Annotated in this window: 54 protein-coding genes and 1 tRNA gene (1 of these 55 only partly in view); 32 read left to right on the forward strand and 23 right to left on the reverse strand. The window is 65.4% G+C overall.

The features are described from left to right. Positions 1–36 precede the first annotated feature (36 nt). From hemW to rph, 3 genes are read right to left on the reverse strand one after another with little or no spacing between them, the layout of a single operon-like run. A complete protein-coding gene (gene hemW, locus N2602_RS01070) occupies positions 37–1,191 on the reverse strand; it encodes a radical SAM family heme chaperone HemW (RefSeq protein ID WP_260381490.1) in 1,155 nt (384 codons plus the stop codon). Next, positions 1,178–1,813 carry an RdgB/HAM1 family non-canonical purine NTP pyrophosphatase gene (gene rdgB / locus N2602_RS01075; protein ID WP_260381491.1) on the reverse strand — a complete coding sequence of 212 codons (636 nt, stop codon included), beginning with the start codon at positions 1,811–1,813 and terminating at the stop codon, positions 1,178–1,180. The genes hemW and rdgB overlap by 14 nt, the downstream gene beginning before the upstream one ends. Before the next feature lie 11 nt (positions 1,814–1,824). Continuing rightward, entirely contained in the window at positions 1,825–2,538 is a 714-nt protein-coding gene (rph, locus tag N2602_RS01080; protein ID WP_172787791.1) for a ribonuclease PH, read from the reverse strand. 169 nt (positions 2,539–2,707) lie between these two features. On the opposite strand from rph, the gene hrcA reads away from it, so the two are divergent. Together hrcA and grpE are read left to right on the forward strand one after the other, a co-directional pair. Continuing rightward, complete coding sequence (gene hrcA, locus N2602_RS01085) at positions 2,708–3,796, forward strand: heat-inducible transcriptional repressor HrcA (RefSeq protein WP_091882505.1); 1,089 nt, start codon at positions 2,708–2,710, stop codon at positions 3,794–3,796. Between the two features lie 94 nt (positions 3,797–3,890). Next, positions 3,891–4,511, forward strand: coding sequence for a nucleotide exchange factor GrpE (gene grpE / locus N2602_RS01090; RefSeq protein ID WP_172787790.1), 621 nt, complete (start codon positions 3,891–3,893; stop codon positions 4,509–4,511). A gap of 148 nt (positions 4,512–4,659) precedes the next feature. Here grpE and pncA read toward each other — a convergent pair whose 3' ends face one another. After that, positions 4,660–5,382, reverse strand: coding sequence for a bifunctional nicotinamidase/pyrazinamidase (gene pncA / locus N2602_RS01095; RefSeq protein WP_172787789.1), 723 nt, complete (start codon positions 5,380–5,382; stop codon positions 4,660–4,662). A gap of 302 nt (positions 5,383–5,684) precedes the next feature. Then, positions 5,685–6,626 carry a hypothetical protein gene (locus N2602_RS01100; RefSeq protein WP_212257822.1) on the reverse strand — a complete coding sequence of 314 codons (942 nt, stop codon included), beginning with the start codon at positions 6,624–6,626 and terminating at the stop codon, positions 5,685–5,687. Positions 6,627–7,021: 395 nt separating this feature from the next. Here N2602_RS01100 and dnaK point away from each other — a divergent pair, with 395 nt between their 5' ends. From dnaK to N2602_RS01140, 8 genes are all read left to right on the forward strand, one after another. After that, positions 7,022–8,923 carry a molecular chaperone DnaK gene (gene dnaK, locus N2602_RS01105; protein ID WP_036003245.1) on the forward strand — a complete coding sequence of 634 codons (1,902 nt, stop codon included), beginning with the start codon at positions 7,022–7,024 and terminating at the stop codon, positions 8,921–8,923. Between the two features lie 242 nt (positions 8,924–9,165). Next, a complete protein-coding gene (dnaJ, locus tag N2602_RS01110) occupies positions 9,166–10,290 on the forward strand; it encodes a molecular chaperone DnaJ (protein WP_260381492.1) in 1,125 nt (374 codons plus the stop codon). A gap of 88 nt (positions 10,291–10,378) precedes the next feature. Next, positions 10,379–10,978, forward strand: a complete 600-nt coding sequence (locus N2602_RS01115; RefSeq protein WP_172787786.1) for a class I SAM-dependent methyltransferase — start codon at positions 10,379–10,381, stop codon at positions 10,976–10,978. A 56-nt stretch (positions 10,979–11,034) separates the two neighbouring features. Further along, positions 11,035–11,613: an NADPH-dependent FMN reductase gene (locus N2602_RS01120; protein ID WP_172787785.1), complete on the forward strand. Its 579-nt coding sequence runs from the start codon at positions 11,035–11,037 to the stop codon at positions 11,611–11,613. A gap of 6 nt (positions 11,614–11,619) precedes the next feature. Next, a complete protein-coding gene (pyrF, locus tag N2602_RS01125; protein WP_260381493.1) occupies positions 11,620–12,330 on the forward strand; it encodes an orotidine-5'-phosphate decarboxylase in 711 nt (236 codons plus the stop codon). A 25-nt stretch (positions 12,331–12,355) separates the two neighbouring features. Next, positions 12,356–12,667, forward strand: a complete 312-nt coding sequence (locus tag N2602_RS01130; protein WP_260381494.1) for a DUF1330 domain-containing protein — start codon at positions 12,356–12,358, stop codon at positions 12,665–12,667. A gap of 252 nt (positions 12,668–12,919) precedes the next feature. Then, entirely contained in the window at positions 12,920–13,735 is an 816-nt protein-coding gene (dapB, locus tag N2602_RS01135) for a 4-hydroxy-tetrahydrodipicolinate reductase (protein WP_172789470.1), read from the forward strand. Between the two features lie 24 nt (positions 13,736–13,759). Next, positions 13,760–14,383: a 2,3-bisphosphoglycerate-dependent phosphoglycerate mutase gene (locus N2602_RS01140; RefSeq protein ID WP_260381495.1), complete on the forward strand. Its 624-nt coding sequence runs from the start codon at positions 13,760–13,762 to the stop codon at positions 14,381–14,383. Positions 14,384–14,514: 131 nt separating this feature from the next. Here N2602_RS01140 and N2602_RS01145 read toward each other — a convergent pair whose 3' ends face one another. Then, the gene (locus N2602_RS01145; protein WP_212257817.1) at positions 14,515–15,411 is read right to left on the reverse strand and encodes a bifunctional helix-turn-helix domain-containing protein/methylated-DNA--[protein]-cysteine S-methyltransferase; all 897 of its coding nucleotides are present in this window, start codon (positions 15,409–15,411) and stop codon (positions 14,515–14,517) included. A gap of 54 nt (positions 15,412–15,465) precedes the next feature. Beyond that, the gene (locus tag N2602_RS01150; RefSeq protein WP_260381496.1) at positions 15,466–15,999 is read right to left on the reverse strand and encodes a DUF2244 domain-containing protein; all 534 of its coding nucleotides are present in this window, start codon (positions 15,997–15,999) and stop codon (positions 15,466–15,468) included. A 22-nt stretch (positions 16,000–16,021) separates the two neighbouring features. On the opposite strand from N2602_RS01150, the gene nth reads away from it, so the two are divergent. Beyond that, entirely contained in the window at positions 16,022–16,774 is a 753-nt protein-coding gene (gene nth, locus N2602_RS01155; protein WP_260381497.1) for an endonuclease III, read from the forward strand. A 22-nt stretch (positions 16,775–16,796) separates the two neighbouring features. Here nth and N2602_RS01160 read toward each other — a convergent pair whose 3' ends face one another. From N2602_RS01160 to N2602_RS01170, 3 genes are all read right to left on the reverse strand, one after another. Then, the gene (locus N2602_RS01160) at positions 16,797–17,537 is read right to left on the reverse strand and encodes a sulfate transporter family protein (protein ID WP_260381498.1); all 741 of its coding nucleotides are present in this window, start codon (positions 17,535–17,537) and stop codon (positions 16,797–16,799) included. Positions 17,538–17,825: 288 nt separating this feature from the next. After that, entirely contained in the window at positions 17,826–18,278 is a 453-nt protein-coding gene (gene nikR, locus N2602_RS01165; protein ID WP_260381499.1) for a nickel-responsive transcriptional regulator NikR, read from the reverse strand. A gap of 198 nt (positions 18,279–18,476) precedes the next feature. Next, a complete protein-coding gene (locus tag N2602_RS01170; protein WP_260381500.1) occupies positions 18,477–20,963 on the reverse strand; it encodes a heavy metal translocating P-type ATPase in 2,487 nt (828 codons plus the stop codon). Between the two features lie 63 nt (positions 20,964–21,026). On the opposite strand from N2602_RS01170, the gene N2602_RS01175 reads away from it, so the two are divergent. Further along, positions 21,027–21,302, forward strand: coding sequence for a metal-sensitive transcriptional regulator (locus tag N2602_RS01175; RefSeq protein ID WP_260381501.1), 276 nt, complete (start codon positions 21,027–21,029; stop codon positions 21,300–21,302). A gap of 235 nt (positions 21,303–21,537) precedes the next feature. On the opposite strand, the gene N2602_RS01180 is transcribed toward N2602_RS01175, so the two are convergent. Then, positions 21,538–22,503, reverse strand: coding sequence for a YiiX/YebB-like N1pC/P60 family cysteine hydrolase (locus N2602_RS01180; RefSeq protein WP_260381502.1), 966 nt, complete (start codon positions 22,501–22,503; stop codon positions 21,538–21,540). A 192-nt stretch (positions 22,504–22,695) separates the two neighbouring features. On the opposite strand from N2602_RS01180, the gene N2602_RS01185 reads away from it, so the two are divergent. Beyond that, positions 22,696–24,084, forward strand: a complete 1,389-nt coding sequence (locus tag N2602_RS01185) for an NAD(P)/FAD-dependent oxidoreductase (RefSeq protein WP_260381503.1) — start codon at positions 22,696–22,698, stop codon at positions 24,082–24,084. On the opposite strand, the gene N2602_RS01190 is transcribed toward N2602_RS01185, so the two are convergent. From N2602_RS01190 to rpmI, 5 genes are all read right to left on the reverse strand, one after another. Then, positions 24,085–24,855: a sulfite exporter TauE/SafE family protein gene (locus N2602_RS01190; protein ID WP_172789481.1), complete on the reverse strand. Its 771-nt coding sequence runs from the start codon at positions 24,853–24,855 to the stop codon at positions 24,085–24,087. Positions 24,856–24,911: 56 nt separating this feature from the next. Then, entirely contained in the window at positions 24,912–27,320 is a 2,409-nt protein-coding gene (gene pheT / locus N2602_RS01195; protein ID WP_172789482.1) for a phenylalanine--tRNA ligase subunit beta, read from the reverse strand. Continuing rightward, positions 27,317–28,399 (reverse strand): phenylalanine--tRNA ligase subunit alpha, encoded by a 1,083-nt coding sequence (pheS, locus tag N2602_RS01200; RefSeq protein ID WP_172789483.1) that lies wholly within the window; start codon positions 28,397–28,399, stop codon positions 27,317–27,319. Before pheS ends, pheT begins: the two co-directional genes overlap by 4 nt. A 218-nt stretch (positions 28,400–28,617) precedes the next feature. Next, the gene (rplT, locus tag N2602_RS01205; RefSeq protein ID WP_027550107.1) at positions 28,618–28,977 is read right to left on the reverse strand and encodes a 50S ribosomal protein L20; all 360 of its coding nucleotides are present in this window, start codon (positions 28,975–28,977) and stop codon (positions 28,618–28,620) included. A 79-nt stretch (positions 28,978–29,056) separates the two neighbouring features. After that, complete coding sequence (rpmI, locus tag N2602_RS01210; protein WP_008539890.1) at positions 29,057–29,257, reverse strand: 50S ribosomal protein L35; 201 nt, start codon at positions 29,255–29,257, stop codon at positions 29,057–29,059. A 273-nt stretch (positions 29,258–29,530) separates the two neighbouring features. Here rpmI and N2602_RS01215 point away from each other — a divergent pair, with 273 nt between their 5' ends. Further along, positions 29,531–29,935: a hypothetical protein gene (locus N2602_RS01215; protein WP_172789484.1), complete on the forward strand. Its 405-nt coding sequence runs from the start codon at positions 29,531–29,533 to the stop codon at positions 29,933–29,935. 65 nt (positions 29,936–30,000) lie between these two features. Here the strand turns inward: N2602_RS01215 and infC are convergent, their stop codons facing one another. Beyond that, positions 30,001–30,540, reverse strand: coding sequence for a translation initiation factor IF-3 (gene infC / locus N2602_RS01220; protein WP_080134054.1), 540 nt, complete (start codon positions 30,538–30,540; stop codon positions 30,001–30,003). A gap of 251 nt (positions 30,541–30,791) precedes the next feature. Between infC and N2602_RS01225 the strand changes: the two genes are divergently transcribed. Continuing rightward, positions 30,792–31,580: a carboxylesterase gene (locus N2602_RS01225; RefSeq protein WP_260381504.1), complete on the forward strand. Its 789-nt coding sequence runs from the start codon at positions 30,792–30,794 to the stop codon at positions 31,578–31,580. Positions 31,581–31,721: 141 nt separating this feature from the next. Then, complete coding sequence (locus tag N2602_RS01230; protein WP_260381505.1) at positions 31,722–32,210, forward strand: nuclear transport factor 2 family protein; 489 nt, start codon at positions 31,722–31,724, stop codon at positions 32,208–32,210. 91 nt (positions 32,211–32,301) lie between these two features. On the opposite strand, the gene N2602_RS01235 is transcribed toward N2602_RS01230, so the two are convergent. The 3 genes from N2602_RS01235 to N2602_RS01245 form a co-directional block, all read right to left on the reverse strand. Beyond that, positions 32,302–33,099, reverse strand: a complete 798-nt coding sequence (locus tag N2602_RS01235) for a thioesterase family protein (protein ID WP_260381506.1) — start codon at positions 33,097–33,099, stop codon at positions 32,302–32,304. 183 nt (positions 33,100–33,282) lie between these two features. After that, positions 33,283–34,458 (reverse strand): tRNA epoxyqueuosine(34) reductase QueG, encoded by a 1,176-nt coding sequence (queG, locus tag N2602_RS01240; RefSeq protein WP_172789488.1) that lies wholly within the window; start codon positions 34,456–34,458, stop codon positions 33,283–33,285. Further along, positions 34,407–35,099 (reverse strand): glutathione S-transferase family protein, encoded by a 693-nt coding sequence (locus N2602_RS01245; RefSeq protein ID WP_172789489.1) that lies wholly within the window; start codon positions 35,097–35,099, stop codon positions 34,407–34,409. The genes queG and N2602_RS01245 overlap by 52 nt, the downstream gene beginning before the upstream one ends. A 169-nt stretch (positions 35,100–35,268) precedes the next feature. Between N2602_RS01245 and N2602_RS01250 the strand changes: the two genes are divergently transcribed. The 3 genes from N2602_RS01250 to N2602_RS01260 all read left to right on the forward strand — a co-directional run bounded on the left by N2602_RS01250 (position 35,269) and on the right by N2602_RS01260 (position 38,253). Then, positions 35,269–36,075, forward strand: coding sequence for an undecaprenyl-diphosphate phosphatase (locus tag N2602_RS01250; RefSeq protein WP_172789490.1), 807 nt, complete (start codon positions 35,269–35,271; stop codon positions 36,073–36,075). 108 nt (positions 36,076–36,183) lie between these two features. After that, a complete protein-coding gene (locus N2602_RS01255) occupies positions 36,184–37,509 on the forward strand; it encodes an FAD-binding oxidoreductase (protein WP_260381507.1) in 1,326 nt (441 codons plus the stop codon). 3 nt (positions 37,510–37,512) lie between these two features. Further along, on the forward strand, positions 37,513–38,253 hold the full coding sequence (locus tag N2602_RS01260) for an SDR family oxidoreductase (protein ID WP_260381508.1): 741 nt from the start codon (positions 37,513–37,515) through the stop codon (positions 38,251–38,253). Between the two features lie 59 nt (positions 38,254–38,312). Here N2602_RS01260 and N2602_RS01265 read toward each other — a convergent pair whose 3' ends face one another. Further along, entirely contained in the window at positions 38,313–39,278 is a 966-nt protein-coding gene (locus tag N2602_RS01265) for a complex I NDUFA9 subunit family protein (RefSeq protein ID WP_260381509.1), read from the reverse strand. Between the two features lie 150 nt (positions 39,279–39,428). Between N2602_RS01265 and N2602_RS01270 the strand changes: the two genes are divergently transcribed. Beyond that, positions 39,429–39,515, forward strand: a tRNA-Leu gene (locus N2602_RS01270). Positions 39,516–39,674: 159 nt separating this feature from the next. Here N2602_RS01270 and N2602_RS01275 read toward each other — a convergent pair. Then, positions 39,675–40,211 carry a lysozyme inhibitor LprI family protein gene (locus N2602_RS01275; RefSeq protein ID WP_260381510.1) on the reverse strand — a complete coding sequence of 179 codons (537 nt, stop codon included), beginning with the start codon at positions 40,209–40,211 and terminating at the stop codon, positions 39,675–39,677. A 48-nt stretch (positions 40,212–40,259) separates the two neighbouring features. Then, positions 40,260–41,525 (reverse strand): MFS transporter, encoded by a 1,266-nt coding sequence (locus N2602_RS01280; protein WP_260381511.1) that lies wholly within the window; start codon positions 41,523–41,525, stop codon positions 40,260–40,262. Between the two features lie 308 nt (positions 41,526–41,833). Between N2602_RS01280 and N2602_RS01285 the strand changes: the two genes are divergently transcribed. The 12 genes from N2602_RS01285 to N2602_RS01340 form a co-directional block, all read left to right on the forward strand. Further along, positions 41,834–43,111, forward strand: a complete 1,278-nt coding sequence (locus N2602_RS01285) for a UbiA family prenyltransferase (protein WP_260381512.1) — start codon at positions 41,834–41,836, stop codon at positions 43,109–43,111. Between the two features lie 110 nt (positions 43,112–43,221). Then, positions 43,222–43,836, forward strand: a complete 615-nt coding sequence (locus tag N2602_RS01290) for a ribonuclease D (RefSeq protein WP_212257744.1) — start codon at positions 43,222–43,224, stop codon at positions 43,834–43,836. Positions 43,837–43,999: 163 nt separating this feature from the next. After that, positions 44,000–44,731, forward strand: a complete 732-nt coding sequence (lptC, locus tag N2602_RS01295; protein WP_172788627.1) for an LPS export ABC transporter periplasmic protein LptC — start codon at positions 44,000–44,002, stop codon at positions 44,729–44,731. 5 nt (positions 44,732–44,736) lie between these two features. Beyond that, positions 44,737–45,444, forward strand: a complete 708-nt coding sequence (locus N2602_RS01300; RefSeq protein WP_212257743.1) for an LptA/OstA family protein — start codon at positions 44,737–44,739, stop codon at positions 45,442–45,444. 208 nt (positions 45,445–45,652) lie between these two features. Then, positions 45,653–46,657 (forward strand): LPS export ABC transporter ATP-binding protein, encoded by a 1,005-nt coding sequence (gene lptB, locus N2602_RS01305; RefSeq protein WP_260381513.1) that lies wholly within the window; start codon positions 45,653–45,655, stop codon positions 46,655–46,657. An 89-nt stretch (positions 46,658–46,746) separates the two neighbouring features. After that, on the forward strand, positions 46,747–48,369 hold the full coding sequence (gene rpoN, locus N2602_RS01310; RefSeq protein WP_260381514.1) for an RNA polymerase factor sigma-54: 1,623 nt from the start codon (positions 46,747–46,749) through the stop codon (positions 48,367–48,369). An 81-nt stretch (positions 48,370–48,450) separates the two neighbouring features. Beyond that, the gene (gene hpf, locus N2602_RS01315; protein WP_260381515.1) at positions 48,451–49,056 is read left to right on the forward strand and encodes a ribosome hibernation-promoting factor, HPF/YfiA family; all 606 of its coding nucleotides are present in this window, start codon (positions 48,451–48,453) and stop codon (positions 49,054–49,056) included. Between the two features lie 229 nt (positions 49,057–49,285). Beyond that, the gene (gene ptsN, locus N2602_RS01320; protein ID WP_063681444.1) at positions 49,286–49,747 is read left to right on the forward strand and encodes a PTS IIA-like nitrogen regulatory protein PtsN; all 462 of its coding nucleotides are present in this window, start codon (positions 49,286–49,288) and stop codon (positions 49,745–49,747) included. 214 nt (positions 49,748–49,961) lie between these two features. Continuing rightward, positions 49,962–53,174 (forward strand): autotransporter domain-containing protein, encoded by a 3,213-nt coding sequence (locus N2602_RS01325; RefSeq protein WP_260381516.1) that lies wholly within the window; start codon positions 49,962–49,964, stop codon positions 53,172–53,174. Continuing rightward, on the forward strand, positions 53,174–54,493 hold the full coding sequence (locus tag N2602_RS01330) for an O-antigen ligase (protein ID WP_260381517.1): 1,320 nt from the start codon (positions 53,174–53,176) through the stop codon (positions 54,491–54,493). Before N2602_RS01325 ends, N2602_RS01330 begins: the two co-directional genes overlap by 1 nt. A gap of 13 nt (positions 54,494–54,506) precedes the next feature. Beyond that, positions 54,507–55,526, forward strand: a complete 1,020-nt coding sequence (locus tag N2602_RS01335; protein ID WP_260381518.1) for a glycoside hydrolase family 5 protein — start codon at positions 54,507–54,509, stop codon at positions 55,524–55,526. Positions 55,527–55,753: 227 nt separating this feature from the next. After that, a protein-coding gene (locus tag N2602_RS01340) for an outer membrane protein (protein ID WP_260381519.1) crosses the window boundary here: on the forward strand, positions 55,754–56,289 show its 5' portion. It continues 304 nt past the right edge of the window; 536 of the gene's 840 nt are visible here — the first part of the coding sequence; it begins with the start codon at positions 55,754–55,756; the stop codon falls past the right edge of the window.

Genomic DNA, 56,289 nt, shown 5'->3' on the forward strand with positions numbered 1-56,289 from the left:
CGCTTCGCTAACCCACCCTACACTACCGAGAGCTCCTTACGCCGCCAGATCCGCGACCACCGCATCCAGCACCGGAAATCCGCTGCTGGTCACGCGCAGGCGTCCCGTGCCATCCACGGTGATCGCGCCTTCCTCGCGCAGCAGCGCGATGCGGCGGGGGTCGAGTGGGCGGCCGGCGAGGGCCCTGTAGCGCTCGGGATCGATGCCTTCGGCGAGACGCAAACCCATCAGCAGGAATTCGTCGGCGCGCTCCTCGCTGTTGAGGAGCTCGTCGCTGACGACGCCATCGCCGTTGGTCTCGACCCGCATCAGCCAGGCCTCCGGACGCTTCTCGGTGGCGGTGGCGTGCCTGATCCCGTCAATGTCGAGGCGGCCATGTGCGCCGGGGCCGATGCCGGCATATTCCTCGCCGCGCCAATACACCAGATTGTGCCGGCACTCGGCGCCGCGCCGGGCGTGATTGGAGATCTCGTAGGCGGGCAGGCCGAGCTTGTCGCAGGTCTCCTGCGTGACGTCGTAGAGCGCGCGTGCGACCGCTTCGTCCGGCGTCTTCAGCTTGCCGGCCTGGTGCAGGCCGAAGAACGGCGTGCCTTCCTCGATCGTCAATTGATAGAGCGACAGATGCTCGGCCGCTTCATCGATCGCGTGCCTGAGCTCGTCGGCCCACATCGCCGGCGTCTGGTCGGGCCGGGCGTAGATCAGGTCGAACGAATAGCGGTCGAACGCGCGGCGCGCGATGGCGACGGCATCGAGCGCCTCGCGTGCGCTGTGCATGCGGCCGAGCGCCTTCAGCGAGGCGTCGTCGAGTGCCTGCACGCCGAGCGAGACGCGGTTGACGCCGGCGCTGCGATAGCCGGCAAAGCGCGTGGCTTCGACGCTGGTCGGGTTCGCTTCCAGCGTCACCTCGACGTCGCCGGCGACGGTCCAGTGCTTGCCGATCGCATCTAACACCGCGCCAACCGTGGCGGGCTGCATCAGCGAGGGCGTGCCGCCGCCGAGGAAGATCGAGGTGACCTCGCGGCCGGGGGCGCGCTCGGCCGTCGTTGCGATCTCGCGCGCGAAGGCGGCCGCAAACCGCGCCTCGTCGATCGCGGCGTGGCGGACGTGGCTGTTGAAGTCGCAATAGGGGCACTTCGACAGGCAGAACGGCCAGTGCACGTAGACGCCGAAGGCTTCCTTAGCGCGGCTCAAGGCAGATCTCCGCCAGTTTCACGAAGGCGCGGGCGCGATGCGACAGGCCGAGGCCAAGCGGCGGCAGGCCGTGTTTTTCGATGCTTTCCATCTCGCCGAAGGTTCGCGTGTGCCCGTCCGGCAGGAACATCGGGTCGTAGCCGAAGCCGGCCGTGCCGCGCGGTGGCCAGATCAGCGTGCCGTCGACGCGCGCCTCGACCTCCTCGCGATGATCGTCGGGCCAGGCGACGCAAAGCGCGGAGACGAAGTGTGCCTTGCGCTTGTCCGGCGTGGTGGCGCCGCGCTCCTGCAGCAGGCGCTCGATCTGCGCCATCGCCGCGTTGAAATCCTTGGTCGGGCCGGCCCAGCGCGCGCTGTAGATTCCGGGTGCGCCGTCGAGCGCGTCGACCACGATGCCGGAATCGTCGGCGAAGGAGGGAAGCTTGGTCGCCTGCGCTGCGGCGATCGCCTTGATCGCGGCGTTGCTGCGGAAATCGTTGCCGGTTTCCTCGGGCTCGTCCAGGCCGAGCTCGCCGGCCGACACCGCCTCGATCCCGTACGGCGCGAGCAGCTCCCTCATCTCGGCGAGCTTGCCGGGATTGTGGGTGGCGATGACGAGCTTGTCGGTGATTCGGCGGTGCATGGGCCTATTGACTACGCCACGGCCAGTTTCTGCAAGTCCACCAGGCGCGCGATGCCCTTCTGCGCCAGGGCGATCAGCTTCAGGAACTCGTCCTGCGTGAACGGCTCGCGTTCCGCGGTGCCCTGCACCTCGATGATGCGGCCGTCGCCTGTCATGACGAAATTCGCGTCGGTCTCGGCTTCCGAATCCTCGGCATAGTCGAGATCGAGCACCGGCGTGCCGTTGTAGATGCCGCAGGAGATCGCGGCGACGTTGTCACGCAGCACGTTGGTCTTCACCATGTTGCGCGCCTTCATCCAGTTGAGGCAATCGGCAAGCGCGACCCAGGCGCCGGTGATCGAGGCCGTGCGGGTGCCGCCGTCGGCCTGGAGCACGTCGCAATCGACCGTGATCTGGCGCTCGCCGAGCGCTTCGAGATCGACGATGGTGCGAAGCGAGCGGCCGATCAGGCGCTGGATCTCGACGGTTCGGCCGCTCTGCTTGCCGGCGGAGGCCTCGCGGCGGGTGCGTTCGGAGGTCGCGCGCGGCAGCATGCCGTATTCGGCGGTGACCCAGCCTCGGCCCTGGCCCTTCAGCCACGGCGGCAGGCGCTCCTCCAGCGTGGCGGTGACCAGCACATGGGTGTCGCCGAATTTCACCAGGCACGAGCCTTCCGCATATTTGACCACGCCGCGCTCCAGCGTCACGGGGCGCAATTCGTCGGGCGCACGGCGGCTTGGCCGCATGGGAAATCTCCAAAAACTCACGGGAAAAGGCTGTTCGCGGTGCTTGTAGGTGGGGCGGGGGTGGGCGGCAAGGGCTTATTCACCTCCTGGCCGTCGGCCTGCAAACGCCGCGCTTGTCAGAAGCGGCCCGGATGGACAAATTATAAGGATCTGAGAGGAGTTACCGTCTGTGGCCCATCACGATCCGATCCATCTGATCGCGCCGCGCGCAGGCCTTGCCCAGCTCAACGAGCGTTCCCGCGACATCTTTCGTCAAATTGTCGAAAGCTATCTCGCGACCGGTGAGCCGGTCGGCTCGCGCAATATTTCCCGCCTGATCGCCATGCCGCTGTCGCCGGCCTCGGTCCGCAACGTCATGGCCGATTTGGAACAGCTCGGCCTGATCTATGCCCCGCACACCTCCGCCGGCCGGCTGCCGACGGAACTGGGCCTGCGCTTCTTCGTCGACGCCCTGATGCAGGTCGGCGACCTCAATGAGGCCGAGCGGCAGTCGATCCAGAGCCAGCTCTCCTCCGTCGGCGAGGCGCAGTCGGTCGAGGCGGCGCTGGACCAGGCCTTGATGCGGCTCTCCGGCCTGACCCGGGCCGCCGCCGTCGTGCTGACGCCGAAATCCAATGCGCGGCTGAAGCACATCGAATTCGTCCGCTTGGAACCCGAAAAAGCGCTTGTCATCCTGGTCGGCGAGGATGGCCAGGTCGAGAACCGCGTGCTGACGCTGCCGCCCGGAGTTCCCTCCTCGGCGCTGACCGAGGCCGGCAATTTCCTCAATGCGCGGATCCGCGGCCGCACCCTGGCCGAGGCGCGGCTCGAGCTCGAGACCGCACTCGGCGAGGCCCGTGCCGAGCTCGATCAGCTGACACAGAAAGTGATCTCGGCCGGCATCGCCAGCTGGTCCGGCGGCGAGAATGAGGACCGCCAGCTCATCGTCCGCGGCCATGCCAATCTGCTCGAAGACCTGCATGCGCTGGAGGATCTGGAGCGCGTGCGGCTGTTGTTCGACGATCTCGAGACCAAGCGCGGCGTGATCGACCTGCTCGGCCGGGCCGAGACCGCCGAGGGTGTGCGGATCTTCATCGGCTCGGAGAACAAGCTGTTTTCCCTGTCGGGCTCCTCCACCATCATCTCGCCCTATCGGGATGCCGCCGGCCACATCGTCGGCGTTCTCGGCGTGATCGGCCCGACGCGGCTGAATTATGCCCGCGTGATCCCGACCGTGGACTACGCCGCCCGCATCGTCAGCCGCCTGTTGGGGGGCTGACCGGCCTTTCCGCCGATCACGGGCGCTTGATTTTCGTGGGCTTAAGCACGATATCCGGGCCAACATCCCTGAAACGAGTTCGAGACCAGAGCCGATGACCGAGCAAGACCGGCAACCCGAAGACACGACTGCAGCGACCGGCGAGCCCGTGGTGTCGAAACCCTACATCATGCCCGACGATCCCGAGCCCGGCGCGGTCGAGACGTTGCAGAAGGAAGCCGCCGAGGCGCGCGACCGCATGCTGCGGACGCTGGCCGAGATGGAGAACTTGCGCAAGCGCACCAGCAAGGAGGTCGCCGACGCCCGCCTCTACGGCATCACCGGCTTCGCCCGCGACGTGCTCGATATCGCCGACAATCTTCAGCGTGCGCTCGATGCCGTTCCGGCCGAAGCGCGTGCCGCGGCCGATCCCGGCCTGATCGCGCTGATCGAGGGCGTCGAGCTCACCGAACGCTCGCTGCTCAACGCGCTGGAAAAGCACGGCGTGAAGAAGCTCGATCCCTTGGGCCAGAAGTTCGACCCGAACTTCCACCAGGCGATGTACGAAGTGCCCGATGCGTCGGTGCCGTCGGGCACCGTGGTGCAGATCATGCAGGCCGGCTACACCATCGGCGATCGCGTGCTGCGCCCGGCGCTGGTCGGCGTCGCCAAGGGCGGCGCAAAGGCTGCGTCTGCGGCGAACAACAACAACGAGCAGAGCGGCGCGGCGAACTGAGTCTCAGACCCTCATGGTGAGGAGCCGCGCCCTTGCGCGGCGTCTCGAACCATGCAGGCCCGGCTCTGGCAGCTCGGCCTTCATCCTTCGAGACGCGCGCGAAGAAGCGCGCTCCTCAGGATGAGAGTCTTCCGGTGTTGCGCGCTGCTTACGCGCTCACCGCGATATCCGCAGACTGAATCCGCTTCACGCCGGCCTTGGCCATATCGGCCCAGGCCTTTGCCAGTGAGCCCTGCGTGTCGATGCCGCGGCAGGCGTCTTCCACCACATAGACCTCGAAGCCCGCCTTGCGTGCGTCGAGCGCGGTCCAGGCGACGCAGAAGTCCGTCGCGAGGCCAGCGACGAAGACGCGCTTGATCTTGCGGCCCTTCAGGTAGCCGGCGAGCCCCGTCGAGGTCTTGCCGTCGGCTTCGAGGAAGGCCGAATAGCTGTCGACGTCCTTGTGAAAACCCTTGCGGATGATGAGCTCGGCGTGCGGGATCGAGAGGTCCTTCGACAGCGCCGCGCCGTCGGTGCCCTGCACGCAATGGTCCGGCCACAGCACCTGCTTGCCGTAGGGAAGATCGACCGTTTCGAACGGCTTCTTGCCGGCATGAACCGACGCAAACGAAACGTGGCCCGGCGTGTGCCAGTCCTGCGTCAGCACCACGTTCGCAAATGCCTTCGAGATCTTGTTGATGACCGGCACCACCTGCTCGCCTTCCTTCACCGCGAGGCTACCGCCGGGCAGGAAGCAGTTCTGCACGTCGATCACGAGCAGCGCGGATGCATCGTCCGGCTTGATCGATGCGGCCGCGAGCAGCGCGGTTGGCGCCAGCGTCGCCAGCGCCGTCGTTCCAAGCATTGCCAAGACTTGTCGCCGAACCAGCATGTATGCCTCCCTCCAGGATGATCCAACGGGAGGAAGCCTAGTTCCGTTCGTGTACGAACAGAAGCCCGAAAATGCAGCCGGCTTTGATGAGCGGTTGGGCTGATCGCCCCAACATCATCGTCATCCCGGGGCGCGCAAAGCGGGAGCCCGGGATCCATAACCCCAGAGACTAGTTTTGGCGAAAACTCTTCGTTGGTACTGTATCGGACTGCAACCGTGAGGTCACGCGGTATGGATCCCCGCCCCCGTGCGCAATTGCGCACTAGGCGGGGATGGCACTGAATGTGTTGAAGCCTCGAGCCTCACCCCTTCGGCTGAATCCCGTCGCGCACGGCGCGGAAGCGGGTGAAGGCGGCTTGCCACTGGTCGCGCGGGGCGCTGGCGATGATGCGCAGCGAGGTGCCGCCGGTGGAGAAACGGATCCACTGCACCACGGTAACCGGGGTCTTGTCCTTGCCGCTGACGCCGTCGATCCTGGTCTCGAAACCCTGCTGGCCGTTGATGCGGATCGGCTCGGACATGGTGATGCGCGACTCGCGCACGCCGGGAATCTGGCGCGCTGCCTCCTGGGCGAAGCGGGCGCGGTCGTCTGCGGCTTGCGGGGTGGCGCCGATCAGGCCGAGGATGATGAACGGCTTTGACTCGTAGCCGGCGCTCTCGTCACCGTCGGCCAGGATGATGCTGGAGCCCGGTGCCAGCGTCCGGACATCCTTGAAGTCGGCGAGATCAGTGATCTTGAACGGCAGCAGTGCGAGCTGCTCTTCGGCCGACACCTGCCTGCGCGTGGTGGCGCTCGCGAACATCTGCCGCACCGCCTCGTCCGTGTAGATCTTGGTCGCATTCTCCGGGATCTGCACCGCGACATAGCCGGAGAAGCCGGCACCGGGCACGATCATCGAATAGCGCTTCACCGGCGTATCGCCGGCCTTGCCGCTTTCGGTGGTGAAATAGGCTAGACCCGCGGGGGTCTCGACCTTGTCCTGCTTGACGCCGCCCGTCCCGCCGGGATTGGAATTGAAGGCGCTCACGACCTCGCCATAGGCCGCCGGCGGCAGCTCGGTGACCAGCACCTTGACGCTGCCGTCCTCGCTCTCGAAGCCCGGAAAGGTCTTGGCCGTGCTGAGGCCGATCAGCGGCACCATGCCGAGACGCAAGCCGGGCGGAAACACGGCGTCGGCGGCGCAGGCCGGAAGCGCGGAAGCGGCGAGGAGGGCGAGCGCGGCGAGGGGGCGGATCAGCTTCATGGGCACTCTGATTGGTTCACATTGAGGCCGTTCGATGGTTGGCCACCGGGCCGCTTTGTCGCGCGAAGCAGCGCTCGCGGCTGCCCGGCCGGTCCGCCTTTTACCGGGTTTGGGCTTGCGGTAACAGGGCGACCCGGGCCCGCGGGTGCAGGGGCTTGCCGAGGCCCGAACCTGTTAATATTTCCTCACCCGCAAGGGCGGTTGAGCCCGGATATCACCTTCCAAAACCCAATGTTTTAGCGGCAGAAACGTAGCTTCGGTCCTTGCGGGCCCCTCCCCCCCTCCTATATGAGCCTCAATCATCGCAATATCGCGGATGTTTGATCTTAGGGGGTTTCGGTTCGGGTGCCTCTTGGGCCCAGCCAACCTGCCGCAAAAAGAAGGATATCAGGACCATGGGAAAGGTCATTGGGATCGACCTCGGCACCACGAATTCGTGCGTTGCCGTGATGGATGGCAAGAACGCCAAAGTCATCGAGAATTCCGAAGGCATGCGCACGACGCCTTCGATCGTCGCCGTCACGGATGACGGTGAGCGCCTCGTCGGCCAGCCGGCCAAGCGCCAGGCCGTCACCAATCCCGAGCGCACCTTCTTCGCAGTGAAGCGCCTCATCGGCCGCCGCTACGACGACCCGATGGTCGAGAAGGACAAGAAGCTCGTTCCCTACAAGATCGTGAAGGCTTCCAACGGCGACGCCTGGGTCGAGGCCGACGGCCAGACCTACTCGCCCTCGCAGGTCTCGGCGTTCATCTTGCAGAAGATGAAGGAGACCGCGGAAGCCCATCTCGGCCAGAAGGTCGAGCAGGCCGTCATCACCGTTCCCGCCTACTTCAACGACGCCCAGCGCCAGGCGACCAAGGACGCCGGCAAGATCGCGGGCCTTGAAGTGCTGCGCATCATCAACGAGCCGACCGCGGCCGCGCTCGCCTATGGCCTCGACAAGACCAAGGCCGGCACCATCGCGGTGTACGACCTCGGCGGCGGCACGTTCGATATCTCCATTCTCGAAATCGGCGACGGCGTGTTCGAGGTGAAGTCGACCAACGGCGACACCTTCCTCGGCGGCGAAGATTTCGACATGCGCCTGGTCGGCTATCTCGCCGACGAATTCCAGAAGGAGCAGGGAATCAACCTGCGCAACGACAAGCTTGCCCTGCAGCGTCTGAAGGAAGCCGCTGAAAAGGCCAAGATCGAGCTGTCCTCGACGACGCAGACCGAGATCAACCTGCCCTTCATCACCGCGGACCAGACCGGCCCGAAGCATCTGACGATGAAGCTCACCCGCGCCAAGTTCGAGGCGCTGGTCGACGACCTCATCCAGAAGACCGTCGAGCCCTGCCGCAAGGCGCTGAAGGACGCCGGCGTCACCGCCGGTGAGATCGGCGAGGTCGTGCTGGTCGGCGGCATGTCGCGCATGCCGAAGGTCCAGGAAGTCGTGAAGCAGCTGTTCGGCAAGGAGCCGCACAAGGGCGTCAACCCGGACGAAGTCGTGGCGATCGGCGCCGCGATCCAGGCCGGCGTGCTCCAGGGCGACGTCAAGGACGTGCTGCTGCTCGACGTGACCCCGCTGTCGCTGGGCATCGAGACGCTGGGCGGCGTGTTCACCCGCATCATCGACCGCAACACCACGATCCCGACCAAGAAGAGCCAGGTGTTCTCGACGGCTGAAGACAATCAGAATGCCGTCACCATCCGCGTCTTCCAGGGCGAGCGTGAAATGGCGGCCGACAACAAGATGCTCGGCCAGTTCGACCTGATGGGCATTCCGCCGGCCCCGCGCGGCATGCCGCAGATCGAGGTGACCTTCGACATCGACGCCAACGGCATCGTCAACGTCTCGGCCAAGGACAAGGCCACCGGCAAGGAGCAGCAGATCCGCATCCAGGCCTCCGGCGGCCTGTCGGAAGCCGACATCGAGAAGATGGTCAAGGATGCCGAGGCCAATGCCGAGGCGGACAAGAAGCGTCGCGAGGCCGTCACCGCCAAGAACGAGGCGGATGGTCTGGTGCATTCGACCGAGAAGGCCTTGGCCGAGCACGGCTCGAAGGTTGCCGAGAGCGAGCGCCGCGCCATCGAGGATGCCGTCAGCGACCTCAAGGAAGCGCTGAAGGGCGACGATGCCGAGGCGATCAAGGCCAAGACCCAGACGCTGGCGCAGGCTTCGATGAAGCTCGGCGAGGCCATGTACAAGCAGCAGGCCGAGGCCGACGCCAAGAAGGACGCGGCCAAGGACGACGTCGTCGACGCGGAATTCACCGAGGTCGACGACGACAAGAACAACAAGAAGTCCGCTTAAGCCCCGAGAGGGTGACGATGCGGACGGCTTGGACCCCACACACGCTACCGGCCTCCTCCCTCGCGGGGGAGGCCGTCGTGTCGGGACGGGGCGAGGCGCCCGTTACGATCAATCAATTCCCGACCGTTATGCTGAACGCAGGCACGGTGCCCTCTGCCGCAAGGCGGAAGGCTGCCTATATCGTCGCTTGGCGACGTCGTTTTGCTCCAACTTGAATCGCGATTGGATAGACCGAGTCCCACATGTCCACGTCCACCAAGCGCTGCTATTACGAGACCCTCGAAGTCGAACGCGACGCCGACGAAGGCAAGCTGAAATCGTCGTTCCGCAAGCTCGCAATGAAATTCCATCCCGACCGCAATCCGGGGGATGAGACCAGCGAAGTCAAGTTCAAGGAAATCAACGAGGCTTACGAGGTCCTGAAGGACAAGGACAAGCGCGCCGCCTATGATCGCTACGGCCACGCCGCGTTCGAGCAGGGCGGCGGCGCCGGTTTCGGTGCGGGCTTCGCCTCCTCTTTCTCTGACATCTTCGAGGATCTGTTCGGCATGGCCGGACAGCGTGGCCGCGGCGGCCGCGAGCGCGGCGCGGACCTGCGCTACAACATGGAAATCACCCTCGAGGAAGCTTTTGGCGGCAAGACCGCGCAGATCGAGATTCCGGTCTCGGTCACCTGCGAGGCCTGCTCGGGCATCGGCGCCAAGGCCGGCACCAAGCCGAAGACCTGCTCGACCTGCGGCGGCGCCGGCCGCGTGCGGCAGTCGCAGGGCTTCTTCACCCTGGAGCGGACCTGCCCGGGCTGTCAGGGCCGCGGCCAGATGATCGAGGACGCCTGCCCGTCCTGCTCGGGACAAGGGCGGGTGACCCGCGAGCGGACGCTCTCGGTCAACATTCCGCAAGGCGTCGAGGACGGCACACGGATCAGGCTCGCCGGCGAGGGCGAGGCCGGCGTCCGCGGCGGGCCGCCCGGCGATCTCTACATCTTCCTGTCGCTGGCCCAGCACCAGTTCTTCCAGCGCGACGGCGCCGACCTGCATTGTCGCGTGCCGATCTCGATGGTCACCGCCGCGCTCGGCGGCGAATTCGAGGTGCCGACCATCGAGAAGGGCAAGACCAAGGTGAAGGTGCCCGCCGGCACCCAGTCGGGCCGCCGATTCCGCATTGCATCAAAGGGCATGCCGGTGCTGCGGTCGCGCCAGATGGGCGACATGTACGTTCAGGTCATGGTCGAGACCCCGCAGAACCTGACCAAGAAGCAGCAGGAATTGCTGGCCGAGTTCGAAAAGCTCTCCTCCGGCAACACCCAGCCGGAAGCCGAGGGTTTCTTCGCCAAGGTCAAGGATTTCTTCGGCAATCGGGCGAATTGACTCGTCTTGACCGTATCGCCTCCGGCCTATACGTCTTTATGACCATTTTCTGACACGCCGCGGTCCCGCGGTTCCGTCCGGTCCCGACATGCCATTGCCATCGTCCGCGCGTGCGTTGAAGAAGCCTCGTCTTGACGACGAGGTGCGCTTTCTCAGGTCGTGGATCGAAAAGCCCCTGCACATGGGCGCGGTGATGCCGTCCGGCAAGCTGCTGGCGCGGACCATGGCGCATTATGTCGATCCCGATTCCGACGCACCGGTGGTCGAGCTCGGACCCGGCACCGGCGCCATCACCTCCGCGCTGATCGAGCGCGGCGTCGACCAGAAGCGTCTCGTTCTCGTCGAATACAATCCCGGCTTCTGCGCGCTGCTGCGTGACCGCTACCCGCAAGCCAAGGTGGTGCAGGGCGATGCCTATCGCCTGCGCGATACGCTCTGGAATGTCTTGAGCGCGCCGGCCAGTGCGGTCGTGTCCGGCCTGCCGCTCGTCACAAAACCGATGCTGACGCGGCTGCGGCTCGTCCGCGATGCCTTCACCGCTCTCGCACCTGGTGCGCCCTTCATCCAGTTCACCTATGCGGTGGTGCCGCCGATCCCGAAATCGCTGCCCGGCGTGTCCACAGAGGCCTCGGAACGGATCTGGATGAACCTTCCGCCGGCCCGCGTCTGGGTGTATCGCAAGCATTAATTCCGCCGGCTCCTCCTTTGCGCGGCGGGCTCGTTTCGCCGAACGCGTGGGATTGGATGCCAGCTCCCAAGATCCTGATCATTCCCGGCTCGCTGCGCACCGGCTCGCACAATGCGAAGCTGGCGGCGGTGGCGGCCTACGAATTCGCGCAGGCCGGCGTCGACGTCACCCGCATCTCGCTCGCCGATTTTCCGCTGCCGATCTACGACGGCGATCTCCAGGCCAAATCCGGCGTGCCCAAGCACGCGATCAATCTGAAGCGCATGATCGGCGCGCATCACGGCGTCCTCATCGTCTCGCCCGAATACAACGCCTCGGTGCCGCCGCTGCTGAAGAACGCGATCGACTGGGTCAGCCGCGTGCACGAGCTGCACGAGGCGCGCGGCGAGGTGTTCCGCAACCGCGTCTTCGCGCTTGCCGGCGCGTCCCAGAGCCGGTTAGGTGCCGCCCGCGCGCTGCAGGCGCTGCGGCTGATCCTCTCCTCCTGCCACGCCAATGTGATTGCGAGCCAGCTCACGCTCGCCTTTGCCGACCAGGCCTATGACGATATGGACAGGCTGAAGAACGAGGGCGATATCGCCGCCTTGAAGGAGCTGGTCGCGCAGTTGATCGACGTTTCCCAACGCATGATGTGAGGTGACATGACGCCAGCCGAAATCGCCCCAAGGGACCGCCTGATCGTAGGCCTCGATCTGCCCAGCGTGGATGCCGCGGAGGCGATGGTCGCAAGGCTCGGCGACAGCGTCACCTTCTACAAGATCGGTTATCGCCTCGCTTACGCCGGCGGGCTGCCCCTCGTCGCCAAGCTTGCCGACAGCGGCAAGAAGGTCTTTCTCGATCTCAAGCTGCACGACATCGGCAATACCGTGATGCAGGGTGTTCAGAGCATCATCAGGCTCGGCGCTACCTTTCTGACCGTCCATGCCTATCCGCAGACGATGAAGGCGGCGGTCGAAGGTTGCGCGGGCTCCGGGTTGAAAATTCTCGCCGTCACTGTGCTGACCTCCTACAACGACGACGACCTGCATGCAGCGGGCTATCGACTCCACGTTTCCGAACTGGTTGAAGCGCGGGCGGCGCAAGCGCAGGCGCTTGGCGTTGCCGGCATTGTCTGCGCGCCGGAGGAGGTCGGCAATCTGCGCAAGATCGTGGGGCACCAGACGAGTCTCGTCACCCCAGGCATCCGGCCCGCCGGCACGGCCGCTGGCGATCAAAAACGCATCATGACCCCCGGGCGCGCGATCGCTGCGGGTGCCGACTACCTCGTCGTTGCGCGACCCGTGATCGAGGCTGTCGATCCCAGGGCAACAGCCGAAGCCATCCACGCCGAGATCGCGCAGGCGCTCGGTTAACCCACCAACAACAGGGAGAAGAACAATGGCAAAGGGTTACTGGATCGGGCGTGTCGATGTCAGCAATGACGAGGGCTACAAGCCCTACGCGATCGCCAACGGTCCCATCTTCCAGAAATGGGGCGGCCGCTTCGTCGTCCGCGCCGGCAAGTTCACCGCCGTCGAAGGCGCCAGCCGCAACCGCAACGTCGTGATCGAATTCCCGGACTACGAGACCGCGCTCGCCTGCTACAACTCGCCGGAATACCAGGCCAACATCAAGGTGCGCCAGCCACACTCGATCGCCGACCTCATCGTCATCGAGGGCTATGACGGCCCGCAGCCGCAGGACGGCTGAGACGCTTTCTTACCCTCCCCTGGAGGGGGAGGGTCGCTGAGCATGGAGCGAAGCGGAATGCGCAGCGGGGTGGGGTGATCTCTCCACGCGGGCACTGTTCGTCGCGGAGGGACCGTCACCCCACCCCGCTCGCGCTGCGCGCGATCGACCCTCCCCCTCCAGGGGAGGGTAAGAGCGCGTCACCGCCCCAGATCCCCCTCGGTTGCCGGAACTGCCTCCCCCCGCTACAACGGCTCCGAAGAGGATCACACCATGTCCGACATGCGGTTGATTGTTGCGGGAGCCGGCGGCCGGATGGGCCGGGCGCTGGTGCGGGCAATTGCCGAGAGCAAGGGTGCGGTGCTGGCCGGCGCGCTGGAGGCGCCGGGCTCCGACCTGCTCGGCAAGGATGCCGGCGTGCTCGCAGGCCTGCCGGCCAATGGCATCAAGCTTTCCGCCGATCTCTGGGCGATGTCCAAGGACGCCGACGGCATCCTCGATTTCACCGTGCCGGCGGCGACCATCGCCAATGTCGCGATCGCCGCCGAACGCGGCCTCGTGCACGTCATCGGCACCACCGGGCTGTCCGGCTCCGACAATGCGGTGATCAAGAGCGTCACCAACCGCGCCGTCGTGGTGCAGTCGGGCAATATGAGCCTCGGCGTCAATCTGCTCGCCGCCGTGGTCAAGCGCGTCGCCAAGGCGCTCGACCAGAGCTTTGACATCGAGATCGTCGAGACCCATCACCGCATGAAGGTCGATGCGCCCTCGGGCACGGCGCTGATGCTGGGCCAGGCCGCAGCCAGTGGCCGCGGCGTCAGCCTCGATGACCATTCCGAGCGTGGGCGTGACGGCATCACCGGCGCGCGCAAGCCGGGACATATCGGTTTTGCCTCCTTGCGCGGCGGCACCGTCGCCGGCGATCACAGCGTGACCTTCCTCGGCGCGTTCGAGCGCCTGACGCTGTCGCATCAGGCCGAGGACCGCATGCTGTTCGCACATGGCGCGCTGAAGGCGGCACTATGGGCGCATGGCAAGAAGCCGGGGCACTACTCCATGGCCGACGTGCTCGGCCTATCCGACATCTAAACTGAACAACACGGAAAGCAGTTGATGAGCGAACGTCTTCTCGTGCTCGTGCGCCATGGCCAGAGCGAATGGAATCTGAAGAACCTGTTCACGGGATGGAAGGACCCCGACCTCACCGAGCTCGGTGTGAACGAAGCCAAGGAAGCCGGCCGCAAGCTGAAGGCACAGGGCCTGGTGTTCGACGTCGCTTTCACCTCGGTGCTGACGCGCGCGCAGCACACGCTCGATCTCATTCTTGCCGAGCTTGGCCAGGAGGGTCTGCCGACCTCGAAGAACCTCGCGCTGAACGAGCGCGACTACGGCGATCTCTCCGGTCTCAACAAGGACGACGCCCGCAAGAAATGGGGCGAGGAGCAGGTCCATGTCTGGCGCCGCTCCTACGACGTGCCGCCGCCCGGCGGCGAAAGCCTGAAGGACACGCTCGCGCGCGCGCTGCCGTATTACGTGCAGGAGATCCTGCCCGGCGTGCTCAACGGCAAGCGCACGCTGGTTGCCGCCCACGGCAACTCGCTGCGCGCGCTGATCATGGTGCTGGAAAAGCTCTCGCCCGAAGGCATTTTGAAGCGCGAGCTCGCGACCGGCGTGCCGATCATCTACCGCCTCAACGCCGACTCGACCGTGGCCTCGAAGCTGGATCTGGCGGGCTGAGTTTCGCCACACACGCGGTGCCGTAGGGTGGGCAAAGCGCAGCGTGCCCACGCAGCGTCAGCGGTTTAAGAGAGATGGTGGGCACGGCGCTTTGCGCCTTTGCCCACCCTACGGCACTGTGCTTGTTACGCCTACTGCAGCCCCAGCTGCCCGGCTTCCCAGCCCAGCATGGCCTGCTTGCGGGTGATGCCCCAATGGTAGCCGGTCAGCGTGCCGCTCTTGCCGAGCGCGCGATGGCAGGGCACGACGAAGGAGACCGGGTTCTTGCCGACGGCCGCGCCGACGGCGCGCGAGGCCTTCGGATTGTTGATGTTGCAGGCGATGTCGGAATAGGACACCGCGCGCCCCATCGGAATTCTCAAGAGCGTCTCCCACACCCGCACTTCGAAATCGGTGCCGATCAGCACCACGCGCAGCGGCTGATCCGGCCGCCACAGCTTTGGATCGAAGATGCGCGCTGCGATCGGCGCGGTGCCGTCGTGATCTTCCACATAGGTGGCGTTCGGCCAGCGCCGCGTCATGTCGGCGAGCGCGATCTTCTCCTCGCCGTGATCGGCGAAAGCGAGGCCCGACAAGCCGCGGTCGGTGGCGATCACGATCGCGGTACCGAACGGCGAGGGATGGAAGCCGTAGCGCAGGGTGAGCCCCGCGCCGCCGTTCTTCCATTCGCCCGGCGACATCGCCTCATGCGTCACGAAGAGATCGTGCAGCCGGCCCGGCCCCGACAGGCCGGAGTCGAGCGCCGCGTCGAGGATGCTGGCGGAATCCCGCAGCAGGTTCTTGGCGTGGTCGAGGGTGAGCGCCTGCATGAAAGCCTTCGGCGTGATCGAGGCCCAGCGGCGGAACAGATGGTGCAGTTCGTCCGGCGTCACGCCGGCGGCATCCGCCATCGCCTCGATGGTCGGCTGCGCGCGCCAGTTCGCCGAGATGAACGCGATCGCCCGCCGCACCGAATCATAGTCGCGCAACGCGGCGTTCTGGGTGCCCGGTTTGGTCAGGCGCTGGTCATGTATCGCAAGGGTCATCATGACTGGAAATGTAGGGAAGGGGGCGGCGCGAAACCACCCGATTTCCGACTGTGCTCAGGTCACCGGATTATAGGTCGGGCCACGCCGCGCGGCGTTCAGGGCGACAACCAAGGCATTGTAAAAGCTTGCTTTTTCTTCCGGCCCGAGAAAGCCTGCGATGAGCAGCCGGCGGCCGCGGGAGATCAGATAGAGGTGCTCGATGCCGTATTCCTCGTCGACCTCCTGGTCGAGCCTGACCCAGAGCGGATTGAAGGTCCATTCGGCAACCTGGCCGCGATGGCTGACGCGTCGCACCCGCAATTCCGTCGGCGTCACCACGATCTCCTCGCTGGCCCGTGCCGCGCGAAAATTGACCTTGAAGGCCCACCAGATCACGAGCACGTCGAGACCGAAGAAGCCGAACACCGGCCAGGCGCCCATTATCAGGAAAGCGACGCCCGTGACGAAGCTGACGGCGCTCAGGAACAGCATCACGGCGAGAAAGCCGGTGCGGTTCAGCGAGCGGTGCGGCGTCAGCAGCGCGGAGAAGATCTGAGGCTCGTCCTCGCTATCAGATCGCGGCCACGCAATTTCGTTGCCTGTGCTCATCGTCCATCAGTATATCCCGATCATGGCGAAAATCACCCGCAAGCCGGTCCCGCGCAGAGCGGCAGTTCCGAAGAAAAAGGCCAAACCGGTCGCGACCAAGCCGAAAGCGCCCGCGAAGAAATCGCTCAAAGCCACAAGGCCCTGGACTCCCGCCGAGGTCCACGAGGTCTTCAGCCGCTTCCGAAAGGCCAATCCGGAGCCGAAGGGCGAGCTCGAGCACGTCAATCCGTTCACGCTGCTGGTCGCCGTGGTGCTGTCGGCGCAGGCGACCGATGCCGGCGTCAACAAGGCGACGCGGGCGTTGTTCGAGGTTGCCGACACGCCGCAGAAGATGCTCGATCTCGGCGAGGAGCGCTTGCGCGACTACATCAAGACCATCGGCCTCTACCGCACCAAGGCGAAAAACGTCATCGCGTTGTCGGCGAAGGTGCTCAGCGATTTCGGTGGCGAGGTGCCGCGCACGCGGGCCGAGATCGAGTCATTGCCCGGTGCAGGACGCAAGACCGCCAACGTCGTGCTCAACATGGCCTTCGGCGAGCACACCATGGCGGTCGACACGCACGTCTTCCGCGTCGGCAACCGCACCGGACTTGCGCCGGGCAAGACACCGCTCGAGGTCGAGCTCGGTCTCGAAAAGGTAATCCCGGCCGAGTTCATGCTGCACGCGCATCATTGGCTGATCCTGCACGGCCGCTATACCTGCCTTGCCCGCAAGCCGCGCTGCGAGGTCTGCCTGATCAACGATCTCTGTCGCTGGCCGGAGAAGACGGTCTGAGACAGCGCCGTGCCGGGTGCATTTATCGCACCTGCCGCGCCGGCTCGATCAGCTCGGGCCGCGGGCCTGACAGGCGCTTGTGCATGTGGACCATGAAGGCCATGCCGAAGATCGGCGTCGCCAGATTGACGATCGGGATCGAGACGAAGGCGGCGATGAACAGACCGGCGGTGAAGATGGTCGCGGCATTGTCGCGCCGCATCGCCTTGGCTTCCTCCGGCGGGCGGAAGCGCATCGCGGCGAGCTCGAAATATTCGCGGCCGAGCAGCCACGCCGCGGCGATAAAGAAGATCAGGAAGCCGGCGCCGGCGAACAGCACCAGCGGCAGAGCGATCAGATAGACCAGGATCGTCAGCAGCGCGGTCTTGATGCCCTCGAGCATAGCCTGGCTGAACGGCAGCGCGGCGCCCGGCCGCTCGCCGGGATAATGTTCGCGCTCGACGATCTCGGCGACGTCGTCGACGAACAGGCTCGCCACCAGCGAGGTGATCGCAGGCATCAGGAAGATGCCGCCGAACACCACACCGAGGCCCGCCGCGATCGAGACGATCCACGAGAGAACCTCGAGCGAGGAATGCCAGCCCGGCCCGAGCAGGCCTTCCAGCCACACCTCGCCGGAGGTCGCAAACCAGCTGAGCAGCCGCTGCAAGCCGATCGCCAGCACGGTGATCAGCACCAGCGCAAGCCCGATCGACCGCCACAGGATCGAGCGCATCGGCGGCGAGATCATTTGCGACAGCGCCTTGATGGCGGCATCCAGCATGGGGGACCCTCGGAGGTAGACTCTGCGCGAGAGGTAGAGACCGAATGCGGCTTCGGCAAGGGCAGGTGGCAGCTCGAAGGTGGCGCGATTTCTTGCTTACCCTCCCCTGGAGGGGGAGGGTCGATCGCGCGCAGCGCGAGCGGGGTGGGGTGACGGTCCCTCCGCGATGAACAGTGCCCGAGTGGAGAGATCACCCCACCCCGTCACGCGATCTCGCTCTGCTCGATCACGTGCCGACCCTCCCCCTCCAGGGGAGGTAAGAGCCGCTACTCTCTCTCCTAGAGTAGCCTACTCGTGCCGATGGCCATGCCCGTGCCTGCGCGCCTTCGCCGACTTGCCGTCGCCCGTCGGGATCATCACCACGCGGCCGTAGCGCACGCCGCGCTCGGCGATGATGTGGTCGGCGAAATGCCTGACCTCGGCGGCCGCGCCGCGCAGCGCCGTCATCTCCATGCAATTGTTGTCGTCGAGGTGGACGTGCAGCGTCGCCAGCGCGAGGTCGTGGTGGCCGTGGAATTCCTGCACCAGCCGTTTCGACAGATCGCGCGCCGCGTGGTCATAGACGTAGACGAGGCCGGCGACGCATTGGCCGGTCTGCGCGGTATCCTCGGCGCTCTGCTGCAGGCCGGCGCGCGCGAGGTCGCGGATGATCTCGGAGCGGTTCTGGTAGCCGCGCGCTTCAGCCGCCGCGTCGATCTCCGCCAGGAGATCGTCCTCGATCGTGATCGTAATCCGCTGCATCAGGTCCTCCGCGGGCGCCGCTCTCTCTCACCTCGCCCCCTTGCGGGGAGAGGTCGGAATTCAAGCGTAGCTTGAATTCCGGGTGAGGGGGACTCTCCGCGAATCCAATTGTCACCGTCCCTGTGGAGACTCCCCCTCACCCCAACCCTCTCCCCGCAAGCGGGGCGAGGGAGCGCACCGACCTCGCAGCCAAAGCGGTCACAGCCGCGTCGCACGCAGCCGCAGCGCGTTGCCGACGACGCTCACCGAGGACAGCGCCATCGCCGCCGCGGCGATGATCGGGGAGAGCAACAGACCGAACGCCGGATAGAGAACGCCGGCCGCGATCGGAATCCCGGCGGCGTTGTAGATGAAGGCGAAGAACAGGTTCTGCCGGATGTTGCTCATCGCCGCCTGAGACAGTTTCCGCGCGCGGACGATGCCAACGAGGTCGCCTTTGAGCAGCGTCACGCCGGCGCTCTCCATCGCAACGTCGGTGCCGGTGCCCATGGCGATGCCGACCTCGGCCGCCGCCAGCGCAGGCGCGTCGTTGACGCCGTCGCCGGCCATGGCGACGCTGCGGCCGGCCTTCTGCAGTTTTGTCACCACCGCGCTCTTCTGGTCCGGCAGCACCTCCGCTTCGACCTCGGCGATGCCGAGCCGGCGCGCCACGGCCTCGGCCGTGGTGCGGTTGTCGCCGGTCAGCATGATCACCTTGATGCCTTCCGCCGCGAGCGCCTTCAGCGCCTCCGGCGTCGAGGCCTTGACCGGATCGGCGATCGCGAACAGGCCGGCCAGCCGGCCGTCGACCGCCATGTTGATCACGGTGGCGCCGTCGCCGCGCAGCCGTTCGGCTGCGGCGTCGAGCGATTGGGTATCGATGCCGATCGACGACAGATATCTGGCATTGCCGAGCACGACGGTCTGGCCGTCGACCTTGCCGGTCGCCCCCTTGCCGGTCGGTGAATCGAACTGCTCGACCTGGCCGAGGGGGAGCTGCTTTTCCTTGGCCGCGCGCACGATGGCGTCCGCCAGCGGATGCTCGCTGGCGCGCTCGACGGTGGCCGCAATGCGCAGGATGTCATCCTCCGCGAAGCCGGACGCCGGCACGATCGAGACCACCTTGGGCTTGCCCTCGGTCAGCGTGCCGGTCTTGTCGACTACCAGCGTGTCGATCTTCTCCATCCGCTCCAGCGCCTCGGCGTTCTTGATCAGGACGCCGGCTTGCGCGCCGCGGCCGACGCCGACCATGATCGACATCGGGGTGGCCAGGCCGAGCGCGCAGGGGCAGGCGATGATCAGCACGCTGACGGCGGCGACGAGGCCGAAGGCGAGCCGCGGCTCCGGTCCGAACCAGGCCCACGCGCCAAAGGCTGCGATGGCGACGACGATCACTGATGGCACGAACCAGCCGGCGACCTGGTCGGCCAGGCGCTGGATCGGCGCGCGCGAGCGCTGTGCGTCCGCGACCATCTGCACGATCTGCGACAGCAGCGTCTCGCGCCCGACCTTGTCGGCGCGCATGATGAAGCTGCCGGACTGGTTCAGCGTGCCGGCGATGACTTTTGCACCTTGCTCCTTGGTGACCGGCATGGATTCGCCTGTCACCAGCGATTCGTCGAGCGACGAGCGGCCTTCGAGGATAACGCCGTCGACCGGCACCTTCTCGCCGGGGCGGACGCGCAGGCGATCGCCGGCGTGCAGCGTGTCGATCTCGACCTCATGTTCGCTTCCGTCGGCGTCGACGCGGCGCGCGGTCTTCGGGGCGAGCTGGAGCAGCGCCTTGATCGCGCCCGAGGTCGCGTCGCGGGCGCGCAGCTCCAGCACCTGGCCGAGCAGCACCAGCACGGTGATGACCGCGGCCGCCTCGAAATAGACCGCGACCGCGCCTTCATGGCCGCGGAAGGTGGCGGGGAAGATCTGCGGTGTGACCGTGCCGAGCACGCTGTAGACATAGGCAACGCCCGTGCCCATCGCGATCAGCGTGAACATGTTGAGATTGCGCGTCAGCAGCGATTGCCAGCCGCGGACGAAGAACGGCCAGCCGGCCCACAGCACCACGGGCGTTGCGAAGACGAGCTGGATCCAGTTCGACAGCGTCGGATCGATCCAGCTGTGGGGGCTTGCGAGATGGCCGCCCATCTCCAGCACCACCGGCGGCAGCGACAGCAGGCCGCCGATCCAGAACCGCCGCGTCATGTCGGCGAGCTCCGGATTGGGGCCGGTCTCCAGGCTTGCGACCTCAGGCTCCAGCGCCATGCCGCAGATCGGGCACGTGCCCGGCCCGATCTGGCGGATCTGCGGGTGCATCGGGCAGGTGTAGATCGTGCCCGCGGGCATCTCCGGTTCGGGCGCCTTGTCCTTGGCAAGATACTTGGCAAGATACTTGGCAAGATACTTGGCGGGATCGGCGGCGAACTTGGTGCGGCAGCCGGCCGAGCAGAAATGGAAGGTCTCGCCATGATGTTCGAAGCGATGCTTCGAGGTCGCGGGATCGACGCTCATGCCGCAGACGGGGTCTTTGACCTTGGTTGCGGCGTCGCCATGATCGTGGGCGTGATGATGGCCATGGCCGGTATGATCGCCGTGGCCGCCGCAGCACGAGGGAGCCTCGGGCTTGGCCGCCGGCGCTGCAGCTTTCGTGGAACAGCCGCACCCGGCAGGCGTTTCCGCGCTGTGACGATGCTCGTGCTCGTTGTTGTTCATTGCCATGTTCCGGCCTTTGCGCCTGGTCTTGAAACCTATACCCGGTAGGGGTATATAGTCCCCATGCGCAAGGACATCAAGGTATCCGTCGGAAAACGTCTCGGCCGGATCGAGGGCCAGGTTCGTGGTCTCTCGAAAATGGTAGAGGAAGACCGCTACTGCATCGACATCGTGACGCAAATCGCGGCGGTGCGCGCCGCGCTGCGCCGGGTCGAGGAAGAGGTCCTGAAGGATCACGTCGCCCATTGCGTCGAGCACGCCATCGCGAGCGGCGACAAGGCCGACCAGCGCGCCAAGATCGCGGAGTTGATGGCGGTGATCGGACGGGCGGAGCGGTAACCCGCGCTCTCTTCCGTCATTGCGAGCGCAGCGAAGCAATCCAGACTTTTAGCGCGGAGGCAGTCTGGATTGCTTCGTCGCAAGAGCTCCTCGCAATGACGGTGGAAAAGTCTCGTAGGGTGGGCTAAGCGGAGCGTGCCCACCATCCGTTAGTGATCGCGTGAGAACGTGGGCACGGCGCTTCGCGCCTCTGCCCACCCCACGAGACCGGGCGAGATCTCTCCGCGCGCCGAACCTAAGCCGCCATCTCCCGCGTCTGCGCGCGGTACACCGCGAGCTCGCTGAGCAGCACAAAGTGCTCGGAGAAAACAACGCTGGCTTGCGCGGCTTGCGCGCTCACTTCTTTAGCCGGAATCTCAAGCGGCGTCTCTTCGTCAATCGCCTCAGGAACGAGCGGCGGCGCACGGAGCGTTTCTGGAAACACACTGAACGTGCCCGCCACCTCCTCGAGCGGCTTTTGCTTGTCGGCCCAGTGCAGGGCGGTGTAGTCGAATCCATTGACGATGGTGGGCTTGACCACCTCGAAATAGGGCGAGATGTCGAAGTCGCGGGGCATGTAGAGCGAGGAATCGCGGATGTGCAGGATTTCGCGCCGCGCGGCGCGGCTGCCGGCCTTGGTGATCTTCGGCAGGATCGGGTAGCGCACGGCGTCGAAGGCCTGCGCGATCAGCGCCGAGCAGATGATCTTGGTCGGGTCGCCCGAGCCGATCGCGATCATGCGCCGGCGCCAGCGCTGCGGTATCGGCAGCGGGAACAGATAGCGCATGAGGTCGACGATGTTCTTGGTGTCGTAGCCGAACCCGATGCGGTTGATCGCATAGCGGCAGACCGTGGTGCGGTCCTCATAGGACAGCCCGACCGGGCGGCAGAGGCGGGTGTGATAGGGGAAATATTTCGACAGCGGTGCCGAGGTGACGCCTTCGCCGATATTGGCCTCGATCAGAACATGCGGCTCGCCGTTGGGCTCCTCTGCCCCCTCGATCGGACCGACATAGAGCGCGGCATGCGACCAGGTCGACTGCGTCAAATATTTGATGATGCCGGAGATGCGGTTGTTGCCCTCGACCAGCAGCACGTCGCCGGGCGCGATGACGCCGCGCAGATGCTCCGGGTCGCTCGGCGTGAACGGCTCATAGCCCGGCACCTCCTTTGAGAGGTACGCGGCAATCAGCTTGCCGACAGAATCCAGGACCGTCCCCATCTCGAACTCCCCCCACGGCCTTTTCCGGCCGTCTTTTTCCCTTCTCTATCATGGTCGAAACGTGTTGCAATTCGGTTCATCGCTCTGTGAGATCAAGCATGATTGATTCACCATGATGGTTGCTGCGCAACATCAGATACGGCAAGGTTCGCGGGCTGTTCCCGTTCGCCGCAAGTCCCCGGAAACCATGACATGACAATCACGCGCCGCGGCTTCCTTTCGGCGTCCGCGGTCCTTGCGGCGATGCCGGTGCTGCGCGCATCCGCCGCGCCCCTGCCGCGCGAGGCCGACATCGTGGTGATCGGTGCGGGGGCTGCGGGAATTGCCGCGGCGCGGCGTATCATTGCAACGGGCCGCAAGGTCATCGTGGTGGAAGCAGCATCGCAAGTCGGCGGCCGCTGCATCACCGACAGCACGACCTTCGACACCCCGTTCGACCGCGGCGCGCGCTGGATGCACAATCCCGACACCAACCCGATGATCCGGCTGGCGCGCAGTGCCGGGCTGGACGTGCTGCCGGCGCCCTCGGGCCAGAAGATGCGCATCGGCCGCCGCAACGCCCGCGCAGGCGAGACCGAGCAGTTCCTGGCCGCCCTGGTGCGCGCCAACCGTGCCATCGACGAGGCCGCGCGGGGCAAGCTCGATACCTCCTGTGCCGCCGTGCTGCCGAAGGATCTCGGCGACTGGGCCGGCGCGGCCGAGTTCATGCTGGGCGCGAGCTTCGCCGGCAAGGACCTGAAGGAGCTGTCCGCGATCGACAAGGGACGCGCGCAGGACCGCAACGCAGCGATCGCCTGCCGCCAGGGCCTCGGCACGCTGATCGCCAGGCTCGCCGAGCAGGCGCCGGTGGCGCTGGCGACACCGGCGAGCCGCATCGCCTGGAGCAACCGCGACGTCAGCGTCGAGACGCAGGCCGGCAAGATCGCGGCGCGCGCCGCCATCGTCACGGTCTCGACCAACGTGCTGACATCGGGCGCCATCAAGTTCGCCCCCGACATTCCCAAGCGAACGCTGGATGCGGCATCGAAGCTCAGCCTCGGCAGCTACGATCGCATCGTGCTGCAGCTGCCGGGCAATCCGCTCGGCCTGTCGCGTGACGACATCCTCATCGAGCAGAGCAATTCGACCCGCACGGCGTTGATGTTCGCCAATATCGGCGGCTCCTCGCTGTGCTCGATCGATGTCGGCGGCTCGTTCGGCCGCGATCTCTCGGAGCAGGGCGAGAAGGCGATGGTGGCCTTTGCCAAGGAGTGGATCGCAAAGCTGTTCGGCAGCGAGGCTGCTTCCGCCGTGCAGAAGACCAGCGCCACGCGCTGGAATGCCTCGCCCTACGTGATGGGCGCAATGTCGGCGTCTGCGCCCGGCGGCCAGCTCTCGCGAAAGATTCTGACCGAGCCGATCGGCAATGTCTTCCTCGCCGGCGAAGCCACGCACGAGACGCTTTGGGGCACCGTCGATGGCGCCTGGGACAGCGGCGAACGCGCCGCGGATGCAGCCCTGCGCAAGATCGGCGCGCTCAAGGACGAGCCTGCGGATGTGCCGACGCAGTCGACCAAGAAGCGGCGCGTGCCGAGGCAGTAGTTACCGCAACACGCCGTCCAACGCCGGCAGCCCAAAGATCACGGCCATCGCAATCAGCGCGTAGCAGATGCCGCGAAACACTTTCTCGCTCGCGCGCCCGAACAGCGAGGCGCCGAAGGCGACGCCGAGGGCGTAGACGGGGCCGACGATCAGCGACAGCACCAGCGATTCGCGGCTGATCAGGCCGGTGGTTGCGTAGCTGACCATCGAGAAGAAATCCGACGCGCCGAAGAACAGCACGATGTTGGCGCGCGCGACGATCGGCGCGATCGGGCGGCCGAGCCAGTAGCCGACGATCGGCGGGCCGCCGGTCTGCGCGAGACCGCTGCAGAAGCCGGAGAGGCCGCCGATGCCGACCGACAGCCAGGCGTGGTCCTTGCCGCGATAGCGCCACCCCGACAGCAATAGCAGCAACAGCGCCGCGACGAAGCAGGAGATGATCCAGCGCGTGGTGACGGGTTCGAGCACGCTGAGGAAATAAGTGCCGATGGGTACGCCGATCAGCGCGCCCAGCACGATGACCGCGGTGGCCTTGCGATCGGCCTTCCGCCAGGCCTCGGGCAGCAGCGGCGCGGCCGCGACGAAGTCGATGACGAGCAGCAGGGCTGCAACGAGCCGCGGCGCCGCGAAGCTGCTTGCCAGTGGCATGAAGATCAGCGCCGCGCCGAAGCCGGAGAAGCCGCGCGCGGTGCCCGAAACGAAAGCGACGGCGCAGAGCGCCGTCGCGATCGTGAGGCTGAAGTCCTTCGGAAGGAAATCAGCGAAGGTCATGCTCTATGACTCCCAAGCATGACTTTTGTCCGAAAACCGCTTCACACTTTTCGGCGTCATGCTCGCAAAACGCCGCCGGTCTTCTTGGTGACCTCGGCCACGATCTTGGCGCCGACGGCCTCGATCTCCTGATCGGTCAGGGTTTTTTCGCGGGGCTGAAGCGTGACCGCGATCGCGATCGACTTCTTGCCGTCATCGATGCCCTTGCCCTCGTAGACGTCGAAGACGTTGACGCCCGTGATCAGCTTCTTGTCGACGCCTTGCGCGGCGCGAACGATGTCGCCGGCCCTGACGCCGCGGTCGACAATGAACGCGAAGTCACGCGACACCGGCTGGAACGCCGAGAGCTCGATCAAGGGCTTGGCGCGCGTCGGCTTCTTCTTGGCCTCGGGAATGCGGTCGAGGATCACCTCGAACACGACAAGCGGCCCGTCGGCGCCGAGTGCCTCGAGCGCTTTGGGGTGCACTTCGCCGAAATATCCGAGCACGTTCTGCGGCCCGATCTGGATCGTGCCGGAGCGGCCCGGATGCAGCCAGCCGGGACCACCCGCCACGATCTGCAGCGCCTGCATCGGCGCGCCGGCGGCCGCCAGCACCGCCAACGCATCGGCCTTGGCGTCGAACACGTCGGCCTGCGCCGAGCCGGACCAGTGCCGTCCGAGACCTTCAGATGAAGCAAGGCCGCGGCGCACGCCACTCGCCGCCATGAACTGGTCCTGGGGGCGATCGCCCTTGAACACCTGGCCGACCTCGAACAGCGCGACATCGCCGAAGCCGCGATCGGCATTGGCCTGCGCCGCCGCGATCAGGCCGGCGAGCAGGGTCGGGCGCATGTCGGAGAGATCCGAGGCGATCGGGTTCGCCACTTCGAGCTCGCGCTGTCCGCCGCCGAACAATTCGGCGGCCGGCTTGGCGATGAACGACCAGGTGACGGCTTCGACCATGCCGCGGCTTGCGAGCGCGCGCCGCGCGCGGCGGGTGCGCAGCTGCAGCGGCGTGAGCACCGGCTTGCGCGGCTCGTCGCCGCGCTCGAACGGCGTCATCGGCACCTTGTCGACGCCGAAGATGCGGACGATCTCCTCGACGATGTCGGCCTTGCCGTGCACGTCGGAGCGCCACGAGGGCACCGCGACCTTCACCACCGGGCCGGGACCCGCCATCATGAAGCCGAGATGGGTCAGGATGCGCTTCATCTCGACCTGCGGCACCTCGATGCCGGAGAGGCGCTTCACCTCCGTGACCGGGAAGTCGATCACGCGGTCGTCGGCGAAGGCTTTGCCGACCACGACTGTTTCGGACGGCGTGCCGCCGCACATCTCCATCACCAGCTTGGTCGCGAGCTCGACGCCGGGCACCATGAAGGCCGGATCGACGCCGCGCTCGAAGCGGTAGCGCGCGTCCGAATTGATGCCGAGCTTGCGGCCGGTCTGGGCGATGTTGATCTCGTTCCACAGCGCCGATTCGATCAGCACGTCAGTCGTGTTCTCGTCGCAGCCCGAGGCTTCGCCGCCCATGATGCCGGCGAGCGATTCGACGCCATGCTCGTCGGCGATCACGCAAATGGCGGGATCGAGATTGTAGGTGCGGCCGTCGAGCGCCAGCAGGCTCTCGCCCTCGCGCGCGCGGCGCACGACGAGATTGCCCTTCACCTTCCTGGCGTCGAACACGTGCAGCGGGCGCGCACGGTCGTAGGTCATGAAGTTGGTGATGTCGACCAGCGCGTTGATCGGACGCAGCCCGATCGCGGTCAGCCGCTTCTGCAGCCATTCCGGCGACGGTCCGTTCTTGACGCCGCGCACCAGGCGGAGCGCAAAACCCGGACAGAGCGTGGCATCCTCGACCGTGACCTTCACGGGGCAGGGGAATTCGCCCTTGATCGGCTTGATCGTAGGGTCCTTGAACCTGCCCATGTCGGCGGCGGCGAGATCGCGCGCGATGCCATGCACGCCGGTGCAGTCCTGCCGGTTCGGCGTCAGGTTGATCTCGATCACGGGATCGCCGAGCCCGGCCCATTCGGCGTAAGCCGCGCCGATCGGCGCGTCCACGGGCAATTCCATGATGCCGTCATGGTCGTTGGAGATCTGCAGCTCGGCCGCCGAGCACAGCATGCCGCGGCTCTCGACGCCGCGAATGGTGCCGACGCCCAGCGTGATGTCCTTGCCGGGAATGTAGGTGCCGGGCGGTGAGAACACACTGACGAGGCCCGTGCGCGCATTCGGCGCGCCGCACACGACCTGCACCGGCGCACCACCGTCGCCGGTATCGACCATGCAGACCCGCAGGCGATCCGCATTCGGATGCTGCTCGGCCGAGATCACCTTCGCAATGGTGAACGGCTTCAGCGCCTTCGCCTTGTCCTCGATGTTCTCGACCTCGAGCCCGATCATGGTGAGCTTGTCGGCGAGCTTGTCCAAAGGCTCGTCGGTCTCGAGATGATCCTTCAGCCAGGAGAGGGTGAATTTCACGTGCTCAGCCCTCCGGCAAGCGTTGGTACTTCGAGCGGCTTGAAGCCGTAGTGGGACAGCCAGCGGACGTCGCTGTCGAACAGCTGGCGCAGGTCGGCGATGCCGTATTTCAGCATGGCGATGCGGTCGATGCCCATGCCCCAGGCAAAGCCCTGGTACTCGTCGGGATCGATGCCGCAGGCGCGCAGCACGTTCGGATGCACCATGCCGCAGCCGAGGATCTCGAGCCAATCCTCGCCCTCGCCGAAGCGGATCTCGCCCTTGTCGCGGCGGCACTGGATGTCGACTTCGAGCGACGGCTCGGTGAACGGGAAGAACGAGGGCCGGAAGCGCATGTTGATGTGGTCGACCTCGAAGAACGCCTTGCAGAACTCGTGCAGGATCCATTTGAGGTGGCCGAGATGCGAGTGTTTGTCGATGACGAGGCCCTCGACCTGATGGAATTGCGGCGTGTGGGTCGCGTCCGAATCGATGCGGTAGGTGCGGCCCGGGCAGATCACGCGGATCGGCGGCTTCTGGCTCAGCATGGTGCGCACCTGCACCGGCGAGGTGTGGGTCCGCAGCAGCATGCGCGAGCCGTCCTCCCTCGGATGGAAGAAGAACGTGTCGTGCATCTCGCGCGCCGGATGGCCTTCCGGAAAATTCAGCTTGGTGAAGTTGTAGTCGTCGGTCTCGATATCAGGGCCTTCGGCCACCGAGAATCCCATGTCGGCGAAGATGGTGGTGAGCTCGTCCCAGACCTGGCTCAGCGGATGGATGCGGCCGGCCTCCGCCGCCGTATCGCGCAGCGGCAGGGTGACGTCGACGGTCTCGGACGCCAGCCGCGCATCCAGCGCGGCCGACTTCAGCACGTCGCGTCGCGCCGCAAGCGCCTGGCTGACTTCGTCCTTGGCCTGGTTGATCGCCGCGCCTTGCGTCTTGCGCTCGTCCGGCGACATCTTGCCGAGCGTGGCGAGCAGCGCCGAGATCGAGCCCTTCTTGCCGAGGGCTGCAACGCGCACGGCCTCTAACGCAGCCTCGTCGGCAGCCGCGGCGATGTCGGTGATGATCTGGGCTTGGAGCTGGGCAAGATCGGTCATGGCAATCCCTTTTGGCCAGGATGCTGAGCCGATGATCCTAGCCCGTCACGCCCGGCCCAAAAGCGCGAAGCGCGTCTTCGCGTTAGATTCGCCGGGCATCCACGTCGGAGAAGTTGTGCTTTGCGCGAGAGATGACGGCCGGGGCGATGAAGCGCGAGACGCGCCTCTGCCCGGGCCATCACAAGCTCAATGCTGCGCAAGTTGCGCAGTTGGGCGGCTTACGCCGCCAGCGCGGCTTTGGCCTTCTCGGCGATCGCCTGGAACGCGGCAGGCTCGCGGATCGCGAGATCCGACAGCACCTTGCGGTCCACGGTGATGCCCGACTTGGCCAAGCCGTCGATAAATCGGCTGTAGGTCAGGCCGAACGGACGGACGGCAGCGTTGAGGCGCTGGATCCAGAGCGCGCGGAAGGTGCGCTTGCGACGCTTGCGGTCGCGGAAGGCGTATTGCTGGGCCTTCTCCACGGCCGGCTTGGCGGCGCGGATGGTGTTCTTGCGGCGGCCGTAGAAGCCCTTGGCGGCCTTGTAGACTTTCTTGTGCTTGGCGTGGGCGGTCACACCGCGTTTGACGCGAGACATGACGAAATCCTTCAGAGATGACTTTGGTTATCGGATCGCCGCGCGGACGCGGCAGGGATGGCAATGATCGTGGACGCGATCAGGCGTTCGGCAAGAAGTACTTCTTGACGTTGTCGCCGTCGGTCTTGAACAGCACGCGGGTGCCGCGGAGCTGACGGATCTGCTTCTTCGTCCGCTTGATCATGCCGTGACGCTTGCCGCGCTGGGCGTGCATCACTTTGCCGGTGGCAGTCACCTTGAAGCGCTTTTTAGCGCCCGATTTGGTCTTCAGCTTGGGCATTTGGCTCTCCTAATGGCCACAGAGATCCGCCCGCGAAGGCGGCTGGACCGTCAATAATGCTCGTTAGAGCGTTGATTGTGCTCAGGTTTTGCGAACAAGCGCGAAACCCGCACGAGACACCGCCACGGCAGCCCGTAAATCAGCCGGGCGATGAAGGCTGGGCTTATGACAGAGCACAGGCCAATTGGCAACGATGAACCGCCAAAACCACCCCGCCGACTATTGGACGCTGCTACCCTCATGTCCAAGCCTTCTCGCTGAAGCAGGTCCAAAATGGCTCATTTCCCGCAACTTTTGATTTCACTGGCCGATTTCGCTCGTCCGCGCCGTCTGGCGCTGTTCGCCGTGCTCGCCGCGGCTGCGCTGCCTCAGGCCGCCGATGCCCGCGCCGGCCGCTATGACGGCATCTGGAACGTCACCTTCGCCACCACCCGCGGCAATTGCAGCTCGGGCTACAGCGTTCCCTTCACCGTGACAGGCACCCGCGTCTCCTCCGCCGGCGGCGGCCGGGTCTCGGGCCGGGTCAACCGCTCCGGCGCTGTCGCCGTCCAGGTCTCGGTCGGCGCCTCCCACGCCAGCGGCGGCGGCCGGCTCGCCCGCGTGAACGGCGCCGGGTCGTGGAAGGGCATCATTTTGGGCGACCAGTGCAGCGGCACCTGGCAGGCGACGCGGACCTGATACACAAACGGCCCGCCGGGGATCCGGACGGGCCGTTGCATTCTCAAGTCCCAAAGCGTTGCGCGTCAGCGCGGCGCCAGCACCATGACGACCTGGCGACCTTCGAACCGCGCGTCCTGCTCGACCTTGGCGAGCTCGGCGACGTCGGTCTTGATCTTGTCGAGCAACTTGGTGCCGATCTCCTGGTGCGCCATTTCGCGGCCGCGATAGCGCAGCGTGATCTTCACCTTGTCGCCCTCTTCGAAGAACCGCTGCATCGCGCGCATCTTCACGTCGTAATCGTGATCGTCGATCATCGGACGGAGCTTGATCTCCTTGATCTCGACGGTCTTCTGCCGCTTGCGGGCTTCCGCGGCTTTCTTCTGGGCGGAATACTTGTACTTCCCGTAGTCCATGATCTTGCAGACGGGAGGGCTGGTATTCGGCGAAATCTCGACCAGATCCATGCCAGCTTCCTGGGCCATCCGGATGGCGACGACCGTTTCGACCGTGCCCTTGTTGTCACCGGTCTGGTCGATCAGCTGGATCTGCGCATTGCGGATATCATCATTGATGCGCGGCCCGTCTTTGCTGGCAGCGGGCGGAGCTTTATTAGGACGGCGAATGGGTGGTTCTCCAAAGTTGTGAAAGAAGCGGCTATTTTGAAGGAAGATGCGTTTGCCGGCAAGCAAGTCGCTGGTACGAGGCGCGAAAAACCCTCAAATGCGAGGCATTTTGGTCACGGCCCTCGGCACGCTGACCGACATAGACACCTTGCCTCTGTTCCGCAAGCGTCCCAAAGGACCAATAGCGATGCCGGTCGTGCTTTCGGAACAGGTCCGGACAGCTCAAACCGCACAGCCAGAGTAAACGTTCCATGACCGATGCAATTCCCGATGCCGCGCCTGAGTTCATCGATGTGGGCGAAGGGCCGTCCGCACGCCGGATCGCGGTGCGCCGCCGTCCCGGAAAAGGCCCCGGCCTGGTCTGGCTGGGCGGCTTCAAGTCGGACATGCAGGGCGGCAAGGCCGTCGCGCTGGATGCCTGGGCCCACGAGCGCGGACGCGCAATCGTCCGGTTCGACTATTCCGGTCACGGCGAATCCAGCGGCGATTTCGCCGACGGAACCATCGGCCGCTGGCTCGAGGATAGTGTTGCGGTGTTCGAGCGCTTCTGCGACGGCCCGCAAATCCTGATCGGCTCCTCCATGGGCGGCTGGATGGCGCTGCTGCTCGCCCGCGAGATCAAGAAGCGTGCCGGCAAAGCGTCGCTCGCAGGGCTCGTGCTGATCGCGCCGGCGCCCGATTTCACCGAAGAGCTGATGTGGAAGAATTTCTCGCCCGCGGTGAAGAAGGAGATCGAGACCAGGGGCTTCTGGCTGCGCCCGTCGGAGTACGGCGACGGCACGCCCTATCCGATCACGCGGAACCTGATCGAGGAGGGGCGCAATCACCTCGTGCTCGGCAGCGCCATCGATCTCGGCTGCCCCGTCCGCATCCTGCAGGGCGCGAAGGATCCCGATGTGCCGTGGCAGCATGCGTTCGCGCTCACCCATCGCCTGCCGGCCGACGACGTCGTGCTGACCATGATCCAGGACGGCGATCACCGCCTGTCCCGCCCGCAGGACATCGCGCGCATTCTTGCCGCGGTGGCGGAGATCGGGTGAAGTTGCAGTGCTCGCTGTCATTGCCCGCGAAGGCGGGCAATCCAGTATTCCAGAGGCCATCGTGCTCAAGCCGAGAAGCCGCGGCGTACTGGATGCCCCGCCTTCGCGGGGCATGACAGAAACGGGAAGGGAGAAACGCCAATGACAACCGTCACCGCCATGCTGCGGGCCTTCTGCGACGCGGTCGAGCAGCGCAACTGCAAAGCCTTCGCCGAGCTCTTCACCGAGGACGGCGTCTATCACGACGTTTTCTACGGTGCCTTCGCCGGCCGCACGAAGATCGCCGCGATGATCGACGACTGGTTCTATCGCACGGCGACGGATTTCCGCTGGGACATGCATGACCCCGTCACCGACGGCACCACGCTCTATGCGCGCTACACCTTCAGCTACAAATCGACATTGCCGGAAGCGAACGGCGCGCGCGCGATGTTCGAGGGCGTCGCGATCATGACGCTGAAGGACGGCAGGATCGCGAGCTATCATGAAGTCGCAAACACCGCGCCGGCGTTCGTCGATTTGAAGTTTGCCCCGGAGCGGATCGCGAAGATCGTCGCAAAGCAGGGCGCCGAGCTCAAGGCGCGGCCGGAGATGCAGCGGCATCTAGCCGTCATTCCGGGGCGCGCGTAGCGCGAACCCGGAATCCATTCCTCCACCAACTCTGCCGTCCGATGGATTCCGGGCTCGTGACTTCGTCACGCCCCGGAATAACGGCAGTGAGCTAACGCTTCGACGGATTCGCCATCGGCTTGCGCTGCGCCAGCGCGGCCACCGTCGCGGTGCCGATCGGGCCCGCTTCGTCATGGAGCCAGCATTCGCCGATCGCGACGCCGTCGGTGGCGTGGTGGTTCACCACCTCGAAGCCGATCCACTCCGACACCGGCAGGCGGTGCAGGTAGATCGTGACGTCGCTGTTGATGTAGCCGAGCCCCTGGTCGCCCGCATTGGCAAACGGGCTGGCAAAATCGGCGCCGGTGGCGACATGGACGAACGGTGTCATCGCGGCGCCGGCGACGAGCTCGCGCACCTCGCTCATCCACAGCCGGCGCGGGCCCAGCGAGCCCATATGGCCAACGATGGGGCGCGTCGCCCATTTGCCGTTCATGCCGAGCCGGGGATCGGTCGGCTTGGGAATGTCGGATGGTTTCGGCGCATCCCAGTTCGGCGGCGACCACACATTGCCATCGGGATTCTGCGTTTTGCGCAGCAGCTGGCACGAGGCGCGCGCCATGCTGACGCCGCCGGAAAGAAACTCCGCCTCGACCACGCGGATGCGCAGTCCATCGCGCACCAGGCGCGTCGTCACCTCGATCGGCTTGTCGATGGTCGGCAGCCGGAACATGTCGACCGTGAGCCGCGCCGGCACGAATTCGGGCCCGGAATGGCGCTCCTCGATGACGAAGCCGAGCAGGCCGATGATGACGCGCCCGTGCAGCGATTTCGGATCCCATGGACCGTTGGCGACTTCCGTCGGATGGAATGTGTCACCCTCCCGGGTGAAGAAAGGCATGTTTGTCATGACGCGCGAGATTGCGGGAACGCGCGGGGAAATCAAGGGTAGTGAAGGCGTGTGTGCTCACCATACAAAAGGTGTCATCGCCCGGCTTGACCGGGCGATCCAGTGCTCCGCGGCGGTTGTGGTTGAATCGACAGGCCGCGGCGTACTGGATTCCCCGCTTTCGCGGGGAATGACAGCAGAGAATTAGGACGCAGCTCGCCACTCCTCACGCACGCTATCGTCGTGCTCCTTGCGCGCAGCAGCAGATCTCATCGCCTCAAACTCTTCTCGTGACACCAACTGCCCCAGCGCCCACACCGCCGCCCCGCGTACCAGTGGGCTTGAGTCATCGAGTAACCGCCGCGCCTCGTCCGCCAGCGCCGCCTCGCCTGAGTTGCCGATCGCAATCAGCACATTCCGCAAGAACCGGTCGCGGCCGATGCGCTTCACCGGCGACTTCGTGAACAGCGCACGAAACGCGGCATCGTCGAGCCGTGCCAGCTCGGCGAGATCAGGCGCGCGCAATTCGTCGCGCGCGGCGAGCTTGGCCTCGCGCCCCTCCTGCGCGAACTTGTTCCAGGGGCATGCCGCGAGGCAATCGTCGCAGCCATAGATGCGATTACCGATAGCCTTGCGAAACTCGTGCGGGATCGGCCCTTTGTTCTCGATCGTGAGATACGAGATGCAGCGCCGCGCATCGAGCTTGTAGGGCGCGGGAAAGGCCGCGGTCGGGCAGATGTCGAGACAGGCCCGGCACGAGCCGCAATGATCGATCTCGGCGGCATCGTGCGGCAGATCGAGCGTGGTGTAGATCGCACCGAGAAACAGCCACGAGCCGAACTCGCGCGAGACGAGGTTGGTGTGCTTGCCCTGCCAGCCAAGGCCCGCGGTCTGCGCCAGCGGCTTTTCCATCACCGCCGCAGTGTCGACGAACACCTTCACGTCCGACGGCGCGGTCGCCACCAGCCAGCGCGCCAGCGCCTTCAGCCGCTTCTTGATGATGTCATGATAGTCGTCACCTTGCGCATAGACCGAGATCGCCGCGCGCGTGCGCTGCTTCAGGACCGCGAGCGGATCGGAGTCGGGACCGTAATTGACGCCGAGCATGATCACGCTGCGCACGTCGGCCCACAGCCCGCGCGGATCGACGCGGCGCTCCGGTTGGTTCGCCAGCCAGTCCATGTCGCCATGGCCGCCCGAGGCGATGAATTCGAGGAAGTATTTTCCGGCCGCATCGATCGTGCCCGGCGCGGTGACGCCGATGCAGTCGAAGCCGAGCGCGTGCGCTTCGCGCGCCAGCGCCGCCTTCAGCTCAGTCGGGTCGGAGCTCAGAAATCCAGGTCCACATAGGTCCGCGACGCCGGCACGCCGGCCAGCCATTCGCTCAGCAGCGGACGGAACGACGGGCGGGATTTCACCCGCGCGTACCACGCCTTTGCTGCGTCGTCCTCGCTCCATGGCACGTCGCCCAGATAGTCGATCGCCGAGAGATGCGCCGCGGCGGCGAGATCCGCGTAGGTGAGCCGGTCGCCGGCGAGGAAATTGCGCGTCTGCGCCAGCCAGCCGATATAAGCCAGATGATAGCGCACATTGGCTTTCGCTGCGCGCATCACGTCGGCCGAAGGCGGGCCGCCGCCGTTCTCCTCGCTCATGAAGCGCTTGTAGATGCGCTCGGTGACGAGGGGGTGCGAGACCTCCTCGAAGAACTTTTCGTTGAACCAGGCCATCAGCCGGCGCACCTCGACGCGCTCGAAGGTGGTCTCCGGCATCAGGCGCTTGACACCCATCCCCGCGCCATAGGCCTCGTCGACGTATTCGGCGATGATGGCCGCGCCCGGGATCGGCGGCTGTTCCTTGTCCACCAGCACAGGCGTGGTGCCGGCAGCATTCAGCAGCAGAAACGCCTCGCGCCGCTCCCAGCTGCGCTCCTCGACCAGCTTCAGGTCGAGCCCGTATTCACCCACGATCAGGCGGATGAAGCGCGAATGCGGGCAGAACGGATGATGAAACAGCGTAAACATGAAGCCTTTGACTATTTGATGGTGCTTAAGAATCCATCAATGTTTGTGCGGCGCCACACTAGCCCTTCAAAACCGCGAAGCAAGGGCGTGATGTCGCATTTTGCGATTGCGGCATGGGGGCGAATAGGCGAGAAGAGCCCCGCTTTTCCAGCCGAAATGGACCGTAAATATGTCAGACGCAATACGGGCAGTGATCCTCGGCATCATCGAGGGTGTGACCGAGTTCCTTCCCGTATCCTCGACCGGCCACCTCCTGCTCGCGGAGCGCTTCTTCCATCTCGGCGAAGGTGCGTTCTGGGATTCGTTTACGGTCCTGATCCAGCTGGGCGCGATCCTCGCGATCGTGGGGCTCTACTTCAGGAAGCTCTGGGATGTCGTGATCGGCCTGTTCACGGGCGATGCCTATGCGCGCCGCTTCGTGATCGGCGTGCTGGTGGCGTTCCTGCCGGCCGTGATCGTCGGCCTCGTCGCCGGCAAATACATCAAGACCCTGCTGTTCAATCCGTGGGTCGTGTGCTTCACGCTGATCGTCGGCGGCGCCATCCTGCTCTGGGTCGACAAGCTCGATCTCAAGCCGCGCGAGCACGACGCCACCAAGTTTCCGCTCTTGATGTATCTCTATATCGGCATCGCGCAATGCGTGGCGATGATCCCGGGCGTGTCGCGCTCCGGCGCCAGCATCGTCGCTGCGATGCTCTTGGGCGCCGACAAGCGCGCGGCGGCGGAGTTCTCCTTCTTCCTCGCCATCCCCACCATGATCGGTGCGTTCGCCTACGATTTCTACAAGAACCGCGCCGAGATGACGATGGATCACATGAACATCGTCGCGATCGGCTTCGTGGTCTCGTTCATCACTGCTATCATCGTGGTGAAGACGTTCCTGACCTACGTCACCCGCCACGGCTTCGTGCTGTTCGCCTGGTGGCGCGTCATCGTCGGCACCCTCGGCCTGATCGCGCTGGCGTTGGGACGGTAGGCCCGTTACCCCATCTACGCGCCTGCCGCGCCTTCAACGCAATATAAGCTTTTGATCGGTACTCAGTTTCGGAATGCAGGGCGGTGCGCCCGGCACAGGAGCTGAACCATGACCCTCGTCAGCGGCTGGGGCCGTTTCCCGGTCGTCGATAGCGACGTGCTGCGGCCGCGGTCGTTCGAGGCCGTTGCTGAAGCCATGGTGTCCGGCACCGTGGCGCGCGGCAATGGCCGCGCCTATGGCGATGCCGCGATCGGGGTCGCCAGGACCGTCGCGATGACGGGCTTCGACCGCATCAGGTGGTTCGATCCGGCGAGTGGACGCATCCGCCTCGAGGCCGGCGTGCTGCTCTCGGATCTGATCGACTCTTTCGGCCCGCGCGGTTTTCTGCCCTTCGTGCTGCCCGGCACGCGCTTCGTGTCGATCGGCGGCGCCATCGCCGCCGACGTGCACGGCAAGAACCATCATTGCGAGGGCGGCTTCGGCCGTTACGTCGACAGCATCCTGCTGCGCACGGGCGAGGGCGAGGCCATCGAGGCCTCGCGCGAGCAGAACTCCGATGCGTTCTTTGCCACAATCGGCGGCATGGGTCTGACCGGAATCATCCTCGAGGCGACGCTACGGCTGCGCAAGGTCGAAACCGGATGGGTCCGCGAGCGCGTGATCTCGGCATCCGATCTCGATGCGGCGATGCGCGCGCTCGATGCAGGCGATGCCGCGACCTATTCGGTGGCCTGGATCGATTGTGCCGCGCGCGGCAAGGATCTTGGCCGCTCGCTGGTCTATCTCGGCGAGCACGCCGGCAAGGACGAGCTTCCCGCCGGTGCCGCCGCGTTTCCCGCCGGCAAGGATCCCGGTCTCGGCGTCCCCATCGATTTGCCCTCGATGACGCTGAACCGCTTCAGCATCCGTGCCTTCAACGAGCTGTATTACCGCATGGGCGCGCGCCGCGCCGGCCGCAGCCATGTGGTCTCGCTCTATCCTTATTTCTTCCCGCTCGACAGCATTGCCGACTGGAATCGCATCTACGGCAAGCGCGGCTTCCTGCAGCATCAATGTGTGATCCCGGAAAACGGCGCGCGCGACGTGCTCGGCGAGATCCTCGATCGCGTCGCGCGGCGCGGCGATGCCTCCTTCCTCGCGGTGCTGAAGAAGCTAGGCCAGGGCGACGGCATCCTGTCGTTTCCGCTGCCCGGCTACACGCTGGCGCTGGATTTCCCGGTGCGGGGCGACATCCTGAATTTTCTCGACGAGATCGATCGCCTCGTCGTCGAGGCCGGCGGGCGGCTTTATCTCGCCAAGGATGCGCGCCAGTCGCGCGAGACGCTCAATGCCGGCTATCCCGCGCTGTCGCGCTTCAACGCGATCCGCAAATCGCTCGATCCCGCCGGCAATATCCGCTCCAAGCTTTCACAACGTCTGTTTGATGAGGTCTAGGCCGTGACGTCGCGCAAGTCTGTACTGGTCCTGGGTGGCTCATCCGACATCGGCCGCGCCGCGGCGCGCGCCTTCGCCAAAGCGGGATACGATGTGGGGCTCGCCGGCCGCGACCTCGCCGCGCTGGAGCCTGACGCCGCCGATCTGCGCGCGCGCTACAAGGTCGAGGTCGGCCTCCACACCTTCGACGTGCTCGACACCGCCTCGTTCGAAGGCTTCGTCGCCGGCCTTCCCGCGCTGCCCGATGTCGTCATCTCGATCGTCGGCCTGCTCGGGGTGCAGCAACAGGCCGAGAGCGATCTCGGCCACGCCACCGCGATCATGCGCTCCAACTACGAGGGCCCGGCGCTGATCCTTGGCCTGTTCGCGGAAAAGTTCTTGAGCCGCGGCAGCGGCACGCTGGTCGGCGTGTCCTCGGTTGCCGGCGATCGCGGCCGCGCCTCGAACTATGTCTATGGCTCGGCGAAGGCCGGCTTCTCCGCCTTCCTGTCCGGCCTGCGCGCCCGCGCCAGCCGGGGCGGCGTCCACGTCGTCACGGTCAAGCCCGGCTTCGTCCGCACCAGGATGACCGAAGGCATGAAGCTGATCGGCCCGCTCACCGTCGAGGCTCCCGTCGTCGGCGATGCGATCCTTCGCGCCGTCGAGAACAAGACCGATATCGTCTATGTCAGCGCCAAATGGCGCCTCGTGATGTTGATCATCAAGACGTTGCCGGAAGTGGTGTTCAAGAAGCTGAAGTTTTGATGCCGTTGCCCTCACCCGCGCTTCGCGGCGACCTCTCCCGCAAGCGGGAGAGATGAAACTCACACGCTCATGCGCTGGAACTGACCGGCCGCGCGGAAGCGCCAGAGATATTGCGGGGCGATCGCCTCCAGCGAATCGGGCGTGATGCCGAGGCCTTCCAGCGTCAGCCCGGCGGCCTTCGCCGCATCGGACACGACATTGTCGCGCTCGAGCAGCGTGACCTGGTCCGGGGTCAGCTTGAACGCGCCCGGTGCGAATTGCAGGAAGTTGGCCTGGAAGCGGGCGAGGCCGAACGACAGCGGCACCAGCATCCGCTTGCGGTCGGTGATTTCGAGGATCGCCTCGATGATCTCGCGCATGCTCAGCACCTCCGGCCCGCCGAGCTCGTAGGTCGCGCCCGCCTTGGCCTTGCCGTCGGCGGCATCCGCGATCGCGCTGGCGACGTCGCCGACATAGACCGGCTGCATCTTGGTCTCGCCGCCGATCAGCGGCAGCACCGGCGACATCCGGGCCAGTGCGGCAAAGCGGTTGGTGAACTGGTCCTCGGGGCCGAACATCACGGAGGGGCGGAAGATCGTGGCGGAGGGAACCGCGGCCAGGACCGCGGCTTCGCCGGCCGCCTTGGCCCTGGCATAGCGCGAGGGCGATTGCGCATCGGCCCCGATCGCCGAGACATGCACCAGCTGGGCCCCGGCGGCGGCGGCCGCCTTGGCGACGGTCTCGGCGCCCTTGGCCTGGACGGCGTCAAACGTCTGCGCGCCGCCCTCGGTGAGGACGCCGACGAGGTTGATCACGACATGCGAATCACGCAGCGCCGCCTCGACCGAGGCCGGATAGCGCAGATTCGCCTGCACATTGTGGACCTGCCCGACCCGGCCGAGCGGCTGGAGGTATCCGGCAAGTTCCGGCCGCCGCACCGCGACCCGGACCCGGTAATCCCGCTTGCACAGGGCGCGGACGACGCTGCGGCCCAAAAACCCCGATCCGCCGAAAACCGTGACGAGCGTGTCCAGATTCGATGCCATGGGAGCTATTCCTGCGGAAAGAGTGTGTCGTGTCAGGCTTGTATCGGGCCGGTTTGCGATGCGCAATCGGCATCCCGACCCCGGCCTCACGCATGAATTGACAACGGCGTCACCGAACCGTAGTAACCGCCTCCGTGCCCCAAACGGCATGCCCAGGTGGTGGAATTGGTAGACGCGCTGGCTTCAGGTGCCAGTGGCTTAACGGCCGTGAAGGTTCGAGTCCTTTCCTGGGCACCATCCCTTGCTCAAGCGACTGAAATCGCTCATCCGCAGGACATCGAGCTGCTGACCGGTCCACGACTCCGAAGCACAGCGCTCATGGCGCGCCGAATGGCCGTCGTCGCCACGTCGGAAGATGCCGGCAAGGCCGGTGACCCCGAGCCCCCCTAGGAGGCCTCAGTGCTCGTTGACCGCAGCGCCGAGCTTGATCAGGCTCAGCGAGCGGTTCGCGGTCTCGCGCAGGCGGCAGTAGCTCGCGCCGCCCCGGTACATGCCCGGGTCGACGTTGTCGAAGACCGCGCAGAGGCGATCACGCGACGCGGCGAAAATTTTCTGCGAGTCATTGACCGCCTTGATCGCGTCGGCGAACCCGCCGGCCTGAACCTTCTTCAGCGCCTCACTGGTTTTCTGCGTCCAGACGGCGAGTTCGCGCGCCGCGCAGGCCTTCCATCTGGCGACATCGTCATTCGCGCCCTCTGCCGCCTTGATGCAGGGGTCGGCGACGAGCCCGACGCAGGTGCCGCCGAAACCGCCGGTTTTCTCCACCTTCTTCAGGCAGGCATCGATCACGGCAAGGTCGGCTGGCGCGGTGCTTTGGGTGGTGTCTTGCGCGAAAGCCATCGATGCCAGCGTGAGGCCTGCGGCGAGGATCGCGGCGGCAAGTTTGAATTTCACTGGAAATCTCCGTTCGCGCATCGATGCAACCTTGGTCACCGAAGGCCCGGCGTGGGTTCATCCGAATGTGGAGCAGGAGCCGCTCCCTCACACCACCCGCTTCCCCGTCCGCTCCGCCACCGCCTTCTGCACGAAATACATCATCACCAGCGTGACGATCGTCGTGGTCACGACGACGTAGCCGATCCGGTCGAAATGGAGCAGGGCGCCGTCCGCGCCTTGTGCGATGATCGCAGCCGCGAGCACCGAGCCGAGTCCGCCGGAGAGCTGCTGCAGCGAAGCGCTGACCGCGCTGAACGAGCCGCGCTGGCTCGCATCGGGAATCGCCGACATCAGCGCCTGCGACGGGATCATGCGCGAGAAGATGCCGACGAACATCAGCACGTTGACGATGATCGCCGTGACGAGCGAGACGTGGCCGAGATGGGTGTAGATCAGCACCATGAGGACGGTCATGGCGCAGCCGAACACGAAGGTCGGGTATTTGCCGAACGTGTCGCTGGCCCTGCCGACCAGCGGGCCGGTGACGATGCTGAACAGGCCGGAGACGAGATAGATCGTCGGCAGATGCGTGATGTCGATGCCGAGATTATGCACGGTGTAGGCGCTGGAGAACGGCATCAGCATGTAGCCGCCGGTCGCCAGCAGCGTCGTGACGGCGAAGGCCAGGGTGTAGTGCGGCTCACTGATCGTCGCGACCAGATGGTGGAACGGGTTTCTGTCCTGCTTCAGCTTCAGATGCGCGTCGACCGGCTCCATGGCGAAGGCGATGATCGCGATCGTCACGATCGACAGCACGACGATCGCGACGAAGCAGACATGCCAGCTCCAGTGATTGGCGAGAAACAGGCCGGCGGGAATGCCGAGCACCTGGCTGGCGGCGAACGCCGTCTGGATGATTCCCATCACGCGGCCGCGCATCTGCAGCGGAAACAGGTCGGTGATGATGGCGAGCACGACCGCGCCGATCACGCCGCCGAACAATCCGGTCACGATCCGGCCGATCAGCAGCACATGGTAGTTCGGCGCCACCGCGCACAGCAGCGTGCCCAGCGTGAAGCCGACATAGAAGAACAGCAAGAGGCGCTTGCGATCGAAACGATCGGCAAAGCCGGCGGCGAGGATGCCCGACACTCCCGCGCTGAAGGCGTAGGCCGACACCGCGACGCCGAACTGCCCCGCCGTGATGTTGAGCGACGGCATCAGGATGGCGCCGAGCGGCGACATGATGATGAAATCGAGGATGATCGTGAACTGCGTCAGCGCCAGCAGCGCGATGAGGAGCGCCTGGTAGCGCGAGAATCCGCGCGGGCGCTGGTCGTCGATCGGCGCAGCGAGCGTTTGTTCGGTCATGGCATCTGATTCACGGTGGGGAGCCCCGGGGAGGGAAATTGGCAGATAGGGTGGGCGGGGACGATGTCCACGGCGCGGAAAGCAAAAGTTCTGCCGGGACAGGAAGCTCGCGGCGGATTGTGGGATCCGGGCAACAGCGCCTGGGGCGGAAGCCGTCCCCACCTCTCCAACCGAATTAAGCCGCCTTTAGCGAATGTTCCCATAGGGTTGGCCGTCCATTTCCTGCTCCCCGGCCGAATTGCCGGTCATGTCGCGGCAAGTCAGAGCGTTTTCCGATGGAGCAGCGTGCCTCCCAGTATGATCCTGGCGTGTCCGAGCCGTCGGCGGCCCGGACCCTCGTCATCGACCTCGAAGGCGCCCTGTTGCGGTCCGAGCTGCTGTTGGAGGCGCTGTTCTCCAGCCCCGGCCGCCTGCTGGCGCGCTTCGGCGCGGGCGGACGGGCCGGGATGGCGGCGCTCACGAAGATCCTGGCGCGGGCGGAGATCGATTACGCCCATCTGCCCTATGATTCCGATGTGATGAACCGGGCGCTGGCGGCACGGGCGCGCGGGGCGAAGATCTATCTCGTCGCGGATCGGCTCGCCGCTCACGCCGCGGCGATCGCAGCGCATCTCGGCTTCGATGGCGTCGTCACGTCGGCCGATCTCGCCGCGGGCAGCGTGCCGTTCGATCGTGCCTCCATTGCGCGCATCGAAAATCGCGAGGTCCGCAGAGCTGACCTCGCCACCTGGGTGAAGGCGCTGCGGGTCCATCAATACGCCAAGAACACGCTCGTGTTCGTGCCCGCGCTCACGGCGCATCAGATGAGCCTTTCGGCGCTGGGCTACGCGCTGCTCGCGTTCCTGGCGTTCTCGGCCTGCGCCTCGGGCGCCTATCTGATGAACGATCTGCTCGATCTCGCCGCCGATCGGCAGCATCCGACCAAGCGCCACCGCGCGCTCGCGGCGGGCGACTTGCCGATCTCGTCGGCGCTGTCGGCCGTTCCCGCATTGTGGTTGTTCGCGCTCGCCGCCAGCCTCAGCATCTCGCCGCTGTTCCTCGGCGTGCTCGGCCTCTATCTCGTCACCACGATCGCCTATTCGCTCGCGCTCAAGCGCAAGATGCTGGTCGACATCGTCACGCTCGCCGGCCTCTACACGCTTCGCATCGTCGCCGGCGCCGTCGGTGTCGGCGTGGTGCTGTCGGAATGGCTGTTGATCTTCTCGCTGTTCGTCTTCACCTCGCTCGCCCTGATCAAGCGCTTCAGCGAGCTCAGCATGCGCGAGAGCGCGGGCCTCGCCGATCCCGCCAACCGCGACTATCGCGTTACCGACCTTAACGTCATCGCCGCGATGGCGGCGGCGAGCGCCATGAACGCGGTGACCGTGTTCTCGCTCTACGTCTCGTCCTCGGCGGTGACGCCGCTCTACAGCCGGCCCTGGATGCTGTGGCTGCTCACGCCGCTGCTGCTGTACTGGTTCGGCCGTGCCCTGATGATGGCGCATCGCCGCGAGATGCCGGACGATCCGATCCTGTACGCTTTCCGGGACGGTCCCAGCCGCATCGCCGTCGCGGCGATGGTCTGCATCATGCTCGCCGCGATCTGACCGGCCCGCAAGGTCGCGGCCGCCGCTTGCGTGACCTGCTGCGACTGGCTACATCGCGATCCATTCGACTAGCCTATGATATCGACGCACCGATTCGACCCGAGGTTTTCATGACCGTACGCCTGCACCGCGGCGACCTGCCCGACCTGTCCCGCTACACCGGAGCGGTGGCGATCGACACCGAGACCATGGGGCTGAACCCGCACCGCGACCGGCTCTGCGTGGTGCAGCTCTCACCCGGCGACGGCAGCGCCGACGTGGTGCAGATCCCCAAGGGCCACACCGACGCGCCGAACCTGAAGGCGCTGCTTACCAATCCGGCGGTCACGAAGATCTTCCATTTCGCGCGGTTCGACGTCGCGGTGCTGTACCAGACCTTCGGCGTCATGACCGGGCCGATTTATTGCACCAAGATTGCCTCCCGCCTGACCCGCACCTACACCGACCGCCACGGCCTCAAGGACCTCGTCCGCGAGGTGCTCAACATCGACCTCTCCAAGCAGCAGCAGTCCAGCGACTGGGGTTCCGACAGCCTGACCGAGCCGCAGCTCGCCTATGCCGCCTCCGACGTGCTGCATCTGCATGCCTTGCGCGAGCGGCTGGATGCCATGCTGGTGCGGGAAGGCCGCAGCCAGCTGGCGCAGGCCTGTTTCGACTTCCTGCCGACCCGCGCCCTGCTCGACCTCCAGGGCTGGGCGGAAGAGGACATTTTCGCGCATTCCTGAACGCCCGGCGCGGCGATTGGCCGGGCCTTGCCGCCCCGTTTCGGACACTTTCGTAACGGCCTGTCGCCGGCTGCATATTTGGGCGGCGCCGGATAGAATGGGGTGCCCCCCTCGACCGGACACGGCGAGCTCCTCGTCAGGAGCCAGGCAAGCAGGAACCCAGGTGAATTCGGCCCAGAATCCCACCTACGACGCCGCGCTCGCGGCGAAGTTCGCCAGCGCGGCGCGCCACAGCCGCCTGGTGCGGATTCTGCGCATCGCGGTGCCGGGTGCGGTGCTGCTGTCCATGGCCGCCATCGTCGGCGTCTCGATCTTCAACCCGTTCCGCATGCTGATACCGAAGCTGCCGGTCGATAGCGGAAATCTGGTGGTGTCGGGCACCAAGATCACGATGGAATCGCCGCACCTCGCTGGTTACACGCCCGATCAGCGGCCCTACGAGCTCTGGGCCAAGACCGCGACGCAGGACATCACCGATCCCGACCATGTCGATCTCAAGGACTTGCGCGCGAAGGTGTTGATGGAGGATCAATCGACCCTGTTCCTCGACGCCCGCACCGGCCGCTTCGACAACAAGCAGCAGCAGCTCGATCTGCGCAAGGACATCTTGCTGCGCACCTCGACCGGCTACGAGGCGCGCCTGAACTCGGCCTTCGTCGACATGGGCAAGGGCACGGTCTCCTCGGACGAGCGCGTCGACGTCAAGCTGACCAACGGCACGCTGAGCGCGGATCGCCTGCGCATTACCGAAGGCGGCGACGTCATCCGCTTCGAGGGCAATGTGGTGATGCATCTGGACAAGCTGGATGAGCCCGCCGCTGTTCAGCCTGCACCGCCCGAGCCTGCGCCGACGAAGACACGCACGCCTCAGAACAAATCTGCCAATTCGAAGTGATTTTCATGATGACCTGTTTTCCGCGTGACGCTGTTGTCAGCAAGGCCGCGCTCGCAATCGGCCTCGCCCTGCTGGTCACGGGTGCGGCGCTTGCGCAGAGCACGATGCAGGGCGTGCCCAATGCGATGCAGGGCTTTTCGCAGAACCGCGATCAGCCGATCCAGATCGAAGCCGCCTCGCTTGAGATGCGCGACAAGAAGAAGGAGGCGACCTTCGCCGGCAATGTGAAGGTCGTGCAGGGCGACACCACCATGACCTCGAAGACGCTTGTGGTGTTTTACGAATCGGGCGGCGGCGACAAGCCGGCCGCGCCGCAGCCCGCAGCGAAAGGCGCGAAATCGGCGCCGATGCAGTCGGCGCAGCCGGGTCCGGGCGGCAGCTCCTCGATCAAGCGGCTCGAGGCGCGCGGCAATGTCGTGGTCACCCAGAAAGACCAGGTCGTGACGGGCGAGACCGCGGTGTTCGACACCAAGACCAATCTCATCACCATGCTCGGCGGAGCAGGCGGCCAGGTGGTCCTGACCCAGTGCAAGAACGTGCTGCGCGGTGATCGTCTGATGGTCGACATGACCACCGGCGTGTCCCGCGTGGAAGCCGACAACGGACGGGTGCAGGCATTGCTGCCGCAGGGCGGCAGCAATGATTGCGGCCAGGGCGCCAAACCCGGCGCGCCGCCGCCTCTGCAATTGCCGGGCGCAACTAAACAAAAGTGAATTCAACAACTTGGATCGGGTGCTCCCGATCCGAGGTTGAAGCTTGGCGGGCGAGCCTGTATCTAGCGCGCAGGGCTTTTGAAGCGGGGTCTGCCGCTTTTCGGGCGTGTTTCACTGGGCATGAGACATCCCTTCATTCATGGTGCGCCGGCGAATCGAGGCCGGCACGGCAGATCGCGTGATGATCGCGAAAGACTAGAAGGCGGGGATGGTCGATCTCTTCAGCATGTTCCGTCGGCGCCCCGCCAAGCGCGGCCGGCCAGGATTTGCGCGTCAGGACATCACCGCGCTCGGTGACAGCGTCAGCGGCCTCGTGCCCAGTCCTGTTAGGGACGCCCCGCCGATTGGCCGCGACCAGCCGCGCGCGGCCGACCAGTTCCAGGGTGACTACGAGGCCGACTATCCGGCCGAGCCGCGCCCGCAGGCGGTTCATCCGGTCCGGACTGCCGCCAGGCCCAACGGTGGCGGCGGGCCGCAGCTGTTGAAGCGGCCCGGCTTCCTGGCTGTGCATAGCGTGGAAAAAGCCTTCGGCAGCCGCCAGGTGGTGCGCGGCGTCAGCATCTATGTGCGCCGCGGCGAAGCCGTCGGCCTGCTCGGCCCGAACGGCGCCGGCAAGACCACCGTCTTCTACATGATCACCGGCCTGATCAAGGCCGATCGCGGCGCGATCGAGCTCGACGGCCACGACGTCACGAAACTCCCGATGTATCAGCGCGCGCGGCTCGGCATCGGCTATCTGCCGCAGGAGGCCTCGATCTTCCGCGGCCTCACCGTCGAGCAGAACATCCGCGCCGTGCTCGAAGTGGTCGAGCCCTCGCGCAAGAAGCGCGAGCAGCAGCTCGACTCGCTGCTCGACGAGTTCAACATCACGCGCCTGCGAAAATCACCGTCGATCGCGCTGTCGGGCGGTGAGCGCCGCCGCGTCGAGATCGCGCGCGCACTGGCGACACGGCCGAACTACATGCTGCTCGACGAGCCCTTCGCCGGCATCGACCCGATCGCGGTCGGCGACATCCAGGATCTCGTCCGCCATCTCACCAATCGCGGCATCGGCGTGCTCATCACCGACCACAATGTCCGCGAGACGCTCGGCCTCACCGACCGTGCCTATATCGTCTATGCCGGGGAAATCTTGACCGAGGGAACTCCGGATGAGATCGTGGCTGATCCGGACGTGCGCCGCCTTTACCTTGGCGAGGAATTCCGCCTCTAGCCCGTTTTTGCGTTTCGTCAAGACGTGTACATCGGGCTCGGACTAGGATAAGCAAAAATCGGACCATTTTTGGGAACGGTTCTTGCTTCATGGCGCTTACGCAGAGATTAGAGTTCCGGCAATCGCAGTCGCTGGTCATGACGCCGCAGCTGATGCAGGCGATCAAGCTGCTGCAATTGTCCAATCTCGATCTCACGACCTTCGTGGAAGAGGAGCTCGAGCGAAACCCTCTGCTGGAGCGGGCCAGTGACGAGGCCCCCGCAGAAGCCCCGGCCGAGGCCGGCAGTTACGGCGATTCCGAGGGTGGCCAAGGCGATGGCCAGGGCGAGGATGGCTTCAGCGGCAGTGCCGAGGGTTTCGAGCCGGGCCAGGAAGAATGGATGAGCAAGGATCTCGGCACCCGCGCCGAGATCGAGCAGACCCTCGACACCGGCCTCGACAACGTCTTCTCCGAGGAGCCGGCCGAGGCTGCGGCGCGCAACGCCCAGGATGCGGCGCCGACCACCTATACCGAATGGGGCGGCGGCGCCTCCGGTGACGAAGACTACAATCTCGAGGCCTTTGTCGCGGCCGAGACAACCTTGTCGGACCATCTCGCCGAGCAGCTCTCGGTGGCCTTCACCGCGCCCGCGCAGCGCATGATCGGCCAGTACCTGATCGACCTCGTCGACGAAGCCGGCTATCTGCCGCCTGATCTCGGCCAGGCCGCCGAGCGTCTTGGCGCGTCGCAGGCCGAGGTCGAAAACGTCCTCGCCGTGCTGCAAAAGTTCGATCCGCCCGGCGTCTGCGCGCGCTCTCTCAGCGAATGCCTGGCGATCCAGCTCCGCGAGCTCGACCGCTACGACCCCGCGATGCAGGCGCTGGTCGAGCATCTCGATCTGCTCGCCAAGCGCGACGTCGCGGCGCTGCGCAAGATCTGCGGCGTCGACGACGAGGACATCGCCGACATGATCGGCGAGATCCGCCGCCTCAATCCCAAGCCCGGCATGAAGTTCGGCTCGGCGCGCCTGCAAACCATGGTGCCCGATGTCTATGTCCGTCCGGGTCCCGACGGCGGCTGGCATGTCGAGCTCAACAGCGACACCCTGCCGCGCGTGCTGGTGAACCAGACCTATTATTCCGAGCTGTCGAAGAAGATCGGCAAGGACGGCGACAAATCCTATTTCACCGATGCGCTGCAGAACGCGACCTGGCTGGTGCGCGCGCTCGACCAGCGCGCCCGCACCATCCTGAAAGTGGCAACCGAGATCGTGCGCCAGCAGGACGGGTTCTTCACCCATGGCGTCGCGCATTTGCGGCCGCTCAATCTGAAGGCGGTCGCCGACGCCATCCAGATGCATGAATCCACGGTGTCGCGCGTCACCGCCAACAAATACATGGCGACAAATCGCGGCACATTCGAGCTGAAATATTTCTTCACGGCCTCGATCGCCTCGGCCGACGGCGGCGAAGCGCATTCGGCGGAAGCGGTGCGTCACCACATCAAGCAGCTGATCGATTCGGAGGAGCCCTCCGCGATCCTGTCGGACGACACCATCGTGGAACGCTTGCGCGCCTCGGGCATTGATATTGCCCGCCGCACGGTCGCGAAGTACCGCGAAGCCATGCGCATACCCTCCTCGGTGCAACGCCGCCGCGACAAGCAGAGTGCTCTTGGTAACGTCCTCTCTACCGCCTTGTCCGATCGCTCCCGCAATCCCGAACCGGCCTGATTGCGCTGGCGCCAAATCGCGCTACTCTCGATGCCCCATCGAGACCGATCCAAGCTGGGCACCAACCAAGCGAGGCATCACATGACTCTCAGAATCTCGGGCAAGAGCATCAGCGTCGGCGAGGCCCTGCGCGGCCGCGTTGCCGACCGCACCGACGAGGTGCTGCGCAAATATTTCGACGGCAATTATTCCGGCCACATCACGCTGAGCAAGGACGGCTTCGGCTTTCGCACCGATTGCGCCCTGCATCTCGATTCGGGAATCACGCTGGAGGCCGATTCGAACGCACCGGATGCCTATGCCAGTGCCGACCAGGCGCTGCTGATGATCGAGAAGCGGCTGCGACGCTACAAGAACCGGCTCAAGGACCGTTCCGCGCGCAAGGCCCATGCCGCCTCCGAGGCGATGGCTGCGCTCGACGCCACCAGTTATGTGCTGGAAGCGCCCGGAGAGGGCGAGGACGAAGTCGCCGGCTACAGCCCCGTCATCATCGCCGAGCAAACCACGTCGCTGAAGCGGCTCTCGGTCAGCGAAGCCGTCATGGAACTCGACCTCAGCGGGGCACCCTGCCTGGTATTCCAGCATGGCTCGTCCGGCCGGGTGAACATCATTTACCGCAGGGCGGACGGCAATGTGGGCTGGATCGACCCGCCGGGAGCCAAGGTGGACGGCCAAGCCGGCGGCTAGGCCCGTGGGCCGGCACCCGTACCATCCCGGCCCTTAACAATGACAGGGGCAAAGCCGCACGCGGGAGTTGGCACCGGGATTGCGTTGGAGTAGAAGCCCCCCACATCTGGACTTGGTAGGGCTTGGGCTAAGTCCCCCTCCTGCTTCATGTTATTGACGCCGGCCGGGCTTGGTCTATCAAGCCAGCCAAATCGGAACCTGACGGTTTAATTCACCTCGGAAAGCTTCCATGCCGATTACCGATCTGGTCGCACCCGAGGCGATTCTCCCGGCATTGAAAGTCAACAGCAAGAAGCAGGCCCTGCAGGAGCTCGCGGCCAAGGCCGCCGAGCTGACCGGGCAGAACGAGCGCGCGGTGTTCGAGGTGCTGCTACAGCGGGAGAAGCTAGGCACCACCGCGGTCGGCTATGGCGTCGCCATTCCGCACGGCAAGCTGCCCAAGCTGGAGAAGATCTTCGGCCTGTTCGCGCGGCTCGATCGTCCGATCGATTTCGAGGCGATGGACGGCCAGCCGGTCGATCTCGTCTTCCTGCTGCTCGCCCCCGAAGGCGCCGGCGCGGATCACCTCAAGGCGCTGGCCCGCATCGCCCGCCTGCTCCGCGACCAGGACATCGCCAAGAAGCTCCGCGCCTCGCGCGATGCCCAGGCGATCTATTCCGTGCTGGCGCTGCCGCCGGCAACGGCGGCGTAACGTCGCCTTCTTCCAGCCTGTCGAGGGTCCGATCCGCTCGGGCTCCTGGATCGCGCGTTGGGCCGTGTCGCCACGCCCCAGTGATCTCTAAGGTAGACGGTATGAAAATCTTCCCGCCTGAGACGCACGGCACATTGGCCGGCGTCAAGGTCCGCTAAGAGTCGCTCGAGACCATTGGGACTGAGTGGACGTGATGCGGAATGGAAGGGCGCCGTTGCGCATCGGCGCGGCGGCGGAAGAACGGCTCCATGGGCGCCGGCGCTTGCGGATGGCGCTCCTCGGCACGGTGGCAAGCGGTGCATTCTGGCTGGCCGAACTGGAGCCGGCGCAGGCCGGACCGGGCAGCTGCACGGTTGTCGGCGACACCGCCACCTGTAGCGGCGATCAATCGGCCGGGATCGGTGCGGCCGATTTCAACCCAGGCGTGGTCGGCACGCTCAACGTCAATGCGCTGACGACCGACATCGCGCCGGGCTCCGGCGTCGCCGCGATTTCCTTCAACAAGGGCAACGGCAACGTCACCATCAACAGCGACCTCGGGCCGTATGCCATCCACGCGACCGGAATCACCGACGCAATTACCGGCACAGTCAACGGCAGCGTGACCATCAATCACGCCGGCAACATCAGCTCGGCCGGCGGCGCCGGCATCTACTTCACGACGGTCGGTGGGTTCGCCGGCGGTATCACCGACATCAGCATCACCAGTAGCGGCACGATCGACGCGTATAGTGACGGCATTCATGCGTGGGTACAGACCGCTTTGTCCAACGGCCCCGTCGTCATTGCGCACACTGGCGACATAACGTCGAGGACGACCTATGGGGTTTCCGCGCTGACCCTCTCCAACACCGTAAACGTCACTACCGTCGGCAACATCAACGCCGCCCTTGGGGGCATCGAGGCAACCGCCGACTTTGACGTTACCGTCAACAGCACGGGAAACATCGCAGCTACCGCAGGCATCCTTGCGTTCTCCATCTTCGGCCACATCGCGGTTTCGCAACGCGGTAACGTCGCCGCCACTCTCGACGGCATCTTTGTGAGTACCTCGAGCGGTTCTGCGACGGTCACGCAGAACGGCAATATCTCGGCTGGACGCAACGCCATCTTCGTCGCGGCGGCGGACAGCGTCAGCATCACCAGCCGCGGCGATCTCGTCGCCCATGACACCGGCATCGCGGCGACCGGCGGCGGCGTCGGCGTGAACAGCATCGGCAACATCGCCGTGAGCAACGGCGCCGGGATGTACATCATCGGGCAGCAGGCCGTGGGAATCACCAGCCGTGGAAACGTAAGCGGGTCCACCTACGGTATCTTTGCGGGCATGACGAACCTGTTCGGATACTTTACGACTGTGGACAGTGCCGGCGACATCGTCTCCTCCGCAGGCGAAGGAATTCACGCCGAAACGGTTGCCGGAGTGACCTCCGTCACCAGCCGCGGGACCATCAGCGCATTTGCCGACGGCATCCGCGCTTACGCGCCCGGCAATGTCACCGTGAACAGCACCGGCACGGTTTCGTCCGGGTCGGGCAACGCCATCTATGCGAGCGGGGGAGGCAATCTCGAGGTCACGGCCAGCGGCGGCGTCGTGTCGGGCGCGCTCGCGGGCATCCGGCTGGACGGCGGCGCAACCAATACCGTGAGCATCGATGCGACGGCCAGAATCATGGGCGGTCTCGATGCAGTTCTGGCGAGCACCGGCAACGACACCGTGAACAATTCCGGTATCGTCAGCGGCAATGTCGTGCTCGGCGGCGGCAGCAACGCCTTCAACAACCTGTCCGGCAGCGTGTTCAACAGCGGCGCGACGGTGGATCTCGGCGCCGGCAATCTGCTGAGCAACGGCGGCATGCTGGCTCCGCTTGGGGTCGGCGCGGTCGGCACCACGACGCTGACCGGCGATTTCGTTCAGGGCGCGAGCGGCAGGTTCATGGTGGACGTGGACGCCGCCGGTCACAGCGCCGACCGGCTCAACGTCACCGGCACGGCCGGCCTCGGCGGCAAGGTGGTGGTGGATCCGCTGGCGCGCCTGGCGACGACGACGACCTACACGATCGCGAGCGCAGGCAACGTGAGCGGCACCTTCACGGGCGTGGATTTCCTGACCGCAAACAGCTTCGCGCGCAACGCCCGGCTGAGCTATGTCGGCAACGACGTGCTGCTGACGCTCGATCCCGGCCTGCTGTCGTATTCGCTCCCCAGCAATGCCAGCGTCAATGTGCGGAACGTTGCGGCGGGGATCGACGCGCCATTGATAACAGGCGCGGCGCTGCCGGCGGGCTTCAATGCCCTGTTCGCAATGGCCGGTGCGCCGCTGATGAACGCCCTGACGCAGGCCTCGGGCGAGACTGCGACCGGCTCGCAGCAGACGACTTTCAACGCCATGAGCCAGTTCATGGGCACGCTGACCGACCCGTTCCTGGCCGGGCGCGGCGATCCTCACGCGTCAGCCGGTGTGACGGGATACGCTGGCGATGCGCCGGCGTCAGCCGGTGGCCGCAAGCGCAGCGGTGCCGAGCGTGACGCCTACGCGGCGATCTCCCGCAAGGCGGCGCCCGCGCAGACCTTCGAATCCCGCTGGAGTGCATGGGCCGCAGGCTTTGGTGGCTCGCAGACCACCGACGGCAACGTGCAAATCGGCTCGAATAATGCAACCAGCCGCATCGCCGGCGCAGTCGCCGGCGCCGACTATTGGCTCTCGCCGCATACCGTTGCGGGCTTCGCGCTCGCCGGCGGGGGCACCAGCTTCTCGGTGGCCAATGGCGGCACCGGCCGCTCCGACCTGTTCCAGGCCGGCGCGTTCGTGCGGCACAATGCAGGCGCGGCCTATGTCACGGGCGCGCTCGCCTATGGCTGGCAGGACATTACTACCGATCGCACGGTCATCATCGCCGGTGCCGACCATCTCCAGGCGCGCTTCAAGGCCAACGCCTATTCCGGCCGGCTCGAAGGTGGATATCGCTTCGTCGCGCCCTGGATCGGCGGAGTCGGCATCACGCCCTATGCCGCGGCCCAGTTCACGGCGTTCGACCTGCCGGCCTATACGGAGCGGGCGATCACCGGCAACGACACCTTTGCGCTCAGCTACGCTTCGAAGATTGTCACCGCCAGCCGCAGCGAACTCGGCCTGCGCACGGACAAGTCCTTCGGCATGGCCGACGGCATTGCCACGCTGCGCGGCCGTCTTGCCTGGGCGCATGATTTCAACCCTGATCGCTCGATCGGAGCAACCTTCCAGGCGCTGCCCGGCTCGAGCTTCGTGGTCAATGGCGCCGCACAGGCCGCCGATGCCGTGCTCGTCAGCGCGTCGGCGGAGAAGGCATGGCTGAACGGTTGGTCCGCGGCTGCAACGTTTGAAGGTGAGTTCTCGAACGTCACGCGCAGCTACGCCGGCAAGGGCGTCGTACGATATGCGTGGTGATGCCCGGGGCCGGTGAGAGCGGTCAGCTCGTGACCAGCCTGCACACCGACGATTCCCAGGAGGACGAAAGCGCGATCTGGCAAGCGCCCAGCGTCGGCGTGGAAAAGCTGGCCGGAAACGTGATGCGCTGCTCGATCACGGTCAATGTGATCGCGTCGATGGGTGTCCTCCACCCCGCGCTGCTTCCCGCAGAATGGAGCTTTGTGCAACAGGTCGTTGCGCTCCTGATGTGGGTCATCTTGATCTACGCCAGTGCCTTCGTGCGTCCCTGCCTGCGCGTGCAGCCCAATCCCGATTTCATCGCGCTGGTCGCATTCTATGCTCTCGCCGCTGTTTCCGTGCTCTGGAGCGGCCTCGCCACTGCGGCGATCATGAAGAGCGCGGCCCTCGTGGTCACGACCTTCGGTGCGTACTGCCTCATCACGCGGATCGACATCGACGAGATCGTCGGAGCGACGGCGCTGGGGCTCTTCATCTTGGTCGCCGCCTCGGCCCTGTGTGCGGTCTTCGTGCCCGAGATCGGCGTCGATCAGAGCTGGATGCACAGCGGCCAGTGGCAAGGAATCTACGAATCGAAGCAGACGCTCGGCTTCATCAGCGCCTATCTGATGTTCTTTGCCTTCTATCAGAAGATGACGGGCCAGGACTGGATCGTCTTCCTCCTGACGTTTCTCCTGGCATCGACATGCGTCATCGCCTCGGAATCCCGTGGTGCCGGCGCCGTCGCGATTGCCGCGGGCGCACTGCTCGTGACCTCGATGTGGTCGATCCGCTGCATGAGGATCTACGCGGTGCTGCCGGTCATCATGTGCATCCTGGCTGCACTCCTGATCCTGTATTTCTACGTCACCGGGTACGATTCCATCCATCTCGGCGAATCGACCATCAACTTGACCGAGCGGACGTTCATCTGGCAGTACGCCATCAGCCATTTCAACGACGCGCCGCTGCTGGGCTTCGGCATCAATGGATTCTGGACGCGCCCCGCGATTTACGACTATTTCAACCAGAACCACGGCTGGGTGCTCGACAATTACCATAGCGGCTACATTGCGGTGGCGATGGAGACGGGTTTCCTGGGATACGTGCTGTTCGTCGCGAGCGTCTATCTGTTCTCGGAAAAGGTCCTGTACTTGATCGCCACCCGGTCGATCGATCGTCGCCACTGCGCTCTCGTGATCGGATTCGTCGTCCTCAGTTTTCAGTCGAATTTCACCGAGACGATGTTCCTTCGCTCCACGATGTTCACCTCGGTGCTGCTCGTTGCATTCTTCTTCGCAGTCTGTCGGCCGGTGCCGCAGCAAGGCTTGCAGCAATGATGGAGCAGGCAGGATGAACGCCATCTGCGCCCGCTGGGCGGCAGCTTTCGGTCTCGCCTTGGCGCTATCGGTGCTTGCGATCTGCTCCCCGGCAGAGGCAGCCGGGCAGGCCAAATCCGCTCCCCCAAAATTGGGACGCGGCATCAACATCCTTGGCTACGACGGCATCTGGGAGGGAGGCCGGAACGCGCCATTTCGTCTGGACAATCTCACTGCGATCAGGCGCGCCGGGTTCTCGCACGTTCGGATCAATTTCTTCGGCTTCAAGTTCATGAACCCGGGGAATGCGCTGGACGAAGTCGTCTTGAGGCGGCTCGATGCCGTCATCGAGGAGGTGCTCGCCCGGAATCTCATCCCCATCCTGGACGAGCACGATACCCATGTCTGTCAGCGCGACGTCTCCGGCTGCGCCGAGAAGCTGAAAGCATTCTGGACGCAAATCGCCGCGCGCTATGCCGGGAAATATCCGAGCCTTGTCTTCGAGGTGCTCAATGAGCCGGGCGGGCAGATGACGTCCGCCGCCTGGAACGCCCTTCTGAACGAGTGTCTCGGCATCATCCGCGCCACCAACCCCCGGCGGTCGGTGATCGCTGCGGTCCTCAACGTCGATGAGATGCCGGTCGAGGACCTCGTCCTGCCGTCAGACGACCGAAACCTCATCGTCACGTTTCACTATTACGCGCCGCTCCGTTTCACCCATCAGGGCGCACCGTGGTCGCCGAAATTCTCGCAAATCGGCCCGCTCGATTGGGGCACGCCGGAGGACGAGCAGAAGGCGCGCGCCGATTTCGAGAAGGTCAGGTCCTGGTCCGAACGGGAAAAGCGCCCGGTCTATCTCGGCGAGTTCGGCGTGTACGAGGCCGCTCCCGCCGAAGCCCGAACGCGATACCTGTCGTTCGTGGCGCGGAGCGCGGAGCGGCTCGGCTGGGCCTGGGCCTATTGGCAGTTCGACCACGATTTCGCGGCCTTCGACAGCGCGCGCCAAACCTGGAAGCCGGAGATCATCCGGGCGCTGATTCCAAACGCACGCTGAAACGCGAATGTTACGTGACCTGAACTCGACCGCGCGATGCGATCGTGCTCCGCCTTACGCGCCGTTTTCCGGCTTAAGACGCCGAGAGGCGGCGCCTTGCGTTCACTTTTGACCAATACCCAATTACCAAATGTATCGGAGTGTTGCTGCCCGAATACAGCGCGCGGAGGCCGGCCGATGTACCTTGGCTGGAGATTTCTATCGCTGATTGCTTTGGGGGGTGACGAATGAAACGACTGCTGCTGGCGACGTCGGCTCTGATTGTCGCAGGCTTTGCTCAAGGTGCCGATCTGGGAGCTCGTCCCTACACGAAAGCGCCGGTTGCGGCGGCCGTGCCTTTCAGTTGGACCGGCTGCTATGTCGGGGGTCATGTCGGCGGCGGTGCGAGCCGAACGGGCTTCACGGATCCCGGCATCGGAACGGGGGCGCTCATCGCGCCGGCAATGACCATAGGCAATGTGCCTGGTGATCGCATTGGGGTGAACGGAGACGTCGGAATTGTAGGAGGCGTTCAGGTAGGTTGCGATTACCAATTTGCCAGCAACTGGGTGCTCGGGATTGCCGGCGATTTCACGGCCACCGATCTTCACGGCACCGCCAACGATCCCTTCTTCGCCGGAAAGACCGGCGCGCCCGCCACTCTATCGAGCCGCACCGACTGGGTCGCCAGCGTCACGGGTCGGATCGGCTACACATGGGATCGCTTCCTCGTTTATGGCAAGGGCGGCGTCGGGTTTGCGCATGACCGGTACAATCTGAACAA

The sequence above is a fragment of the Bradyrhizobium sp. NC92 genome (assembly GCF_025200865.1).
Taxonomy (GTDB): domain Bacteria; phylum Pseudomonadota; class Alphaproteobacteria; order Rhizobiales; family Xanthobacteraceae; genus Bradyrhizobium.

Excerpts from the sequence above, each read along its gene's own strand:
- rdgB (WP_260381491.1), bottom strand. The coding sequence starts at position 1,813 with ATGCACCGCCGAATCACCGACAAGCTCGTCATCGCCACCCACAATCCC.
- rph (WP_172787791.1), bottom strand. The coding sequence starts at position 2,538 with ATGCGGCCAAGCCGCCGTGCGCCCGACGAATTGCGCCCCGTGACGCTG.
- grpE (WP_172787790.1), top strand. The coding sequence starts at position 3,891 with ATGACCGAGCAAGACCGGCAACCCGAAGACACGACTGCAGCGACCGGC.
- pncA (WP_172787789.1), bottom strand. The coding sequence starts at position 5,382 with ATGCTGGTTCGGCGACAAGTCTTGGCAATGCTTGGAACGACGGCGCTG.
- N2602_RS01100 (WP_212257822.1), bottom strand. The coding sequence starts at position 6,626 with ATGAAGCTGATCCGCCCCCTCGCCGCGCTCGCCCTCCTCGCCGCTTCC.
- dnaK (WP_036003245.1), top strand. The coding sequence starts at position 7,022 with ATGGGAAAGGTCATTGGGATCGACCTCGGCACCACGAATTCGTGCGTT.
- dnaJ (WP_260381492.1), top strand. The coding sequence starts at position 9,166 with ATGTCCACGTCCACCAAGCGCTGCTATTACGAGACCCTCGAAGTCGAA.
- N2602_RS01115 (WP_172787786.1), top strand. The coding sequence starts at position 10,379 with ATGCCATTGCCATCGTCCGCGCGTGCGTTGAAGAAGCCTCGTCTTGAC.
- N2602_RS01120 (WP_172787785.1), top strand. The coding sequence starts at position 11,035 with ATGCCAGCTCCCAAGATCCTGATCATTCCCGGCTCGCTGCGCACCGGC.
- pyrF (WP_260381493.1), top strand. The coding sequence starts at position 11,620 with ATGACGCCAGCCGAAATCGCCCCAAGGGACCGCCTGATCGTAGGCCTC.
- N2602_RS01130 (WP_260381494.1), top strand. The coding sequence starts at position 12,356 with ATGGCAAAGGGTTACTGGATCGGGCGTGTCGATGTCAGCAATGACGAG.
- dapB (WP_172789470.1), top strand. The coding sequence starts at position 12,920 with ATGTCCGACATGCGGTTGATTGTTGCGGGAGCCGGCGGCCGGATGGGC.
- N2602_RS01140 (WP_260381495.1), top strand. The coding sequence starts at position 13,760 with ATGAGCGAACGTCTTCTCGTGCTCGTGCGCCATGGCCAGAGCGAATGG.
- N2602_RS01145 (WP_212257817.1), bottom strand. The coding sequence starts at position 15,411 with ATGATGACCCTTGCGATACATGACCAGCGCCTGACCAAACCGGGCACC.
- N2602_RS01150 (WP_260381496.1), bottom strand. The coding sequence starts at position 15,999 with ATGAGCACAGGCAACGAAATTGCGTGGCCGCGATCTGATAGCGAGGAC.
- nth (WP_260381497.1), top strand. The coding sequence starts at position 16,022 with ATGGCGAAAATCACCCGCAAGCCGGTCCCGCGCAGAGCGGCAGTTCCG.
- N2602_RS01160 (WP_260381498.1), bottom strand. The coding sequence starts at position 17,537 with ATGCTGGATGCCGCCATCAAGGCGCTGTCGCAAATGATCTCGCCGCCG.
- nikR (WP_260381499.1), bottom strand. The coding sequence starts at position 18,278 with ATGCAGCGGATTACGATCACGATCGAGGACGATCTCCTGGCGGAGATC.
- N2602_RS01170 (WP_260381500.1), bottom strand. The coding sequence starts at position 20,963 with ATGAACAACAACGAGCACGAGCATCGTCACAGCGCGGAAACGCCTGCC.
- N2602_RS01175 (WP_260381501.1), top strand. The coding sequence starts at position 21,027 with ATGCGCAAGGACATCAAGGTATCCGTCGGAAAACGTCTCGGCCGGATC.
- N2602_RS01180 (WP_260381502.1), bottom strand. The coding sequence starts at position 22,503 with ATGGGGACGGTCCTGGATTCTGTCGGCAAGCTGATTGCCGCGTACCTC.
- N2602_RS01185 (WP_260381503.1), top strand. The coding sequence starts at position 22,696 with ATGACAATCACGCGCCGCGGCTTCCTTTCGGCGTCCGCGGTCCTTGCG.
- N2602_RS01190 (WP_172789481.1), bottom strand. The coding sequence starts at position 24,855 with ATGACCTTCGCTGATTTCCTTCCGAAGGACTTCAGCCTCACGATCGCG.
- pheS (WP_172789483.1), bottom strand. The coding sequence starts at position 28,399 with ATGACCGATCTTGCCCAGCTCCAAGCCCAGATCATCACCGACATCGCC.
- rplT (WP_027550107.1), bottom strand. The coding sequence starts at position 28,977 with ATGTCTCGCGTCAAACGCGGTGTGACCGCCCACGCCAAGCACAAGAAA.
- rpmI (WP_008539890.1), bottom strand. The coding sequence starts at position 29,257 with ATGCCCAAGCTGAAGACCAAATCGGGCGCTAAAAAGCGCTTCAAGGTG.
- N2602_RS01215 (WP_172789484.1), top strand. The coding sequence starts at position 29,531 with ATGGCTCATTTCCCGCAACTTTTGATTTCACTGGCCGATTTCGCTCGT.
- N2602_RS01225 (WP_260381504.1), top strand. The coding sequence starts at position 30,792 with ATGACCGATGCAATTCCCGATGCCGCGCCTGAGTTCATCGATGTGGGC.
- N2602_RS01230 (WP_260381505.1), top strand. The coding sequence starts at position 31,722 with ATGACAACCGTCACCGCCATGCTGCGGGCCTTCTGCGACGCGGTCGAG.
- N2602_RS01235 (WP_260381506.1), bottom strand. The coding sequence starts at position 33,099 with ATGACAAACATGCCTTTCTTCACCCGGGAGGGTGACACATTCCATCCG.
- queG (WP_172789488.1), bottom strand. The coding sequence starts at position 34,458 with ATGGCTGGCCGGCGTGCCGGCGTCGCGGACCTATGTGGACCTGGATTT.
- N2602_RS01245 (WP_172789489.1), bottom strand. The coding sequence starts at position 35,099 with ATGTTTACGCTGTTTCATCATCCGTTCTGCCCGCATTCGCGCTTCATC.
- N2602_RS01250 (WP_172789490.1), top strand. The coding sequence starts at position 35,269 with ATGTCAGACGCAATACGGGCAGTGATCCTCGGCATCATCGAGGGTGTG.
- N2602_RS01255 (WP_260381507.1), top strand. The coding sequence starts at position 36,184 with ATGACCCTCGTCAGCGGCTGGGGCCGTTTCCCGGTCGTCGATAGCGAC.
- N2602_RS01265 (WP_260381509.1), bottom strand. The coding sequence starts at position 39,278 with ATGGCATCGAATCTGGACACGCTCGTCACGGTTTTCGGCGGATCGGGG.
- N2602_RS01280 (WP_260381511.1), bottom strand. The coding sequence starts at position 41,525 with ATGACCGAACAAACGCTCGCTGCGCCGATCGACGACCAGCGCCCGCGC.
- N2602_RS01290 (WP_212257744.1), top strand. The coding sequence starts at position 43,222 with ATGACCGTACGCCTGCACCGCGGCGACCTGCCCGACCTGTCCCGCTAC.
- N2602_RS01300 (WP_212257743.1), top strand. The coding sequence starts at position 44,737 with ATGATGACCTGTTTTCCGCGTGACGCTGTTGTCAGCAAGGCCGCGCTC.
- lptB (WP_260381513.1), top strand. The coding sequence starts at position 45,653 with ATGGTCGATCTCTTCAGCATGTTCCGTCGGCGCCCCGCCAAGCGCGGC.
- rpoN (WP_260381514.1), top strand. The coding sequence starts at position 46,747 with ATGGCGCTTACGCAGAGATTAGAGTTCCGGCAATCGCAGTCGCTGGTC.
- hpf (WP_260381515.1), top strand. The coding sequence starts at position 48,451 with ATGACTCTCAGAATCTCGGGCAAGAGCATCAGCGTCGGCGAGGCCCTG.
- ptsN (WP_063681444.1), top strand. The coding sequence starts at position 49,286 with ATGCCGATTACCGATCTGGTCGCACCCGAGGCGATTCTCCCGGCATTG.
- N2602_RS01330 (WP_260381517.1), top strand. The coding sequence starts at position 53,174 with ATGCCCGGGGCCGGTGAGAGCGGTCAGCTCGTGACCAGCCTGCACACC.
- N2602_RS01335 (WP_260381518.1), top strand. The coding sequence starts at position 54,507 with ATGAACGCCATCTGCGCCCGCTGGGCGGCAGCTTTCGGTCTCGCCTTG.